This is a genomic window from Streptomyces sp. NPDC088124 (assembly GCF_040685895.1).
GTDB lineage: Bacteria > Actinomycetota > Actinomycetes > Streptomycetales > Streptomycetaceae > Streptomyces.
On record NZ_JBFBJB010000009.1, the window covers coordinates 112,967 to 170,637 of the forward strand.

General features: G+C 71.0%; 48 protein-coding genes and 1 pseudogene (1 of these 49 cut by a window edge). 33 read left to right on the forward strand and 16 right to left on the reverse strand.

Translation table 11 applies throughout. The features are described 5' to 3' along the window. Positions 1-160: 160 nt before the first annotated feature. Positions 161-1,127, reverse strand: a pseudogene (locus tag AB0P17_RS09985) (sugar-binding domain-containing protein). Between the two features lie 246 nt (positions 1,128-1,373). Here AB0P17_RS09985 and AB0P17_RS09990 point away from each other — a divergent pair. The 3 genes from AB0P17_RS09990 to AB0P17_RS10000 are packed head-to-tail and all read left to right on the forward strand — an operon-like array spanning position 1,374 to position 3,126. Further along, complete coding sequence (locus tag AB0P17_RS09990) at positions 1,374-2,366, forward strand: hypothetical protein (protein WP_365809308.1); 993 nt, start codon at positions 1,374-1,376, stop codon at positions 2,364-2,366. Further along, a complete protein-coding gene (locus tag AB0P17_RS09995; RefSeq protein ID WP_365809310.1) occupies positions 2,366-2,608 on the forward strand; it encodes a hypothetical protein in 243 nt (80 codons plus the stop codon). The genes AB0P17_RS09990 and AB0P17_RS09995 overlap by 1 nt, the downstream gene beginning before the upstream one ends. Beyond that, entirely contained in the window at positions 2,605-3,126 is a 522-nt protein-coding gene (locus AB0P17_RS10000) for a hypothetical protein (protein ID WP_306961360.1), read from the forward strand. The genes AB0P17_RS09995 and AB0P17_RS10000 overlap by 4 nt, the downstream gene beginning before the upstream one ends. A gap of 53 nt (positions 3,127-3,179) precedes the next feature. On the opposite strand, the gene AB0P17_RS10005 is transcribed toward AB0P17_RS10000, so the two are convergent. Next, a complete protein-coding gene (locus AB0P17_RS10005; RefSeq protein WP_365809312.1) occupies positions 3,180-4,184 on the reverse strand; it encodes a LacI family DNA-binding transcriptional regulator in 1,005 nt (334 codons plus the stop codon). Between the two features lie 543 nt (positions 4,185-4,727). On the opposite strand from AB0P17_RS10005, the gene AB0P17_RS10010 reads away from it, so the two are divergent. The 5 genes from AB0P17_RS10010 (at position 4,728) to AB0P17_RS10030 (ending at position 13,037) form a co-directional block, all read left to right on the forward strand. Next, positions 4,728-6,047: an extracellular solute-binding protein gene (locus tag AB0P17_RS10010; RefSeq protein ID WP_365809314.1), complete on the forward strand. Its 1,320-nt coding sequence runs from the start codon at positions 4,728-4,730 to the stop codon at positions 6,045-6,047. Next, the gene (locus AB0P17_RS10015; protein ID WP_365809316.1) at positions 6,047-7,012 is read left to right on the forward strand and encodes a sugar ABC transporter permease; all 966 of its coding nucleotides are present in this window, start codon (positions 6,047-6,049) and stop codon (positions 7,010-7,012) included. The genes AB0P17_RS10010 and AB0P17_RS10015 overlap by 1 nt, the downstream gene beginning before the upstream one ends. Continuing rightward, positions 7,009-7,896 (forward strand): carbohydrate ABC transporter permease, encoded by an 888-nt coding sequence (locus AB0P17_RS10020; RefSeq protein WP_365809318.1) that lies wholly within the window; start codon positions 7,009-7,011, stop codon positions 7,894-7,896. Before AB0P17_RS10015 ends, AB0P17_RS10020 begins: the two co-directional genes overlap by 4 nt. Positions 7,897-7,905: 9 nt before the next feature. Further along, positions 7,906-10,314 (forward strand): glycosyl hydrolase family 65 protein, encoded by a 2,409-nt coding sequence (locus tag AB0P17_RS10025; RefSeq protein WP_365809319.1) that lies wholly within the window; start codon positions 7,906-7,908, stop codon positions 10,312-10,314. Positions 10,315-10,820: 506 nt separating this feature from the next. Continuing rightward, entirely contained in the window at positions 10,821-13,037 is a 2,217-nt protein-coding gene (locus AB0P17_RS10030; protein WP_365809320.1) for a glycoside hydrolase family 3 N-terminal domain-containing protein, read from the forward strand. Between the two features lie 546 nt (positions 13,038-13,583). Here AB0P17_RS10030 and AB0P17_RS10035 read toward each other — a convergent pair. Then, entirely contained in the window at positions 13,584-14,153 is a 570-nt protein-coding gene (locus tag AB0P17_RS10035) for an excalibur calcium-binding domain-containing protein (protein ID WP_365809322.1), read from the reverse strand. Positions 14,154-14,366: 213 nt separating this feature from the next. After that, positions 14,367-16,238 (reverse strand): potassium transporter TrkA, encoded by a 1,872-nt coding sequence (locus tag AB0P17_RS10040; RefSeq protein ID WP_365809324.1) that lies wholly within the window; start codon positions 16,236-16,238, stop codon positions 14,367-14,369. A gap of 259 nt (positions 16,239-16,497) precedes the next feature. On the opposite strand from AB0P17_RS10040, the gene AB0P17_RS10045 reads away from it, so the two are divergent. The 6 genes from AB0P17_RS10045 (at position 16,498) to AB0P17_RS10070 (ending at position 23,860) form a co-directional block, all read left to right on the forward strand. After that, complete coding sequence (locus AB0P17_RS10045; RefSeq protein WP_365809326.1) at positions 16,498-18,192, forward strand: hypothetical protein; 1,695 nt, start codon at positions 16,498-16,500, stop codon at positions 18,190-18,192. A 346-nt stretch (positions 18,193-18,538) separates the two neighbouring features. Then, positions 18,539-19,675, forward strand: coding sequence for an ABC transporter substrate-binding protein (locus AB0P17_RS10050; protein ID WP_365809327.1), 1,137 nt, complete (start codon positions 18,539-18,541; stop codon positions 19,673-19,675). Positions 19,676-19,716: 41 nt separating this feature from the next. Next, positions 19,717-20,565 carry an ABC transporter ATP-binding protein gene (locus tag AB0P17_RS10055; protein WP_365809329.1) on the forward strand — a complete coding sequence of 283 codons (849 nt, stop codon included), beginning with the start codon at positions 19,717-19,719 and terminating at the stop codon, positions 20,563-20,565. Next, complete coding sequence (locus AB0P17_RS10060; RefSeq protein ID WP_365809330.1) at positions 20,562-21,362, forward strand: ABC transporter permease; 801 nt, start codon at positions 20,562-20,564, stop codon at positions 21,360-21,362. Before AB0P17_RS10055 ends, AB0P17_RS10060 begins: the two co-directional genes overlap by 4 nt. 84 nt (positions 21,363-21,446) lie before the next feature. Further along, on the forward strand, positions 21,447-22,916 hold the full coding sequence (locus tag AB0P17_RS10065; protein WP_365809332.1) for a dihydroorotase family protein: 1,470 nt from the start codon (positions 21,447-21,449) through the stop codon (positions 22,914-22,916). 389 nt (positions 22,917-23,305) lie between these two features. Next, positions 23,306-23,860 (forward strand): DUF3159 domain-containing protein, encoded by a 555-nt coding sequence (locus tag AB0P17_RS10070; protein WP_365809333.1) that lies wholly within the window; start codon positions 23,306-23,308, stop codon positions 23,858-23,860. A 9-nt stretch (positions 23,861-23,869) separates the two neighbouring features. On the opposite strand, the gene AB0P17_RS10075 is transcribed toward AB0P17_RS10070, so the two are convergent. The 6 genes from AB0P17_RS10075 to AB0P17_RS10100 form a co-directional block, all read right to left on the reverse strand. Next, entirely contained in the window at positions 23,870-25,066 is a 1,197-nt protein-coding gene (locus tag AB0P17_RS10075; RefSeq protein ID WP_365809334.1) for a histidine kinase, read from the reverse strand. Between the two features lie 313 nt (positions 25,067-25,379). Beyond that, a complete protein-coding gene (locus AB0P17_RS10080; protein WP_365809336.1) occupies positions 25,380-26,408 on the reverse strand; it encodes an alpha/beta fold hydrolase in 1,029 nt (342 codons plus the stop codon). Positions 26,409-26,421: 13 nt separating this feature from the next. Next, positions 26,422-26,772, reverse strand: coding sequence for a hypothetical protein (locus tag AB0P17_RS10085; protein WP_365809338.1), 351 nt, complete (start codon positions 26,770-26,772; stop codon positions 26,422-26,424). A gap of 14 nt (positions 26,773-26,786) precedes the next feature. Further along, on the reverse strand, positions 26,787-27,287 hold the full coding sequence (locus AB0P17_RS10090; RefSeq protein WP_365809339.1) for a helix-turn-helix domain-containing protein: 501 nt from the start codon (positions 27,285-27,287) through the stop codon (positions 26,787-26,789). A 134-nt stretch (positions 27,288-27,421) separates the two neighbouring features. Next, positions 27,422-28,387, reverse strand: coding sequence for a pirin family protein (locus AB0P17_RS10095; RefSeq protein WP_365809340.1), 966 nt, complete (start codon positions 28,385-28,387; stop codon positions 27,422-27,424). Between the two features lie 46 nt (positions 28,388-28,433). After that, positions 28,434-29,840, reverse strand: a complete 1,407-nt coding sequence (locus tag AB0P17_RS10100) for an NADP-dependent succinic semialdehyde dehydrogenase (protein WP_365809341.1) — start codon at positions 29,838-29,840, stop codon at positions 28,434-28,436. A gap of 233 nt (positions 29,841-30,073) precedes the next feature. Between AB0P17_RS10100 and AB0P17_RS10105 the strand changes: the two genes are divergently transcribed. After that, entirely contained in the window at positions 30,074-30,520 is a 447-nt protein-coding gene (locus tag AB0P17_RS10105) for a DUF5709 domain-containing protein (protein ID WP_365809450.1), read from the forward strand. A gap of 11 nt (positions 30,521-30,531) precedes the next feature. On the opposite strand, the gene AB0P17_RS10110 is transcribed toward AB0P17_RS10105, so the two are convergent. The 3 genes from AB0P17_RS10110 to AB0P17_RS10120 form a co-directional block, all read right to left on the reverse strand. Then, the gene (locus AB0P17_RS10110) at positions 30,532-31,068 is read right to left on the reverse strand and encodes an ATP-binding protein (protein WP_365809342.1); all 537 of its coding nucleotides are present in this window, start codon (positions 31,066-31,068) and stop codon (positions 30,532-30,534) included. Positions 31,069-31,307: 239 nt separating this feature from the next. After that, a complete protein-coding gene (locus tag AB0P17_RS10115) occupies positions 31,308-31,694 on the reverse strand; it encodes a hypothetical protein (protein ID WP_365809343.1) in 387 nt (128 codons plus the stop codon). Continuing rightward, the gene (locus AB0P17_RS10120; protein WP_365809344.1) at positions 31,691-32,737 is read right to left on the reverse strand and encodes an amino acid ABC transporter permease; all 1,047 of its coding nucleotides are present in this window, start codon (positions 32,735-32,737) and stop codon (positions 31,691-31,693) included. The genes AB0P17_RS10115 and AB0P17_RS10120 overlap by 4 nt, the downstream gene beginning before the upstream one ends. Before the next feature lie 673 nt (positions 32,738-33,410). Between AB0P17_RS10120 and AB0P17_RS10125 the strand changes: the two genes are divergently transcribed. The 11 genes from AB0P17_RS10125 (at position 33,411) to AB0P17_RS10175 (ending at position 44,574) form a co-directional block, all read left to right on the forward strand. Beyond that, complete coding sequence (locus AB0P17_RS10125; protein ID WP_365809345.1) at positions 33,411-34,547, forward strand: LLM class flavin-dependent oxidoreductase; 1,137 nt, start codon at positions 33,411-33,413, stop codon at positions 34,545-34,547. Then, on the forward strand, positions 34,544-35,071 hold the full coding sequence (locus tag AB0P17_RS10130) for a GNAT family N-acetyltransferase (protein WP_365809346.1): 528 nt from the start codon (positions 34,544-34,546) through the stop codon (positions 35,069-35,071). Before AB0P17_RS10125 ends, AB0P17_RS10130 begins: the two co-directional genes overlap by 4 nt. Positions 35,072-35,074: 3 nt before the next feature. Then, positions 35,075-36,037 (forward strand): ABC transporter substrate-binding protein, encoded by a 963-nt coding sequence (locus AB0P17_RS10135; protein WP_365809347.1) that lies wholly within the window; start codon positions 35,075-35,077, stop codon positions 36,035-36,037. A 16-nt stretch (positions 36,038-36,053) separates the two neighbouring features. Further along, entirely contained in the window at positions 36,054-37,046 is a 993-nt protein-coding gene (locus AB0P17_RS10140; RefSeq protein WP_365809348.1) for an amino acid ABC transporter permease, read from the forward strand. Between the two features lie 59 nt (positions 37,047-37,105). After that, on the forward strand, positions 37,106-37,858 hold the full coding sequence (locus tag AB0P17_RS10145; protein WP_365809452.1) for an amino acid ABC transporter ATP-binding protein: 753 nt from the start codon (positions 37,106-37,108) through the stop codon (positions 37,856-37,858). Between the two features lie 125 nt (positions 37,859-37,983). Next, positions 37,984-38,994, forward strand: coding sequence for an ABC transporter substrate-binding protein (locus AB0P17_RS10150; protein WP_365809350.1), 1,011 nt, complete (start codon positions 37,984-37,986; stop codon positions 38,992-38,994). 452 nt (positions 38,995-39,446) lie between these two features. After that, on the forward strand, positions 39,447-41,354 hold the full coding sequence (locus AB0P17_RS10155) for an APC family permease (RefSeq protein ID WP_365809454.1): 1,908 nt from the start codon (positions 39,447-39,449) through the stop codon (positions 41,352-41,354). 117 nt (positions 41,355-41,471) lie between these two features. After that, the gene (locus tag AB0P17_RS10160; RefSeq protein ID WP_365809351.1) at positions 41,472-41,639 is read left to right on the forward strand and encodes a hypothetical protein; all 168 of its coding nucleotides are present in this window, start codon (positions 41,472-41,474) and stop codon (positions 41,637-41,639) included. Beyond that, complete coding sequence (locus AB0P17_RS10165) at positions 41,636-42,403, forward strand: hypothetical protein (protein ID WP_365809353.1); 768 nt, start codon at positions 41,636-41,638, stop codon at positions 42,401-42,403. The genes AB0P17_RS10160 and AB0P17_RS10165 overlap by 4 nt, the downstream gene beginning before the upstream one ends. A 183-nt stretch (positions 42,404-42,586) precedes the next feature. Further along, positions 42,587-43,510, forward strand: a complete 924-nt coding sequence (locus AB0P17_RS10170; protein WP_365809354.1) for a hypothetical protein — start codon at positions 42,587-42,589, stop codon at positions 43,508-43,510. Next, the gene (locus tag AB0P17_RS10175; protein WP_365809356.1) at positions 43,507-44,574 is read left to right on the forward strand and encodes a serine hydrolase domain-containing protein; all 1,068 of its coding nucleotides are present in this window, start codon (positions 43,507-43,509) and stop codon (positions 44,572-44,574) included. The genes AB0P17_RS10170 and AB0P17_RS10175 overlap by 4 nt, the downstream gene beginning before the upstream one ends. A 19-nt stretch (positions 44,575-44,593) precedes the next feature. Here the strand turns inward: AB0P17_RS10175 and AB0P17_RS10180 are convergent, their stop codons facing one another. Continuing rightward, positions 44,594-45,961 carry an LCP family protein gene (locus AB0P17_RS10180; protein ID WP_365809358.1) on the reverse strand — a complete coding sequence of 456 codons (1,368 nt, stop codon included), beginning with the start codon at positions 45,959-45,961 and terminating at the stop codon, positions 44,594-44,596. Positions 45,962-46,328: 367 nt separating this feature from the next. Here AB0P17_RS10180 and AB0P17_RS10185 point away from each other — a divergent pair, with 367 nt between their 5' ends. Then, entirely contained in the window at positions 46,329-46,808 is a 480-nt protein-coding gene (locus tag AB0P17_RS10185) for a hypothetical protein (RefSeq protein WP_365809360.1), read from the forward strand. A 37-nt stretch (positions 46,809-46,845) separates the two neighbouring features. On the opposite strand, the gene AB0P17_RS10190 is transcribed toward AB0P17_RS10185, so the two are convergent. After that, positions 46,846-50,070: an alpha-L-rhamnosidase gene (locus AB0P17_RS10190; RefSeq protein WP_365809456.1), complete on the reverse strand. Its 3,225-nt coding sequence runs from the start codon at positions 50,068-50,070 to the stop codon at positions 46,846-46,848. A gap of 252 nt (positions 50,071-50,322) precedes the next feature. Here AB0P17_RS10190 and AB0P17_RS10195 point away from each other — a divergent pair, with 252 nt between their 5' ends. The 6 genes from AB0P17_RS10195 to AB0P17_RS10220 all read left to right on the forward strand — a co-directional run bounded on the left by AB0P17_RS10195 (position 50,323) and on the right by AB0P17_RS10220 (position 57,262). Beyond that, positions 50,323-52,089: a hypothetical protein gene (locus tag AB0P17_RS10195; RefSeq protein WP_365809362.1), complete on the forward strand. Its 1,767-nt coding sequence runs from the start codon at positions 50,323-50,325 to the stop codon at positions 52,087-52,089. 111 nt (positions 52,090-52,200) lie between these two features. Then, positions 52,201-53,205, forward strand: coding sequence for an ABC transporter substrate-binding protein (locus tag AB0P17_RS10200; RefSeq protein ID WP_365809363.1), 1,005 nt, complete (start codon positions 52,201-52,203; stop codon positions 53,203-53,205). Continuing rightward, positions 53,202-53,987 carry an ABC transporter permease subunit gene (locus tag AB0P17_RS10205; RefSeq protein WP_365809365.1) on the forward strand — a complete coding sequence of 262 codons (786 nt, stop codon included), beginning with the start codon at positions 53,202-53,204 and terminating at the stop codon, positions 53,985-53,987. The genes AB0P17_RS10200 and AB0P17_RS10205 overlap by 4 nt, the downstream gene beginning before the upstream one ends. Beyond that, the gene (locus tag AB0P17_RS10210) at positions 53,984-54,820 is read left to right on the forward strand and encodes an ABC transporter permease subunit (protein WP_365809367.1); all 837 of its coding nucleotides are present in this window, start codon (positions 53,984-53,986) and stop codon (positions 54,818-54,820) included. Before AB0P17_RS10205 ends, AB0P17_RS10210 begins: the two co-directional genes overlap by 4 nt. Next, a complete protein-coding gene (gene mdlC, locus AB0P17_RS10215; RefSeq protein WP_365809369.1) occupies positions 54,817-56,421 on the forward strand; it encodes a benzoylformate decarboxylase in 1,605 nt (534 codons plus the stop codon). The genes AB0P17_RS10210 and mdlC overlap by 4 nt, the downstream gene beginning before the upstream one ends. A 130-nt stretch (positions 56,422-56,551) precedes the next feature. Then, on the forward strand, positions 56,552-57,262 hold the full coding sequence (locus AB0P17_RS10220) for an ABC transporter ATP-binding protein (RefSeq protein WP_365809458.1): 711 nt from the start codon (positions 56,552-56,554) through the stop codon (positions 57,260-57,262). Here the strand turns inward: AB0P17_RS10220 and AB0P17_RS10225 are convergent. Further along, on the reverse strand, positions 57,237-57,671 hold the end of the coding sequence (locus AB0P17_RS10225; protein WP_365809371.1) for a hypothetical protein. The gene runs 1,383 nt beyond the window's last position; the window shows 435 of its 1,818 coding nt (coding positions 1,384-1,818); its start codon lies off the right edge, out of view; the stop codon is at positions 57,237-57,239. The genes AB0P17_RS10220 and AB0P17_RS10225 overlap by 26 nt on opposite strands.

The window sequence follows — 57,671 nt, forward strand, 5'->3', positions numbered from 1 at the left end:
GATGCGTTGGGGAAGCGCTTCGGCCGTACGGGCGCACCGCTGGAAGCCGCCCCGTACCGCTACGGAGCCGCCGAGGGGCGGATGGGCCGAAGGGCGGATGTGCCGAGGGGACGGAGGTGCCGAAGCCGACCTCCGGCCGTGTGGACGCGTCGTACCGCGGTCAGCCGCTCAACAGTTCTCGGGCGACATCGACATCGGTGACCAGGATGTTGATCCACCTGCCTCGCACCGCGCCCCGGATCGCTGCCACCTTGTCCATTCCCGGCTACCGCGATACGGCGTTCCACGGCGCGCAGCTGATCCGGATCGATGCCGATGAGGCGGTCGTTGAAAGGCGCACCGACGGAGTTCCCGTCGGCGTCGAAGTACCGGGCGCAGACGTCGCCCACCGCTCCGAGTTTCTTCAGTGCCCGCTGGTCCTGGGAGGTGATGGCGTTGCCCGAGCGTCGCAGCAGCGGAGAGGGGTCGAGGCTGCCGATGCCGAGGAGCGCCAGTGTGAGACGTGACCATGCCTGCATGACACCCACCATGGCCGGCTCCTGCGCCAGCAGGACCCGCAGTTCCCTGCTGCCGACCAGGGCGGCCGAGGAGGCGAACACCGGTCGGGCGCCGGTGAGTTCCGCCAGCCGGCTCGTCAGCCGGGTGGCGTGCAGCTGTACTTCCGGGCTGCCGGAGCCGCCGACGATCTGGACCACCTCGTGTGCCACGGACGACGTCTTGGCCCGCATGACCTTCACGGATTCGAGGAGAGTGGCGCTCCAGGAGGAGACACCGATGACCTCTCCTCCCTTGAGCGTCGCGTCGAGATAGGTGGCGGTGGCCGCGGCGAGCGCGGGGATGACGTCCGCCCCCGAGCCCTCCACCTCGACCACGACGGCGTCGCGCAGGCCGTACCGTTCGACGAGGGCTTCCTCCAGCTCGGCGTGTACGCCTTCGGGTGACACCACGACGGTGCGGACCACTCCCCTGTCGACCGCCTCCTTGAGCAGACGGGAGACACGCGGCTGCGACATGTTGAGATGTGCCGCGATCTCGGGCTGCCGCACTCCGCGCTCGTGATACATGCGGGCTACTTTGATCAGCAGCCGCATATGGTCAGGGCTGGGAGTGGACGCTGCCGCCACCATGTCTCCATCCTTGTCATCCCTGGCGGCCGGGCGCCAGGGCCTGTTACCGCTGCGGAACAGCCTGTCTCCGGGGCTCGGCCGGGACCGGCCGCGGTACCCACGTCGCCGGTGTCAGAGCTTGGCGAAGACGCCGTACTCGGCGGCGTTCTTCTCGGTGATCAGTTCACAGTCGATGGACTGCTTCTCGGGCTGTCCGGTCTTGCCCGTCCTCACGTACGTGTCCGCCTGCTCGACCGGGGTCTGTTCATGATCTGGCTGAAGTACACCCCGGCGCCCCGGGACGGGGTGGTGCCAGTGGTGCGGTCGGGGCCGGGTGCCGTCCCGGTGCGGGGTGAGCGCCGCATCAACCGGGTGCTCATCGCGGTGCGAGGCCTGCTGTCGCACGCGGTGTCGGTCCGGGAGGCACCGAGGTCGGTGCTCGGGCAGATCTACGAGCTCGCCGACAGCCGGGACCTCCCGGCGGAAGCCCAAGGCGAGGACGGCAGCCTGTTCTACCGGTTGCGTCCGGTGCACTCGCTTCGTGAGCCGGAGACGCAGGTGGACCGGGCGGAGGACGCTGAGCTGGTGGCTATGTTCGCCGCCTGCCGGAGCGCGCGGGACCGGCTTGTCGTCCTGCTGGTCGGCAGGGTCGACCAAACCCGCCTGCGGCTCCTGCCGCGCCCCAAGACCAACCCGGAGGGCACCAAACCTCTCGTGGACATCTCCACCCACCACCGGGCCTGGGTGAACTCCCTGCCCGACCTCCTCGTGCCCGTCGTCGTCGCCGACGGGAACACCCGCATCCCGCGGCTGGTGCCGTTCGACAAGACCCGCATCTTCCCCTACGCCTACCGCCACTGCTATGCCCAGCGGCACGCCGACGCCGGCGTCCCCGTCGACGTCCTCAAGGAGCTGATGGACCACCGGCTGGTCCACACCACCATGGGCTACTACCGCGTCGGCGAGGAACGTCGACGCGAAGCCGTCGACCGGGCACCGCCCTGCAGTTCGACCGGCACGGCAACCGGGTCTGGCGCACCGCGAAGAGCCTGCTCGACTCCGAACACGTCCGCCGCGCGATCGGCGAGGTTGCCGTCCCCTACGGCGGGTGCCGTGAGCCCTCCAACGTCGCGGCCGGCGGCCACGCCTGCCCGCTCCGCTTCCGCTGCCTGGGTTGCGAGCCCTTCTCCACCGACGTCTCCTACCTCCCCGACCTCCAGGCCCACCTCGCCGATCTGCTCCGCAGCCGCGAACGTCTGATGTCCGCGTTCGAAGCCGACGACTGGGCCCGGACCCAGGCCATGCCCTCACAGGAAGAGATCCGCCGGGTGCGCCGCCTGATCGAACGCGTCCAGACCGACCTCGAAGACCTCACCCCCGAGGACCGCGCCCAGATCGAGCAGGCCGTCACCCTCGTCCGCCGCAGCCGCACCGTCACGCTCGGCATGCCCCGTGTGCGCCAGCCCGTTCCCGACGTCCGCCCGACAAGGATGCCGAAGTGACCTCTGCGATGAGCAACGGCCGCGAGGCTGGCACCGAACGGCGCCGCAGCCGCGTCCAGGAAGCCATCACGACCGCCGCGCGCCACGGCACACCGCTGACCGCATCGGCCATCGCCCGTGCAGCACAGGTCGACCGCACCTTCCTCTACCGCCACCGCGACCTTTTGGAGCTCCTCCACGCGGCCGGTCTTCGGTCGGCCGGTGAGATGCCAGAACCAGGGACCGCCACCGGGGCATCGCTGCAGGCGGACCTGGCCAATGCCAATGCCCGCGCTGCCCGTCTATCCGCAAGGGTCCAGCAATTGGAGACGCTCCTCTCCCGGCACCTCGGGAACCAGGCGTGGCACGAGTCGGGTCTGGGCAGCCCGGCCTGCACCGAGGAACTCCAGCAGACGATCACCAAGCTTGAACAGGGCACCGCCGACTTGACCACCGCCCTGGAGGAGCGAGAGGCCGAACTCAAGGCCGCCCGCGAGGCCAACCGCCAGCTGACGAGAGCCTTGAACCAGCGCGAATGACCGTCCGCGCGCGTTGAGACGGCAGCGCACTGCAGCGAAGCCTGGCTGGGGACTCATAGGGGCACGGTGCTTTCCCGGACCACGAGGGTTGGCCGGAGCAGGACCTGTTCGGCCTTGGCGTCTGGGTCCTTGAGCCGGTCGAGGAGGAGGCGCATGGTGTGTCGTGCGACCAGTTCCAGTGGCTGGGCGAGGCTGGTCAATCCCGGGTCGACAAAGTGTGCGCCGACGCTGTCGTCGAATCCCACGACGCCGACGTCACGGCCGGCGGCCAGTCCTCGCTCCCGGCACGCTCGAAGCGCACCGATCGCGATGGTGTCGCTGACGCACACGAAGCCTGTTGGTGGCGTCTTCCTGTCGAGGAGTCGGCCGGCGAGCTCCCGCCCCGTGCTGATCTCGTCGGGCCCGCAGACCGCGAGATCACGGGTCGAGAAGCCATGTGAACGCATGGCCCGGCGCCAGCCGGACTCCCGGTCGCCCCCGAACCCGTTGCGCCCGTCCCAGCCCACGTAGGCAATGCGCCGGTGACCGCGTTCGGCGAGATGGTCCACGGCCTGCTCCATACCGGCGGCCCCGTCGACGTCGACCCACCACGTGTCCGACATGGGATGACCCCAGGGGCGCCCGAACGAGACGAAGGGAATGCCGCGTTCACGCAGGAAGGCGATACGAGGGTCGTGATCCTGGGTGGAAGTGATCACGAAGCAGTCGACGGTGTTCGCGCTGAAGATCTCCTGGATGACCTGGATCTCTTCCTCGTCGGTGGCGGCGGGGTGGCAGAAGACCGCGTGGTCGGCTCGGTGTGCCGCTACCGAGAGTTCGTAGAGATAGCTCGCCCATACCCCGCCCGACTGACCTTCGGTGGTCGGCAACAGCCGAAAGCCCACGGCCCGCGGAGACTGCGTTCGCAGCGAACGCGCAGCCTGGTTGGGGCGGTAACCCAACTCGTCGACTGCTTTGAGGACCCGTCGCAACGTTGTTGGGCTGAGACGGTCCGGAGAGTTCAAGGCGTAGTGAACGGTCTGCTTGGAAACTCCCACCCGCGCCGCCACCATGGCCATGGTCGGCCTTGACGACCCGGACGTTCCCTCAGTGGCCGGTCTCTGACCGCGCTGCGGAACCGGTGGTTGATCGGTAAAACCCATCCGCTCATTCTGGTGGGCAGGAAGCGCGACGGTCAAGGATGTTCGACCGCCCGCCCGTATGGTCGCGCCGATCAGGGCCGCAGGATCGCTGCGGGCTGTCGGCATGCGTCCCCCGGGGTGTGTCATGCGTACGCCTCTCGCCGCAGAGAACACCAGTGACCTGGTGGAAGATCCGCGACGTGGTCAGGGGGCGTGCCGGGCCCCTCCCGATGACGCCCCAGTGCGGGCGGCGCTGCGACGGTCACCGTCACGTTCATGCAGACCTCTTGACTTGCTGCGGCAAACGACCCTACGGTCCCAGTTTTATCGGTAACACAGAAGTTATATCGATGACACCGAGGGCCCGCGAACCTGCGCCCACAAGCTCGACCAGGCGCCGTGACGCGGCGAAACGATCAAGGGCTGCTCTACGGCGACGTACCGTCAGCGGAAGGGACGACTGTGTTCAGAAGCAGGAATGTGATCAAGGAGGCGGCTGCCACCACGGCTGTGGACCGCCGCAGCATCCTCAAGGCGGGCATGTTCGCCGGTCTCGGTCTGGCCGCCGCGCCCGCGCTTGCGGCATGCGGCGGCGGCTCCGCGGGGAGTGGGCCTGGACTGAAGTGGGCGGGTTGGGACGGGCCGCCCCAGTCGGAAGTGTTCCGTCGGTTCTCCGAGAAGATGACCGAGAAGCTGGGCGTGAAGGTCACTTACCAACAGGTCGTGGGTGACTACCTCTCCAAGCTGCTGCCGCAACTGTCGGCCGGCGCCGCTCCCGACGCCTTCTACGTCGGTGACATCTACATGGCCAAGCTGATCGAAACCAAGCAGGTGCTCGACCTCACCGACTACCTGGACAGTGGTGACGCCGCGGTCAAGCTCGATGACTTCCACGAGGGGCTGTACCGGTGGTGCAGGCCTGCGGACGGTAGCCCCGGGCTGTTCGGGCTGCCGGTGGACTGCAGTCCGCTGGTGTTCTGGTTCAACAAGGACCTCCTGGCCGAGGCGGGCGTCAGCACCGACCCGGCCGCCCAGTTCGAGGCGGGCACCTGGACCCAGGACACGCTCACCGACCTGCTCGACAAGATCCGCGCCACCAAGAAGAGGGGTCTGTTGCTCAATGGCAGCAACTGGTTCGACTGGTTCGGCTGGATGTCCACCTTCGGTGGGACGCTCTTCGACGAGTCCGGTAAGGCGGTGTTCGACGCCGACCCCAAGTCCCAGGAGGCGCTGGCGTGGCTGTTCGAGCAGTTGAAGTCGGGAAACATCACCTACTCCGGCGCCCTCCCGCAGGGACAGGGCGGTGACGTACTGTTCTACGCCGGCCAGCTGGCCTGCCTCACTTACAGCCGCGTCATCCTGCCGAACGTCAGGAAGGTCAAGTTCGGCTTCGATATCGCCCCCTTGCCCTCCCTGTCCGGCAAGGACGTCATGCCGGTACCGGTCAACACGGCGGCGCTGTCGGTCAACGCCAAGTCCAAGAACCAGGCCAAGGCGCTGGAGTTCCTCGGCAACTTCCTGAACGCCGAGGGGCAGAGGTTCCGCCTGTCCGACGGCGGCAACGCGGTGCCGTCGATCAAGGGACTGGACGACGTCGTCACCGAGGGCAACGTGCCCGCGCACGGCAAGCTGTTCAACGACGTCGCGGCCAAGGGCTACGCCGTCCCCAGCGCGATCGCCGGCAACGCGAAGGCCGCCCAAGAGCTCCCGGTGCTGGTGGACAAGATGCTCAAGGCGGGCAACGAGACGCCGCGTTCGTTCAGCGGCAAGGTGGTCAAGCTGATCAACGGGGGCGCCTGATGGCCATCAGCAGCACCGGTTCCCAGGCCCGGGCGCGGCTGACGTCCGCGGCCCCGGACGTCCACCCGGACCGCCGGAGTCGGCGTCGGCGTCGGCGAGGCGGGGACACGGCCGCGGGATACCTGTTCCTGGCGCCCCAGTTGCTGGGGCTGGTGGTGTTCATGGTCGGCCCGCTGCTGTTCGCCCTGGTGCTGGCGTTCTACCACTGGGACGGGTTCGGCACGCGATCCTTCGCCGGGCTGTCCAACTTCGCCGAGGTCGTGTCCTCCCCGCGCATCCAGCGCTCGGCGGTCAACACCGTCTGGTTCACGGTGTTGCAGGTGCCGGGACTGATGCTCTCGGGATTGTTCTTCGCCGTGCTGATGCAGCGGGCCGGCAAGCTGACCCCGGTGTACCGGCTGGCGTTCTTCGCCCCGGTGATCACCTCTTCGGTTGCGGTCGCGGCGATCTGGCTGTGGCTCTTCAACCCCAACATCAGCCCGGTCAACAACGCACTGCGCGAGATCGGGCTGCCCGCGCCGAACTGGCTGCAGGACGCCCGGTTCGTCATCCCGGCCTTCGCGATCGTCGGGATCTGGCAGGGCCTGGGCTACCAGCTGGTCATGTTCATGGCCGGGCTGCAGAGCATCGACCGCTCGTACCTGGAAGCCGCCTTGCTGGACGGCTGTTCGGAGTGGCAGAAGCTGCGACACGTCACCATCCCGCTGCTGTCCCCGACCATCCTGTTCCTCTCCATCACCTCGATCATCGGCTCGTTCCAGGTGTTCGACTACATCTACGTCTTCTTCGACGACAGGGCTCCGGACTCCGCCCGCACCATCGTCTACGAGGTGGTCCGGATCGCCTTCGGTGAGTTCAACTTCGGAGAGGCATCGGCTCTCGCCCTCCTCCTGTTCCTGGCCCTGCTCGTAGTCACCGGCTGCCAGCTCGCAGCCCAGAAGAAATGGGTGCACTACACAGAATGAGTACTTTCTCCGACACCCACAGCCGCGCGGTCACGACCGCCAAGGGCGCTTCCGGCTCCGGCCGGCCCGCCCGTCGCAAACTGCTGCTGCACGCGGTCCTCCTCGTCTGCGCCATCGGGATGGCTCTGCCGTTCGCCTGGATGCTGTTCTCCTCGTTCAAACCCTTGGGCGAGATCTTCATGCAGCCGCCCAAGCTCTTGCCCCAGGACTGGAACGAGCAGGGCTACCGCACCGCTCTGGGCGGGGCCGACTTTGTCCGCGGGTTCTGGAACAGCACCTACATCGCCCTGACGGTCACCGCGGTCTCCCTGCTCACCTCGGCGATGGCCGCCTACGCGTTCGCGCGGATCGACTTCTGGGGCCGCCGCCCGCTGTTCATGGTCTTCCTCGCGACCATGATGGTCCCCGGCCAGCTCACGATCATCCCGCTGTACATCATCATGGGCTGGCTGGGCTGGGTGGACACCCATGCCGCAATCATCGTGCCACCCGCACTGTTCAACGCCTTCGGCGTCTTCCTGCTACGCCAGTACATCAAAGGCATCCCCGTGGAGTTGGAGGAAGCCGCCCAGCTCGACGGCGCCGGCCGGGTCCGCAGGTTCGTGACGATCATCCTGCCGCTGCTGCGCACCCCTCTCACGGCGTTGGGGATCTTCACCTTCCTCGGCCAGTGGAACAACTTCTTCTTCCCGCTGATCTTCCTCAACAGCTCCGACAAGTTCACGCTGCCGCTGCTGGTCAACCAGTTCAAGGGCCAGTACGTCTCGGACTGGCCCGCGCTGATGGCCGCCACGACGTTGCTGGCTGCACCGATGCTGCTCGTGTTCGCGTTCGCGCAACGCCAGATCGTCGAAGGCATCGCCCTGTCCGGCTCCAAGTCCTGAGCCACGCATGTGCGTAAGGCCGGTTCTAGAAACCCGGGCTACGCCCAGCCACTCAGCGCACCCAGCCCACGCACCCCACAACAAGACCCATCAGAGAAGGGCACGCATGCCCCCCCCCACAAAGACCCCTCCGACCAGGACAACCCCACCCACGACCCGGCACCCGCGCGGTCCGAGCACGCCCCTCCCGGTCACGAGGACCACACCACCACCGCCACAGAAGAATCCCGGCCCGACACCGGGTGGACGCTCAGCACCACCGAAACCGACGACGACTACGCGCCGACCTTCCTCGCCAACGGCTATTTCGGTGGCAGGATCCCCGCGGCGGGGACGGGATACGCGACGACGCCGATCGAAACCCAGGCGCACCTGGCCGGGTTCTTCGCCCAGGACGGCCCGATCGAGAAGTACGCGAACATCCCGACCTGGTCCACGCTGGCGTTCTCCGACGAGTCGGGCACCTACGGCCGGCTGCCCCAGGCGCGGGGAGGTGAACAGGACGACCCGGAGCAGGGAGCGGTCAGCGACTACCGGCAGACACTGAACCTGCGGGCCGGGCTGCTGACCACACAAGCGACGTGGACCTCACCGGCGGGCCGCCGCACCGATCTCACCTACGAGGTACTGGTCCACCGGGCCCGGCATCGGGTGGCCGCGGTCCAGCTCACCTTCACCCCGCACTGGAGTGGCAGCGCGCGCGTGTCCGGGGTCTTCGACGGAACCAGCGCAAGGCTGACCGAACAGTCGAGCAAGGGCTACGACGGTACGGCGGCCGAGTCGTACGAGACGGTGACGACGCTCGGCACGGACATCACCGCAGCGCTCGCGTCGCGACTGGAACTGCCCACCGGGGTGGCGGCACACGTCGCCGAGTTCGAGACCGACCAGGTCCAGTCGGCTGGTGTGCAGGCGACCTTCGATGTGAAGGCTGGCAGCACGTACACGGTCACCAAGTACGTCGGCGTGGCCAGCTCCCAGGACTCCGACGACCCGCTGTCGGCTGCTCGCGCCGCCGCGGCGGCCGCGGCGGACACCGGGTACGGTGACCTGCTGACCGAGCACAAGGCGGCGTGGGACGACCTGTGGCGGGCCGACATCGAGGTCCTGGGGGATCCGGTGCTGCAGCTGCAGGTCCGCGCGAGCATGTTCTACCTGCTGGCAAGCACCCGCGCCGGGGTGAACTGGAGCCTGTCCCCGTGCGGCCTGTCCGGCGACGGATACAACGGGCACGTCTTCTGGGACACCGAGACCTGGATGTATCCAGCGCTGCTGGCCCAGCACCCGGACATCGCGGCGGGTATGAACACCTATCGACAGCAGCGTCTGGCCGCAGCCCAGGAGTACGCGACCCGAACAGGGTTCGGGGGTGCGAGGTTCCCCTGGGAGAGCGCGCTGCATGGAGACGAACAGACCCCACCCGGCTGGGAAATGGGTGACCTCGAGCACCACATCACCGCCGACATCGCACTCGCCCACTGGCAGTACTACCTCGCCACCGGCGATCGCGACTGGCTCGCCGAGAACGCCTGGCCGGTGCTGAAGGGTGCAGCCGAATTCTGGGCGAGCTCCGCCGTTCCCAATGATGCTGGCGGCTACGACATCAAGCAGGTGATGGGTCCGGACGAATACCACTTCCCGGTCGACAACAGCGTGTACACCAACGTCGCGGCCGCTAAGACCCTGCGGATCGCCACCCGGGCAGCGAAGATCGTGCGCGTGGCCGCGGACCCCGAGTGGGACCGGGTCGCCGACGGCCTGCGAACCCCGTACGACGAGGATCTGGGCATTCATCCGCAGTTCGACGGCTACGACGGCGACACCATCAAGCAGGCCGACGTGGTGATGCTGCAGTACCCCTGGGAGCACCCCATGCCCCCCGAGGTCGCGCGGAACGATCTCGACTACTACGTGCCGCGCACCGACCCCGACGGCCCGTCCATGACCGACTCCATCCACTCCATCGCCCACGCCGCACTGGGGACTTTCGGGTCCGCCGCCTACGACTTCATGCGGCGCAGCGTGGACCCCTTCATACGCCGACCGTTCAACCAGTTCGCCGAGCAGCGTCACGGAGGCGCGTTCACGTTCACCACCGGACAGGGAGGTTTCCTGCAGGTCTTCCTCTACGGATTCAGCGGGATGCGCTGGCGTGAGGACCGACTCAGGCTCGACCCGACCCTGCCCCCTCAGCTGGACGGCCTCACCCTGCGCCGGATGCTGTGGCAGGGACGCGAGTTCGACGTCGAGATCGGCCCGGAGCACACCACGTTCACGCTGACCGGAGGTCTCCCGACGCAAGTAGAGGTCGCGGGCGCGACACACCCACTGCGTCAGGGCGCACCGCTGATCCTGCCAACCCGCCGGCCCGAGCCGCTGCCCACCAGTGACCTCGCCGGCGCGTCGCGGAGAGCGTGACCGCAAGCTCGCGGTCCCTCTCCGCGTCCATCAGCACCGCGACAGGCAATCCGGCCACCGCCTGACCATCCACCTCGCGGTTGCTGCTCGCCGCAAGCTGGTTATCACCGAAGTCGAAGTGGCGGCGCATCAGGCCCAGCGCAACAACCAACTGCGACTGGTGGCCCGCGGACGCGAAGGGGGCCCACAAATCCCTGAGCGAAGCGGTGCCGCCCGCCTGCGACACCTTCATCCGCAGCCCGACCGGTTCGGCAACGTGCGAAGGCCATCGCGGCAGGCGTACCCCCGCAAGCAACGACGTCTGATGCACCGTCTCGACAGTTTCCCAGGAGATCGAACTCATGAGTTCAGAAGCACACCGGAACACGGTAACTGCGTGCCGGGGGCCGGGATCGGAGTCCTCCTCTCGCCCGGAACGCCCCGCGGGCACAGCGGCCACGACCTCGCCGGCCTACCGGGACCCTTCGAGACCGCTCGAGGAACGCCTCGAGGATCTGCTCGCCCGCATGACGCTGCCGGAAAAGGTCGGCCAGATGCTGCAGCTGGACGCCCGGGGCGACTTGGAGGAGGTCGTGGCCACGAAGCTGGCCGGGTCGATCTTGCATGCCTCGCCCGAGCGCATGCACGCTGCCGTCGAGCTGGCGGCAGCCACCAGGCTGGGCATCCCGCTGCTCGTCGCTGACGACTGCATCCACGGCCACTCGTTCTGGCCGGGTGCCACGATCTTCCCCACGCAGTTGGGGATGGCCTGCACCTGGGACACCAAGCTCGTTGAGCGCATGGCCCGGGCCACCGCGGTAGAAGTCGCCGCGACGGGCATCCACTGGACCCTCTCGCCGGTGCTGTGCATCACCCGCGACCTGCGATGGGGCCGCGTAAACGAGACCTTCGGCGAGGACCCGCTGCTCATCGGGGAGCTGGGCGCCGCGATGGTCCGCGGGTATCAGGGAGCGGGACTTGACGACCCGACAGCGGTCCTGGCCTGCGCCAAGCACTTCGCGGGCTACTCGGAGACGCAGGGCGGACGCGACGCGAGCGAGGCGGACCTGAGCCGGCGCAAGCTGCGCTCATGGTTCCTGCCGCCATTCGAGAGGGTCGCTCGCGAGGGCTGCCGCACGTTCATGCTCGGCTACCAGGCGATGGACGGGGTCCCAATCACGGCGAACAAGTGGCTCCTGAACGACGTCCTCAAGGGCGAATGGGAGTTCACCGGCACGCTCGTAACCGACTGGGACAACGTGGGCCGGATGGTGTGGGAGCAGAAGGTCTGCGCAGATGCCGTAGAGGCCGCAGTGGTCGCGGTGCAGGCCGGAAACGACCTGGTGATGACCACGCCGGACTTCTTCGAGGGCGCCCAGAAAGCAGTCGCGCAGGGGCGGCTGCGAGAGGAGGAGATCGACGAGGCGGTCCGGCGGATCCTGAAACTGAAAATAGAACTGGGCCTGTTTGAGGATCCCCGTGTGCCGGACCAGGCACGCCAGGCCGACGTGATCGGATGCGCCGAGCACACCGCCCTCAACCTCGAACTCGCCCGAAGGTCCCTGGTGCTGTTGCGCAACGACGGCACCTTGCCCCTCGACGGCGGACTGACCGTAGACGGTCAGGGCCACACCGTCACCGCCGCGGGCCCTCGCACGATCGCCGTGATCGGCCCCAACGGCGACGACCCGCAGGCCATGCTCGGCGACTGGGCCGGCGCATCCGGCCAGGTGGACTGGATGCCGGACGGGCACCCGCGCGAGACCGTCACGACGGTGCTCGACGGGTTCCGCGCAACCGTCCCCGAGGGGTGGACGGTCACCTACGCCCGCGGCGCCGACATCGGGCGCCTCGGGCCGGACCCGCAAGGACCGGTCTACCCCGACGGACAGCCCCGTCCGCCCCTGTTCGCACCCGCGCCCGTCGACGAGGCTCAGATCGCGGAGGCGGTGAGCCTCGCGCGCGCGGCTGATTACGTCGTCGCCGTCGTCGGAGACACCGTCGCGTTGACGGGTGAAACTTGCTCGACCGCGACCCTGGAGCTGCAGGGCGCACAAGTCGCCCTCCTTGAGGCGCTTGTCGCCACCGGCACACCCGTCGTCGTGGTGCTGCTCCACGGCAAGCCCTCGGTACTCCCCGACGCCGCGCTGTCGGCGGCAGCGCTGATCGAGGCGTTCAACCCAGGCATGCGAGGCGGCCAGGCGGTGGCCGAGCTCGTCCTCGGTCTCATCGAGCCGTCGGGACGCCTGCCCCTTTCCGTGCCACGCCATGTCGGGCAGCAGCCCGTCTACTACAACCAGGTGCGCGGCCAGCATGGTGACCGATACGCCGACCTGACCCAGGAACCACTCTTCGTCTTCGGGGAGGGCCTGTCCTACAGCACCATCGAGTACACCGACCTGGCCATCCTCGATGAAGTCGTGGCCTTGGACGGCTTGGTTCGCGCCGAGGTCACCGTCTCCAACACCGGCGCCCGGCCGGTACTGGAAACCGTGCAGGCCTACATCAGCGACGTGGTCACGAGCGTCACGTGGGCACAGCGGGAACTCAAGGCCTGGCGGCAGGTCACGATCCCACCCGGTGACAGCGTGCGGGTCCGGCTGGAGATCCCCGCCGCGGCATGCTCCCTGGTCGACGCCGAAGGGCGCCGGATCGTCGAGCCCGGAGCGTTCGACCTGCTCGTCGGCCACAGCTCACGCACCGCCGACCTGCTGCGCGCCCGTTTCACCCTCAGCCAGCCATGACACCCGTCACCCTGCCACGGTTCAACGAGCTGCGGTGCCTCGTCGCCGTGATCGGGGACCAGGGCGTGGCACCGCACATCGTCCAGCCGACACGTCTTCAAACGCGGCAACGATTTCCTGTGCGCGCTCAACCTCTCAGACCAGCCAATCCCAATTCCCGAGGCCTGTGTCCTGCTGCACAGGGACCTGCGCCCTGACGCCCCGAATCCACCAGGGCCTGTCCGGTGTTCCTCCCCGCCGACCGGACAGGCCCTGGTCCCCGCCCATGTGCTCGGACGGGCCGTGGCCGTTCGTCCGGCATGTCCTGTGCGTCTGCCATGAACACGTCGACGATTGTGCCGCACCGGCTACCCGGGTACTTCCGCCCGCAGCTCCGCCGCTTGGTGACGGAAGAAGTGGGACACCCGGTCGGCGCTCTGAATCTCCCCACGGCCATTGCGCCGCTGACGTCTACCGATCGGAGCTGATGTCATGCGACGCCACGTACGACGGGATGCCATCGCTCGTTCGCCCGATCCAGCGATAGCACCACATGTGTTGCACGCGCTATCGTCCCCTGCACAACCGCTGAGCTGCACCGATCCGCGTCGAATCACGTAGCACCACAGTTTTCCCCAAGAGAAACCGCTGTGCTCTCGGCCCGTACCCCGGATCCCCGGCATGCACCGGCGCCGCACCGGCGGCTCGGGCGGCGGCACAGTTCCTGTAGTACACGGACTCGTCGTTGCCGCCGGCGTCGGGATCGGGGTCGACAGCAGGCTCGACGGTGACCTCAACCGTCTTCGTCTCCGTAACGGTCGGCGCCGGCTTCGGCTTGGCCGTGACGGTCTCGGTGACGGCCGGCGCAGGTGCGGTCGTCTCGGTGGTGGTCGCCGTGACCGTCGCCGCGGGTGTCTCGGGTGCCGCTCTGACGCTGGACGCCTTCTCGGACTGGGCCGGGTCCTCGCCCGTACCGATACCGACGCCCGCGAGGAACAGGAGTCCGGCGGCCGGGAGGAGGACACGCTTCCGGGTCCACTTGGGGCGGTTGGGCGAACCCGGTGCGGTGTACGGGTTGGTGCCCGTCTGGGGTGACTGGCCCCAAGGTGTCGGCTGTGGCGGCGGATTGTTCGGCATGAGTCCCCCTGAGGTGGTTCGTGAGCGATGACCGTAACGGGGGATGTAGGCATCAGGTGACAGATGCGCATGAGTGGTGACCGATTTGTAATCAAGGGGTGGAGGGGGCCGCTGTGCTGCCGGTGACGAGACGGCACGGGACAGCAACTGGAAGTCGGCCCACTGGCTTTGGCGAAGGCAGGGACCGGCACGGTAAGCGGCTGAAGGCAGTTCCTAGTCCTCCGCGAGCACCACGACCGTGTCGCCCTCGCGCAGGGTCAGCGGCGTGGTTTTCGAGGGGTTGAGACTCACCCCGTACAGCGGTGGTTCGTCACTGTGCTCCACGAGCCGGTAGCCGATGGCCGTCTCGCCGCGCTGCCGGGCCGCCTCGATCACGGTGGCGAAGTTGGCCTCGGCTCCGGGGAGGAGATAGCTCGGCGCCGGTTTGAGGTAGATCTCCGAACCCTCGGGGTCGAAGAGGTCGGCGAACACCGCGTCCAGGTGGCGGTTCTCGCTGAGCTGGGTGAGCAGCAGGCTGATCACCTTCGTGCTGACGATGAAGTCGTCGGCCTTGGTGACCTGTGCGACCTCGCGGTTGGCGTCGTCGTTCATCTCCGTGACGATCGAGTACGGATCGCCGAGCCGGATCTCGATGTCCCGCAGATGGAGCAGGGTGACCAGGGTGCGGTCGTCGGCCCGGCCGGGATCGATCGTGTCGTCCGTGAGCACCACGATATGGCGATAGCTGTCCAGTTCCAGGGACTCCAGGGACGGCCGGCTGATGGGATCGCAGTGTTTGAAGCCGACGGTCAGGTTCTCCAGTCGCCCGGTCAGGTCCTCCCGCGGCTGCCGGGGAGCCGCGATGTCGACCGCGGAGCCGGGCTGCACCAGACGGTCGAGCAGTGAAACGATCTCCGCCGCCCGGGGGTTCCAGCCGATGATCAACGTCCGGTCGGGCAACGGCTCCGGAGCCTCGGCCGTGGTGATCGCCGACCGTACGATCGTGGGCGGGGCAGCCGCCCGCTCGATGAGCAGATCATCCTCGGCGACCATCAGCAGCCGGTCACCGCGCTCGACGACGGTGTCCATCGACGGGTTGACCTGTATCTTCCCGTCCTCCCGCTGCAGGCCGATGGGGATGCCGCGTTCGAATGCCGTCAGTGATTCCCCGTAGGTGGCACCGGTCAGTGCCGGCTCGCTCCAGGGGTAGATCTCGTTGCCCATGAAGCTGAGCAGCTCGTTGAAGACGGTGGACAGCCCGGACTGCCGGTGGGCCTGCACGATCAGCCGTACGGCGATGTCGTCGACGTCGATCACCAGCGCCGCGTCGCCCGCGGCCAGCCGGGCCGCCGCCAGGTTGGTGGAGTTCTGCACCGCGGCCACCACGGTGGGGCGCCGCCCCGGCCATCTGCGGTTGTTGAGCAGCAACAGCACCTTGATGACATCGATATCACTGTCGTCGGTGAGCGGCGGCAGCACCATGATCGCCTTGGCGGTGTCCGGACTGACCAGCTCCAGGTCCTCGCGCTGCAGGGGGCTGCCGGAGCGGCAGATCACCCGGGTCTTCCCGGTGTCCGGGATGCGCCGCCGGATCTCGTCGTCCATGTCGACCTTGTCGCGGTCGGCGAGGATCACCACGCAGGAGCGCCGCTCGCTCTGATTGGCCTCCACCAACTCGGCGATCACCGTGAAGATCTGGTCCGACCAGCCGAGCACGATGGTGTGCCCGCGTTCGATCAGTTGCGACTTGCCCTTCCGCAGTTCCTGGATATGGGTCTCCAGGCCGGTCGTGATCACACCGATCAGCGCGCTGACGATGAAGATCCCGCCGATGGTCACCGTGAGCATGAGGATCAGGAACAGCGGCTGTCCGGTGTCCCCGCCCATCGTGCCCGGATCGAGGGTGCGCAGCAGACTCATCCAGACGACGCCCGCCCAGCCGCCGTTCTCCTCCGTGTCCTTGTGGGCCAGCACCACCACCGCGCTGGAGACCAGGGTGATCAGTGCTAACGAGGCCAGCCCCAGCCAGCCGATCAACGCCGGGGTGCCACGGTCCATCGTTCCGTCGAACCAGTACCGCAGCCGCTCCCGCAGCGTCTTGCGCATGCCGTAATCCTCCGTCGTTCCATCCGCCGCCGTGCCCAACAGGGCGGTCCGGACGGCGTGTTACCCGTAAGAGGGTGTCGCCCATCCCCTGACCACGCCAATCGTGGTGACAAAGCCGGGCAGAACGCGGCACGCGCCCACCTCCCGGATGGCGACGGGAATGATCGGAACAGCCACGCCGCACAACCATTCGCCGCACCCATCTGTCACACCAGGCATCCGTGAGAAGGCTTCCACTGAACGGAAGGGTGTATGCGACATGTCATTCCCTGGACGGCGTCGGCGCTCTGCCGCCCTGACCGCCATCGCGGTCGCCCTGCTCGGCGTCGGGCTCGTCGGCGCTCCCGCCCAGGCCGAACCGTCGGACAGCGGCGCCGCGCAGTACGGTCCGGAACTGAACTTCACCGTCGCCCGGGACAAGATCGGTCTGCCGCAACCGCTGGTGTACCCGAACGACCCGGCGCAGATCGGCTGGGGCCTGCCCGGCGATCCTGACGGGGGCACCGCCAAGGACGTGGTCGTCACCATCGACGTGTCCGGCATCTCCGAATTCGCCGACGTCCAGGGCGTCCGCTGCGCCGAGAACCTGTGTTCCTGGCCGGTCAGGGACGTCGAGGCGGACGGTTTCACCGGCGGCCTCCTGGAACTGCTGGCCAAGCCGGACGCCCCGCTCGGCACCACCGGGACCGCCCGGCTCACCGCGACGTCCTCCAACGCGACGATCGCCCCCCTCACCGTGCAGGTCACCGTCGGCACCATGGAACTGGTCGTCAACCATCTGCCGCCGAAGGACGGTGCGGAGCCCGGGACTTCGCTGGGGGCCCCGATCACCGTCGCCAACATGGGCTCGCTCACGTCGCCCGGTGTGGAACTGAAGCTGACCACCACCCAGGGCCTCGGCTTCGCACCACGGTTCGCCAACTGCGCCTACGGCACGACCGACGACCTCCCCTCCGGCCATGGGCGGACGCTGGAGTCCGCCGTCTGCCGGATCGCCACACCGGTCGAACCGGGCAAGCGCTACCGGCTGTCGGCCCCTGTGGGCCTCGACGTCAAGGGGACGGCGCTCTTCGAGTTCCTGGACTACCGGGTGAAGCCGCCGGCCGACGCCGTACGTACCGCCGCGGACCCGCGCGGCGCCGGCTCCAAGGACTCCGGCCCGAGCGGCGAAGCACCCGTGCTCACGCTGGTGCCGGACGGCGAGGCGCCCCCGCCCGGCACCGTGACGGAACAGGGGATGTGGATGGTCAACGCCGCCAACACCGCCGATCTCGCCGTCACCGGCGACTCCGCCACCGCCGAGGCCGGCCCCGGCACGGAGGTGACGCTGACGGCCAAGCTGCGCAACGACGGACCCGCTACCTTCGACCTCCTCACCTCCGACGACCAGATCGGGCTGCTGGTCGACATTCCCAAGGGCACCACGGCGGTGAAGGTCCCCGAGCGCTGCCGCCCCTGGAACGGCCTCGGAACGGACGACCCCCGCCCGGGCGCCCCCCAGTACATGTGCGCGTTCCGCTCGCCGTTCGCCGTGGGCCAGGCCGTGGAGCTGCCGTTCACGCTGCGTGTCGCCGAGGACGCACCGGCCACCACCCGTGCCACGATGCGCACCATGTCGGTGAACGGTGTGGAGTTGGCGTTCGACACCCACCAGGCCAACAACACCGCCCAGTTCACGGTGCGGGTGAAGAACGGCGGGGCCAACGGCGGCACGCCCGGCCCGGACGCCACCGCCGGTGGCGGTGGCGGTGGCGGTGGCGGTGGCGGAAACGGCAACCAGCCCGGCACCCAGACCATCAGCGCACCCCGGACCTCCCCGAACACGCCGGGCATGCTGGCCGCCACCGGCAGCAGCGGCACGGCGGCCGTCGCCTGGGTGAGCGGCACGGCACTCGTCGCGGGCGCCGCGCTCCTGGCCGCCACCCACCGCCCCGGCCGCCGCACCGCCGGCTGACCCGCGTTCCGTAGCGGACTACGGGGCCATGACCGGCTCTTCGACAACGCGTCCCGTGCCCTCCTGCGCGCAGTGGGAATCCACCGGCCTGGTACCGGAGTTCATCTCCGGCACCAGGCCGGCCGCGCGTGACGCTTTGACAAAGTTGCTCCGTGACACCCGTCTCCGGCGTAGGCTGAGGGAAGCCTCCGGGACCGTCCGGGCCCGCAGCGGGTTGCATACCGCCGCGAACCTCGTCGAGCAGCGCGTCCGCGGGCTCCACACCGGCACATCGGCAACGACCTGACCATGACCGGTCCCGGTCGACGGACACCCTTGCTCCACCGGATGGATTGAGGTGCCGAACATGAAGCAGTCCTCACGACGTGGCGCCGGGGCCACACGACTCGGCGTGGCAGCCGCCGCTCTCGCCGCCCTCCTGGCGCTCTCCGCCTGCGCGGGAGGATCCGAGCCGTCCACCGACGGCGGCCCGGACACCCCGGCCACGCTCGGCCTCGCCATACCCTCGGCCGTGATGGCTCCCAAGGAAGAAGTCGCCACCTACGCGGTGGGTGACAGCGAGGGCTACTTCTCCCAGGAGAAGCTGAAGGTCGACGTGATCAACACCGACGGTTCGGTCGCCGCCGTCCAGGCCGTCGCCTCCGGCAGCGCCGACATCGCGCCGGCCGACGCGGGAGCCATCCTCGCCGCGCGGGAGAAGGGCGTTCCGGTCAAGGCCGTCGGCGGCCTGGTGCGCAACTGGCCCTGGCGCATGGCGGTCCTGCCGGACAGCGGGATCACGTCCCCCGCCGACCTCAAGGGCAAGAGGATCGGTGTCATCAGCCTCGCCTCCGGCTCGGCCATCTTCGCCCGTGCGTACGCGGCCGACGCCGGGCTGGACGCGGCCGAGGACATCGATCTGCTGCCGGTCGGGGTGGGCGCGCAGGCCCTGTCCGCGCTGGAGGCCGGCAAGGTCGACGTCCTCGCCCTGTTCACGCAGGCGTACACCACCATCGAGAACACCGGCACGGAGTTCCGCTACCTGGACAACTCCGCCGCCTTCGAAGGCATCCGGTCCCTGACCTTCGCGGTGACCGAGAAGACCCTGCGGGAGAAGAAGGACGTGCTGACGCGCTACCTGCGCGCCTCGTACAAGGCACTGCTCTTCTCCGCCGTCAATCCCGGCGCCGCCATGCGTGACGGCTACCGGGCCTTCCCCCAGCTGCTGGCCGGCAAGAAGGCCGCCGACCGCGTCGCCGACGACACCAAGACCCTTGAGGCGTGGATAAAAACCGCGGTCCCGGTCACCGGTGAGCCCGAGGGCTTCCGGGACTGGGGGGCGATCGGCGACGAGGAATGGCGCAAGACGGTCGCCTACACCAGGACGTCCGGCCAGATCACCAAGGACGTCCCGGTCCCGGAGCTGTGGGACGGCAGCCTGCTCCAGGACGCGAACGACTTCGACCCGGCGGCCGTGATCGAGAAGGCGAAGGCCGCCGGATAGCGACCGGACACACCGTCAGAAGGCAGGGAGGGGAGGCCGCCATGGTGATCAGGGCTCTGGGCCGCCGCCGGAGCGCGCGGGGCCGGGGCGGTGTTCCCGCGCGCGACGTGGACGAAGGCCGCTGGATCGAGGTCGACGCCGTGCACAAGACCTACCGGCCGCGCAGGTCCGAGCCGACCCACGCACTCTCGGACGTCACCTTCACGGTCCGGCGCGGCGAGTTCGTCTCGGTCGTCGGCCCCTCGGGGTGCGGCAAGACCACCCTGCTGAAGATCCTCGCCGGGGTCGTCCCGGGGAGCCGGGGGACGGTCCGGGTCGCCGGTCATGAGGTGGCGGGTCCGCTGCCCGAGGTGGGCATGGTCTTCCAGGCGGCCACCCTCCTGCCGTGGCGCACCGTACTGCAGAACGTGATGGTGCCCGTGGAGGTGCGGAAACTCGACGCCCGGGTGTACCGGGAGCGGGCCGAGCGGCTGCTCGCGATGGCCGGCCTCGACGGCTTCGAGGACAAGTACCCCCACGAGCTGAGCGGCGGGATGCAGCAGCGCACCGGAATCTGCCGGGCCCTGGTGCACGATCCGGCCGTGCTGCTGATGGACGAGCCGTTCGGCGCCCTCGACGCCCTGACCCGCGACCACATGAACGTCGAACTGCTGCGGATCCGGCGGGAGAGCGGCCAGACCATCGTCTTCGTCACCCACTCCATCCCCGAGGCGGTCTTCCTCTCCGACCGGGTGGTGGTCCTCAGCCCCCGCCCCGGCCGTATCGCCGAGATCGTCGACATCGAGCTGGGGCGCCCGCGCGCGCTCAGCTCCATGGCCTCGGACCGGGCCGGGGTCTTCGTCGAGCGGATCCGCAAGCACTTCGACGGCGCCGGTGTGATCGACCGATGAGGTTCCCCAGGGCCAGGACCGTCAGGGAGCGCCCCGAACTGCTGCTCGTGCCCGCCGTCTTCGTGATCGTCGTGCTGATATGGGAGTTCGCGGTCCCCGCCTTCGGAATCGACGACTATCTGCTGCCGCGTCCCTCCCGGATCGCCGACGCCCTGTGGACCCAGCTGCTCGACCCGCTGTTCTGGCGCCATCTGAGGGTCACACTGCTGGAGTCGCTGTACGGCTTCCTCCTCGGCGCGACGGCCGCGTTGGTGCTCGGTACGGTGATCGCGCAAGTGCGGCTGGTCGAGCGCACGTTCATGCCGTACATCGTCGCCTTCCAGACGGTGCCCAAGGTGGCTCTCGCGCCGCTGTTCGTCGTGTGGTTCGGCTTCGGCATGACGAGCAAGGTCGTCATGGCGGCGGTGATCGCGTTCTTCCCGATGCTGGTCAACGTGATCGAAGGGCTGCGCTCGGCCGACGCCGACCGGATCCAGATGCTCACGGTGTTCGGCGCGGGCAGGTTCGAGGTCTTCAGGATGGTCCGGCTGCCGAGCGCGCTCCCCTTCATCTTCGTCGGTCTGGACATCGGGATCGTCTTCTCGATCCTCGGCGCCGTCGTCGGCGAGTTCATCGGGGCGAAGGAGGGCCTCGGATACCTCCTGCTGCAGACCAACTACAACTTCGACATCGCAGGGATGTTCGCCGTGCTGGTGGTGCTCTCCGTGGTGGGCCTCGTCGCCCACTTCACCGTCCGTCTCGCCCAGAAGCGCTTCGTCTTCTGGGCCGAGGAGGGCCGGGTGACCGGGTCCGCGTGACCGGGACATGAGCGCGGATCAGAACGGCTTCGGCGGCCGGCCCGTGGCGGAGCCCGGGCCGCCTGACACCTTACGGAGTTCACCGTGACCGAGTACGACCTGGTGCTGAAGAACGCCCGTGTCGTCCACCACGACCAGGACGGCGCGCGCCCCGCGGACATCGCCGTCAGTGGCGGGCGAATAGCCGCCGTGGCCCCCGGCATCGCCATGGAAGGCGCCCGGCGGGTGGTCGACGCCGGGGGCCGGCTGGCGTTCCCCGGCGTCGTCGACGCCCACCAGCACTGGGGGATCTACAATCCGCTCGCCGAGGACGCGGCGACCGAGAGCCGCGCGTGCGCGCAGGGCGGCGTCACCACCGCCCTGACCTACATGCGGACCGGGCGGTACTACCTCAACAAGGGAGGCGCGTACGGCGACTTCTTCCCCGAGGTGCTGGACGCCACCGCCGGCCGGGCCCATGTCGACTACGGCTTCCACCTCGCGCCGATGTCACGCGGACACATCGGCGAGATTCCCGCCCTGATCGAGCGGTTCGGCGTCACCTCGTTCAAGATCTTCATGTTCTACGGCAGCCACGGCCTGCACGGCAGGTCCGCCGACCAGAGCGCGTTCCTGATGATCCCCGAGAACGAGCGGTACGACTACGCGCACTTCGAGTTCGTCATGCGCGGGGTGCAGGCCGCCCGCGAGCGCTTCCCCCACCTCGCCGAAGAGATCTCGCTCTCCCTGCACTGCGAGACCGCCGAGATCATGACCGCGTACACCGAGCTGGTCGAGGAGGCGGGCGACCTGACCGGGCTCGCCGCCTACAGCGCCTCCCGGCCACAGCACTCCGAAGGGCTCGCGGTCTCCATCGCCGCCTACCTGGCGCACGAGACCGGGCTGCCGACGGTCAATCTGCTCCACCTGTCGTCCCGCAAGGCGGTCGACGCGGCCGTGCGGATGAGCCGGGCGTTCCCGCACATCGACTTCCGCCGCGAGGTCACCGTCGGGCACCTGCTCGCCGACATCACCACCGCGCACGGCCTCGGCGGCAAGGTCAACCCGCCGCTGCGGCCCCGCGAGGACGTCGAGGCGCTCTGGGAGTACGTGCTCGACGGCACCGTCGACTGGGTCGTCAGCGACCACGCGTGCTGCCGGGAGGAGGCGAAGTTCGGTGAGCCCGAGGACGATGTCTTCCTCGCCAGGTCCGGGTTCGGCGGAGCCGAATACCTCCTCCCGGGCCTGATCACCGAGGGGACGAAGCGCGGCCTGCCCCTGGGCCGGATCGCCGCACTGACCTCCTGGAACCCGGCCCGGCGCTACGGGCTGCGCGCCAAGGGCAGCCTCGCACCCGGCTTCGACGCCGACATCGCCCTGGTCGACCCGGGCCGCTCCTGGACGGTGCGTGCCGGGGAGTCGGAGTCGGCGCAGGAGTACACCCCGTTCGAAGGCTTCGGGCTGACCGCCCGGGTCACCGACACCTTCCTGCGCGGCCATCACATCCTGCGGGCGGGCCGGGTCACCGGCAAGCCCGTCGGCACCTACCTGCACCGCCCCACTCGCGGCGCGTGACGGCCGAACACCCCGGCTTTTCTTGCCCGGTGTGGCGTGACGTCCCTGTGCACATGGCCGATCACCCGCCTCGCACTCCGCGAGATCGGACTGGCGGATGACGCGACCTAGACCCTGGTCCAAGGCGGCTTCGCCCGCCAGGACGATGCACCAGCCCGCGCCGTACCAACAGACTTGCTCAGGTGCCGAGCTTCCATGGCGTGCCCACCGACGCGGATGAGTTGTCACGGCTCAGGTTCCGAGGCTTCAGATACTCACTTCTGCATGAGGAAGAAATGCACCTTGTAGACAACGGTCGTGACCGAGTTCCAGAGCCCGGGACGGCCCCTGCCCCGACGCAACCGCCTGCCACGGCGAAGCCGACGGCGCTCGAATCCCTGGGCGGCCCGATGGGGTTCGCCTATTCCACCATTCCGGTTGTCATCTTCGTGGCCGCCAACACCTTCCTGCCGCTGCCACTGACTCTCTTCGTCGCGCTCGGCACCGGGTTGGCACTCATGGTGTTCCGGCTCATCCGCGGTGAGCGCTTCGGCACGGCGGTCGGCAGCCTCGCCGGAGTCGCCGTCACCGCGGGGGTGGTTGCCTGGACCGGCTCGGCGAAGGACTTCTTCGTCGTCGGTATCTGGATGGCGTTTGCGGGCTTCCTCGCCACGTTCTGCTCCGTGGTGGCACGCCGGCCGGTGACCGGAGTCGTGTGGAACCTGCTCCACGGCGGCGAACACGCCTGGCGCGCCGACCGGACCGTACTGCGCGCTCATGACATCGCGACCCTGTCTGCGGCGACCGTCTTCGGCGCCCGCTTCGTCGTCATGCAGTGGCTCTATCTCCAGGACTCCACCGGATGGCTGGCGGCCGCGAAGATCATCATGGGTGTCCCGCTGACCGCGTTGGCCGCGGTGGTCGTCATCTGGGCCTTTCGGCGGAGCACCAAGCGGTTCGCCTGAAGTACCGGTTCAGGTGTCGGTTCCGTGGGTGGAGGCCGGCCATGGGAGTTGCGCGGTGAGGATGTATCCGTTGTCGGGTGTGGGGTGATGATCGAGCTTGCCGCCGGCGAGGCCGACGCGTTCGGCGAGGCCGCGCAGTCCGTATCCCGATGGTGGTGGGTGGGTCCTTGCCGGGTTGTTCGTGAGGGCGGGTGAGTTGCTGACGGTGACGTGGAGCTGGTTGCCGGCTGCTCTTTCCAGGGTGATGTGGATGTGTGCGCCGGGGGCGTGTTTGGTGGCGTTGGTCAGTCCTTCCTGGACGATTCGGTAGGCGGTTCGTCCGATGGTGTCGGGTGGCGTCCCACTCACGGTGGTGGTGAGCGCCACGTGCAGTCCTGAGGTACGGGCGTCCGCGACCAGGTCGGGGATCCCGTGCAGGGAGGGCTGGGTGAGTTCTGAGTGCGGTGGGCCGGCGCGCAGAACGCCGAGGACGTCGCGTAGTTCTTCGAGGGCTTGGTGAGAGCCGGCGGCGATGCCGTGAACGAGAGTCCGGTTTTCGTGGGCGGGGAGGTTTGTGCGGTGGTTGAGCACTCCGGCCTGCATGGCGATCAGGGAGATGCGGTGGGCGAGGACATCGTGCATCTCCCGGGCGATGCGGTTGCGTTCCTGGGCTTGGGCCTGCGCCGCACGTGCCTTCTGTTCCCGTTCCATTCTGTGTGCCCGCGCGCGAAGGGTTCGTACCTCGACGCGTCGCGCACCGACAGCCACACCCGCAGCCACCGCGATGCCGGCCAACAGGGGCGGGACGACGAGTCTGTAGAAGGACGTGGGCGAGCCGGGTGGGCTCTCCACGGGGTGGGACCCGACGAGGAAGTGGGACGCGATCAGGTAGGCGAGCGTGACGGCCCCGATCTCCATCGGGCGCCGGCGGGTGGAGACCGAGGCCAGCGCCAACAGTCCGACACCGGTGGCAAACGAGGAGGCGGTGGAGACAACGGCGACCGTCAGAGTGACCGCCAGCGGGTATCGCCTGCGCCACACCAAGGCTGTCAGGCAGCCGAGAGCCACCGACGGATCACCGATGAGATACCAAGCGCCCCTGTCAGCCGACGGCCACTTCATTCCCAGGCCGATATAGAGCCAGATCCAAAGGCCCACTGCTGCGGCCGCGGCAAGCTGCCAATGCCGCTGCCACCTTCCGAGCCGGGCCGCGACGTCCGAGTTCACCTGCTCATCATCCCCGAAGCCGGCGGGTGGTGAGTCCGGCCGGGAACTGAGGCATCCCAGCCGTCCGTGACGATCCGCGCGATGACGCCGCGGAGACTATCGGTGACAAGAACGCCGCGCCGCCCCTCATCGCATCGACAATCTGCTCAGGAGGCCGCGCGTGGCCTTCGACGCCACGATTGCCCAACAGGCCCGCTTCGTGTACCTGGAAGGTCTGGCGCACGGGCCGGTCATAGAGCTGATCGAGAGCGAACTTCTGGGCAGCTGAAGCGGGACCCTTGGGCCTGCTTCGGGGTGCCGCTCCCGGACTGCCTCAGCGTTCCGTGAACCGGCGCAAGGCGTCGAGCACGGCCGGGGCGAGGGTGTCCGGGTGGTCGGCGTCGTGCAGCAGGTGGTCCACTCCGGGCAGCGGCACCCGGCCCGGTCCCTCGACGGGTGCGCGGCGCAGGGCGGCGGTCAGTGCGTTCGTCGTGGAACAGGGAACCTGGACGTCGTTCGTGCCGCACGTCAGCAGCACCTTGGTCCCCGGCCGGAGGGCCGCGACGGTGTCCGGCGGGTAGATGGCGTCGTCGCTCTGCACGAACCGGGCGCTCGGCCCTTGGAAGGCTTGGAAGAGCTGGGCGACCGCGGGCGGCAGGTCGGTGGTGTCGACCGGCCGGCGTTCACGCAGGGCGGTGACGGCGGCGTCCACCGCCGCGTCGATCACGCGCTGCTGCTCCGGGGTGAGCTGGCCCTGCCGGGTCGCCTCGGCGATCTGGGCGTGCAGTTGCAGCGCGACCAGGTCCAGCAGACGGATCGCCTGCGGTTGCAGCAGTGCCAGGCCGGCCGGGCGCGGGCGGACGGTGCCGCCGAGCAGCAGCCCGGTCATCGCGCCCTCGCTGTGCCCGACGACCAGCAGCGCGCGCGGGTCGGTCTCCGGCTGATCGCGCAACTCCTCGTAGGCGGCCCTGGCCTGGCGGACGAATGCCGGGTAGTCGAGTTCTTCCGGGTGGTCGCGGTAGGCGCCGAGCCCGGTGCGGCCGGTGCCGTACTTGTCGAATCGCAGCGTGGCGACCCGATCGTCGCCGAGCGCGTCGGCCACTTTCGCCAGGGCGTTCGAGGTGGACGCGGATGGTTGGTTGCCGTCGCGGTCGGTGGGGCCGCTGCCGGGCAGCAGCAGCGCCGCCCGCAGCCGTTGTCCGGCACGGTGCTCGGGAACATGCAGGGTGCCGTACGTCGTCGTCCCGTCGACGGTGAAGACGACCTCGCGGTCGGCGGCGGGCACGAGACGCGGAGTCGCCTGGGCCGGGGTGGCGGTCACGGCGGTCAAGGCCAGCACGACCGCGGTTAAGCGAAGGAACATCTGCCAGCCTCTTTCAGTTCAGGGCGTTCTCGACCAGCGCGACGGTCGCGCGGGGGTCGTCGACCTGGAGGACCAGGCGGGCGTAGCGCTCGTCGGCGAGTTCGACCACGACGGTCTTCGACGGATCCTTGACGTCCCAGAAGACCGTCTCGCCGTCGAGATGGAAGGTGCCCGCCGTGATCACACCGGGTACGCGGGTGCCCGGCGCGCGAACCCCCTTGGGATCGGCGGCGATGCCGGGGTCGACAGTCGCGCCACGGACGTTGACCAGCGGGATGGTCAAGCTGCTCTTGAGGGCCCAGAGCTTGCCGAGCCCCTCCATCACGACGACGAGGTCGTCGCCGTCGATACGGACCAGTGCCATGTCGGTTTTCCTTGTCAGGCGAGAGGATCGAGGCGTTGGGACAGCGCGGTGCCGACGCCGTCGGGATTGCCGCGCAGGAGGATGCCCAGCGCGGCGGCCGTGAGGGCGGCGGCCAGGTCGGCGGAAATGCCGAGCGCGTCGGCGAGTGCCTTGTCGACGGCACCCAACGCGGCCATCACCTCGGCGGCGACCTCCTCGTCGACCGGCGCCCGGTCGACCGCCGCGAGCAGCAGCAGACCGAGGTCGGCCGATGTGACGAGCCGCAGCGCGGTCGCCGCGTCCGATGCCGCGGCGAGCGCGTCGGCCAAGGGACGGACATCGTCCGCGAGGTGGCGGCGCAGGGCGACCAGGTAGAGGCCGCGCTTGCTGCCGAACGTCTTGTACAGGCTGTTGCGGTGCACGCCGAGGTGGGTGACGAGATCGTCGACGGACACACCGTCATACGCGCGGCTGCCGAACAACCCTACGGCGGCGCGCACCGCCTCGTCCTCGTCGAACGCTCTTGGCCTACCCATGGCACGACCATAGCCGGTTGAGGAACGATCAGTCAAGAACGATCGTTCCTCAACCGGGTCGGCAGGGCCCACCGAGGGCGCACGGGGCCGGAGTCGTGCCGAACGCGTCGCCGCGGGTCAGCGGTCGCCGCGGGTCAGCGCACCCTTCCCCGTGGCTTCAGGGCCACCGGGGGCAGTTCGGGGGCCGGGAGGCGGTCGCCCGCGTAGCCGCGTACCTCGCCGAAGCGGGAGGTCTCCATCCAGTCCTTGCGGGCCGCCTCGATCTCCTCATGCGAACGGCCGATGAAGTTCCACCACATGACCAGTTCCTCCTCGAAGGGCTCACCGCCGAGGAGCATCAGTCCCGCGTCGGACCGGGCGCGCAGGGGGAGTTCGGTGCGGCCGCAGCCGAGGTAGAGCATGGAGCCGGGGAGTACGGGTACTCCGTCGACCTCGGTCTCGCCGGACATGCACAGGACCGCGTACTCGAAGTCGGGTTCGAGAGGGAGACGGGTCTCGGTGCCGCCGCCCAGTGCGAGGTCCGCGGCGACCAGGGGGGTGTAGGTGGTGCCCGGGGAGACCGCGCCGTCGAGTGCGCCCAGGATGACGGTGGCGGTCAGGCCCGGGGCGGTGACGACGGGCAGGTCGGCGTGGTGCTGGAAGTGCGGTGTGACCTCGCGATGGGCGTCCGGGAGCGCGACCCAGAGCTGGGCGCCGTGCAGGAAACGGGCGTGGGAGCGGGGGCTCTCCTCCGAGTGGGAGATCGCCCGGCCCGCGGTCATCAGACCGAGTTCGCGCGGGCGTACGGTCTGGAGGCTGCCGAGGCTGTCGCGGTGCAGCACCTCGCCGTCGTGCAGCCAGCTCACCGTCTGGAGCCCCATGTGCGGGTGGGGCGGGACCTGCATGCCGGGCTCGTCGGCGATGTCGTCGGGCCCGTAGTGGTCGACGAAGGCGAACGCGCCCACCATGCGGCGGCCGAGGTTGGGCAGCAGTCTGCGGACCTCGGTGGACTCGCCCAGCCGGACCGCGCGGGGGCTCAGGAGTTCTCGTACCGGCTCGGCGACGACGAAGCCGCGGCCGCCGCAGACGGTGGCGGTGGCCTGACGATCAAGATTACTCATGGCGACCAACTTAGTACGGGACGGGGCGTGCCGGTCCGGTCGCGGTTCACCGGTCGCCGGTGTCCGGGGCGTGCCACACCGTGGTCGTGTTGCAGAAGGCCCGGATGCCCTGGCCCGACAGCTCCCGCCCGTACCCGGAACGCTTCACGCCGCCGAAGGGGAGGGCGGGGTGCGAGGCCGTCATGCCGTTGAAGAACACACCGCCCGCCTCCAGGTCGCGTACGAAGCGGCGCACCTCGGGCTCCTCACGCGTCCATACGTTGGAACTCAGCCCGAACGGGGTGTCGTTGGCGAGTGCCACCGCCTCGTCCAGGTCCCTGATCCGGTAGAGCGTGGCGACGGGGCCGAACGTCTCCTCGTGGTGGATCCGCATCGCGTCCGTGATCCCGGCGAGGACGGTCGGCTCGTAGAACCACCCCTTGCCGCATTCCTGCGGGCGCTGCCCGCCGCACAGCGCGGTCGCTCCCCGGCCCAGCGCGTCCTCGACCAGTTCCTCCAGATCCGCGCGGCCCCGCTCGCTGGCGAGTGGGCCGATGTCGGTGGACTCGTCCATCGGGTCGCCGACGGTCAGGTCGCGCATGCCGGCGGTGAACAGGGCGGCGAAGGTGTCGAAGACGTCCTCGTGGACGATGAAACGCTTGGCGGCGATGCACGACTGGCCGTTGTTCTGCGTCCTGGCGGTCACCGCGGTCCTCGCCGCCCGTTCGACGTCGGCCGAGGGCATCACGATGTACGGATCGCTGCCGCCCAGTTCCAGGACGGTCTTCTTGATCTCGTCGCCCGCGACGGCCGCGACGGCGCGGCCGGCCGCTTCGCTGCCGGTGAGGGTGGCGGCGGCCACCCGGGGGTCGCGCAGGACGGCCTCGACCGCGTCCGACCCGACCAGCAGGGTCTGGAAACAGCCGGGCGGATAGCCCGCCCGGCGGAAGAGGTTCTCCAGGTAGAGGGCGGTCTGCGGAACGTTCGAGGCGTGTTTGAGCAGGCCCACGTTGCCGGCCATGAGGGCCGGGGCCGCGAACCGTACGACCTGCCAGAGCGGGAAGTTCCACGGCATGACGGCGAGGATCACCCCGAGAGGGCGGTGGCGGACGCCGGCGCGGGCGGCGCCGGAGTCCCGTACGTCGGCGTCCGAGGGGTGTTCGTCGGCGAGCAGTTCAGCGGCGCGGTCCGCGTACCAGCGCATCGCCTTCACACACTTGGCGGCCTCGGCCCTGGCCGCGGCGACGGGCTTGCCCATCTCGGTGGTCATGGTGCGGGCGATGTCCGCCTCGTCGTGCTCCAGCAGGTCGGCGGCGCGGTTCAGCAGCCCCGCCCGCTCGTCGAAGCCGGTGGTGCGGTACGCCCGGAACGTGCTGTGGGCCGCGGCCAGGCGGGTCTCGATCTCCTCGGCCCCCAGCGGGTCGAAGGTCAGCAGCGTCTCTCCGCTGGCGGGGTTCACCGTCGCGATGGGCATGGCGATTCCTCCTCGAATCGGTCCGCCGGCCCCCGCCGTCCCGGCTTCTCAGGACCCTTCCCGGCTTCGCCGTACCGCGCAACAGGGCGGGGCGCTCGGGGGTCGGTTGCCGCCGTTTGACACGGTGGTGTGAGGTGGGAGGGTGGAAAGGCGGAGGGCGGCCACGGCCGTCCGTCCCGGCTCCGGGCGCGAGGAGAACGGAGAGCGACGTGAGCGGCGACAGCGCTGCGGCGATGGGAGACGAGGTCTACCAGCCCGACGGCTCCGAGGTCGGCGACGACCAGGGCATCCTCGACGCCGAGGACACACTGCTGGATCGCGGCTCCGACCCCTTCGACGAGGGCTGGTCGCCGCCCGAACGGCCTCTGGGCGTCGAGTGCAGGGGGACGACCGCCGCCGAGCGCTCGGCGGGCGAGACGCTCGATCAGCGCCTCGCCGAGGAGGTCCCCGAGGTGTGCGCGCCGGACGGGGACGGCATCGGGGACCTGCCGTACGGCGAGGGCGAACTGCTCGACGACGAGGTGGGCGACCACCGGTCCGGGCGGCTGGTGGCCCCGGACGAGGGCGCCCACGAGGACGCCGAGAAGGACATGATCGCCACTGATGTCGGCATCGACGGCGCGGCCGCGTCGGCGGAGGAGGCCGCCGTCCATCTCGTTCCCGAGGCCGACGTGGAGTGACACCGCCTCGCTCACGCCAGGGGCAGGGGTACGAGTACGGGGCCATGTCTCGGGGGTACGGGGTCGAGGAGCGCCGTGTCCAGCGGTACGAGGGGCGGCGGGACCACCCTGAACACGTTCTGCGGTGCCCGGACGCTCCTGGTGAACCAGATGACCTTGCCGTCCGCCGTGGCACAGGTGCCCCAGCTGTCGCTGAGCGCGGCCACCCGGGCCAGTCCGCTGTCCCCCGCCGTGCGCAGGCGCGGCAGACGCGGGTCGCCGTCCTCGACGGAGGCGGTGAGATGACGGCCGCTCCAACGGAGTTCCACCACACACCTGTTGTCGGGTCCGGAGTGCCGGTGGGCACGGGACAGCAGTTCGGCGACGCCGCGGGCCACCGGCTCGGCGTGCAGATCGAGCCTCCAGTGCCGCAGGTGCGCGGCGACGGTGCGCCGGAGCCGCGCCACGTGCTCGGGCGAGGTGTACGACGCCACCGCGTAGCGGCGGTCCTGACAAGGGCGTCCGGGGTGCGGACGCCCGGTGCACATGCAGTCGGGCGGAACGGTCATGGTGCCGGCTCCTCGGGAGGGGCCCACGTGCTTCACCGCGTGGTACCGGCGTCAGCACGGTGTACCAGCGGTCCCCGAGCACGAAGCGTGAGCGAAGGCCACGTCTGGGTCACCCTCAGGTTGCCGCCGAACGGCCGAACCCGCAACACGGACGGGCGCGGGACCTCGCCGGGGCCCTCGTCGACGGCCGGCGGTCCTCGTCGGCGGCGGGCGGGCCGTCGTCGACGGGTGCCCCGGAGTCACCGGCTCTCCAGGCGTACCTGGACCTCTTCCTCCTGGTCGCCCGAGGCCGTACCGACGACACGGACGGTGAAGGCCGAGGCCAGGGTCTCGCGCACGTGGTCCACCGCCGAGTAGCCGCCCTGGAGGGTGGCCACGACGGGCGCCGTCAGCCGGGTGGTGCCGGGGTCGCGCCGTGTCTCCGTCGTGTCGAAGGTCGCGACCCACACCGTCGGGCGCACTCCGGGCACCGCCTGCGGTCGGTCGTCGGCCGCGCGGTCGCAGGAGTAGGCCGTACGGAGCGCGCTGAACACCGCGTGCGCGTCCTCCTTCACCCCGTCGGTGAGGGCCACGACGACCTCTGCCCCCGCGTGGCTTGCCGAACCGTTACCGTCCGTACTCTTCACGTGGATCGTTCCTCTCCGCCGTCGCCTCCGGCCCCCCGTCCAGGCTCTCCCCGGCGGCCCGGGGCCGCGACCCGGACGCGCAGGGCGGTGACGTGGCCGCGCAGCCGGCTCAGCGGAGTGGGCGGCAGTTCACGGGCGGCGCCGCGCGCGTAGTGACGTTCGACGAAGAACTGCGCCACCGACAGCACGGTCGTGACGATGACGTACCAGATGGTCGCGACCATCAGCAGGGGGATGATCTCGTACGTGCGGTTGTAGATGAGCTGTACGGAGAAGAGCAGGTCCTGGACCGCGAGCACACTGACGATGCTGGTGCCCTTGAGGGTGCCGATGAGCATGTTGCCCGCCGTGGGGACGATGGAGCGCATCGCCTGCGGCACGATCACCCGGCGCAGCACCCGCCACCGGCTCAGGCCGAGCGAGGCGGCGGCCTCCATCTGGCCGGCGTCGACGGAGAGGATGCCGCCGCGCACCACCTCCGCCGCGTAGGCGGCCTCGTGCAGGGTCAGTCCGATGAGCGCGGTGAGGCCGGGCCCGAAGAGGTTCACGGTCGTGAAGGTGAGGAATTCCGGCCCGAAGGGGAGGCCGAGGCCCAGGGTCGGGTAGAGCGCGCCGATGTTGAACCAGAAGAGCAGCTGCACCAGCAGCGGCGTGGAGCGGAATATCCAGATGTAGCCCCAACTCAGAGTCTGGAGAACGGGGTTGGCGGAGAGTCTCAGCACCGCGAGGAAGGTGCCGATGAGGAAGCCGAGCACCATCACGGCCGCGGTCAGCCAGAGGGTGAGCAGCAGGCCGTCGAGGACGGCGGGTGTGGTGAAGTACCGGCCGACCACGCCCCATTGGAACCGTTCGTTGCGGACGACCGAGTGGACGGCCATCGCGAGGAACAGCAGGGCGACGGTGGCCGACAGCCAGCGGCCGGGGTGGCGCCGGGGGACGATACGGGTGGGTTCACCGGGCTCCGCCGAGGGCTGCGGGGAGTTCCCCGGTGCGGCGGTCGCCAGGGGTGCGCGTGGTCCGTCGAGCGAGGGCGACAGGGACATGTGAGGGCTCCGCGGGGATCAGGAGATCTGGAGATCGGGAGATCGGGAGATCGGGAGATCGGGGATCGCGAGATCGAGGATCGGGAGAGCAGGCGATGCGCCGGTGTGGCGCGGATCTGGTGAGCAGGGTGTCGTCGTCACACGTACCGCGTCCCTCAACACGGCCGGTGCGTACCGGAGTCACCACGGACGCGCGGCACAGCCCGCCCGTGCCCGCCGGCGCCGGGCACCGCTCGATCGTACGGGCGTACGACGGACGGGTGTCAAGTACGCCGGTGCCCACGGTGCGAGCACATGTTGACTTCGGCAGACGTACCGTGCTCAATTGGCTCCATGCAAAAGCAGCAGCCGTTGGTCACCCGCGGCCACATCGACTTCGGTCGCGTGTGGTCCGCCTCTTGTCGCGCCTGACCCGGCAGCGGGCCGCCTGACCGGCCCCTCCCTCCCTCGGTGACCCCGTCGCGGGCCGAGTTCCTCTTTCACCGGGCGCACGCTGCCGTTCTCCCCCTCCCGGCTCCTCCCGGCGCACGTCCGTACGACGCGCCGTCCGTCGTCACGCACACCCCTGCGCACATCCCCCGTGTGTCCGCTCATGTCGCCCTGACCCGGGGCCGGTTCGGCATGCCGTAGTAGCCGTCCCGCCACGCCCCGGCCTCCGTACGAAAGGTCCGTCATGCCTGTGGAGTTCCTCGGTATCGCCGCCACCCACGACGGGTCGGAGACGACATCCCGCTCCGGCGCCTCGTTCGACAAGGAGTACACACTCAGGCTCGCCCGCGCCCACGAGGACCACGGCTGGGACCGGGTGCTGTTCGCGTACGGTTCGGGTTCGCCCGACCCGGCGCCGGCCGCCGCGTACGTCGCCTCCCGCCTCGACCGGCTCCAGATCCTGCTGGCGCACCGCCCGAACGTCTCGTACCCGACGTTCGCCGCGAAGACCTTCGCGACGCTGGACCGGATCAGCGACGGGCGGCTCACCGTCCATTTCATCACCGGCGGCAACGATCGCGAGCAGGGCCGTGAGGGCGACACCCTCACCAAGGACCAGCGGTACGCCCGCACCCGCGAGTACATCGGGATCGTCAAGCGCGTCTGGACGTCGCACGAGCCCTTCGACCACGAGGGCGAGCACTACCGGTTCCACGACTTCGTCAGCGATGTCTTCCCGGTCCAGCAGCCGCGTCCCGACGTCTCGTTCGGCGGGTCCTCGCCGGCGGCGTACGCGGCGGGCGGGGCCGAGGCCGACATCTACGCCCTGTGGGGCGAGCCGCTGGCGAGGACGGCGGAGCAGATCGAGGCGGTGAAGGCCGCGGCACGGGCCGCGGGGCGCCCGGCCCCGCCGCGCTTCCAGGTGGCCTTCCGGCCGATCATCGCCCCCACGGAGGAGCTGGCCTGGGAGAAGGCACACCGCACGGTCGCCACGATCAAGGAACGTACGGCCCAGGGCAGGCGTACGGTCGTACGGGACCACCCGCGGCTCGCCCCGGAGAACACCGGGGCGCAGCGGCTGATCGCGATCGCGGAGTCGGGCGAGCGCTTCGACCGGGCGCTGTGGACGCCGACGGCCGCCGCCACGGGCGGCGCGGGCAACTCCAACGCGCTGGTCGGCACCCCGGAGACGGTCGCGCAGGCCCTGCTGGACTACTACGACCTCGGCGTGGACATCATCTCGGCCCGGGGGTACGACCTGCTGGGCGACGCCATCGACTTCGGGCGCCATGTCATCCCGCTGGTACGCGCCGAGGTCGCCCGGCGTGACGCGGCGGGCGCGCCGCGCGGTACGCGGGGCCTGGCCGAGGCGGGCCGATGACCTCCGTCGCCGAACCCCGCGGGCTGACCTGGCGGCGGACCTCGGCCTCCGATCCGCTGGTGCGGCCGATGCTGGCCGAGCTGGGCCACGAGTACTCCGCGCGCTACGGGAAGGACGCGCACGGCGAGCTGGCCCGCTACCCCGCCGAGGAGTTCGACCCGCCGCACGGCACCCTGCTGCTGTTGCTGGAGCACGGCGAACCGGTCGCCGGGGGTGCCTTCCGCCGCTACGACGCGGGCACCGCGGAGCTGAAGCGGATCTGGACCCACTCCGCCCACCGGCGGCGCGGGCTCGGGCTGCTGGTCGTCGCGGAGCTGGAGCGCGTGGCGGGCGCCCGCGGCTACCACCGGGTCTTCCTCACCACCGGCCCGCGCCAGCCGGAGGCCCGCGGGCTGTATCTGGCGGCGGGGTACACACCGCTGTTCGACACCGCCGCGGATCCGGAGACCATCGGGCCGCTGCCGTTCGAGAAGCGCCTCGGGGCCCCGGCCGGCCCCGGGAGCACCACGGAAAGCGAGGGATGACCCGTGCGCACCCCGATCCCGGGCCGGTCCCGGCCCGCGCGCCGCACCGCGGCGGGCGCGCTGGTGGCCGCCCTGCTGCTGCCGCTCCTGGCGGGCTGCGGTGCGGACGCGGCGTCCGGGGAGGACGCGTCCGGTGCCGCGTCCGCCCCCTCGGAGGACGTCACCGCCGCGCTGGAGAAGAACCCCGCGCTGGCGAAGCTGCTGCCCGAGGAGGTGCGGAAGCGGGGGACGCTGACCCTCGGCGCCTCCGTGGGCGCGGCGCCCAGCTCCTACTTCCCCAGCGCGTCGAGCAGGACCCTGGCCGGTCAGGACGTCGACATCGCCGATGCCGTCGGCAAGCTGCTGGGTGTGCGGCTGACGCGGCAGCAGGCGAGTTTCGACGCCATCCTGCCCGCGCTCGGCAGCGGCAAGTACGACGTGGGCACGGGCAACTTCGGTGTCACCGACGAGCGCCGGAAGACGATCGACTTCGTCACGTACATCAATGACGGACAGGGCTTCGCCGTCCGTGAGGACGACACGAGCCTCGGCAGGGTGACCCGGCTCGACCAGCTCTGCGGCCGTTCGGTCGGGGTGGGCGCGGGCACCACCTTCGAGTCGACGCTCGAAGCCGGGAAGGGCGTCTGCGCCGCCACGGGCAGGAAGCCGTACAAGGTGAACGTCTACTCGGACAACGGGTCGCTGCTCACCAGTCTGCAGCAGAACCGGGTCGACGTGGTGATGTCGACGATCAACGGGCTGCGCCACCAGGCGGCCCAGCCCGCCGCCGGTACCCGGTTCCTGAACGAGTACCACCGGCTCGACGTGGGGTTCGCGTTCACGAAGGGATCCCCGCTGCCGAAGGCGTTCCAGGCGGCCGTCAACGAGCTGATCCGCAACGGTACGTACGGGAAGATCCTCGACAAGTGGGGGACGCGCGAATCCGCCATCGAGGAGTCCCTGATCAGTCCCCCCGAGCAGAAGTAGCCGGCAGGAGCCCCCGATGACCACCGTATCCGGCGCCGCGGCCTCCACCGCCTCCGCGACCGCCCCTGCCCCCGAATCCGCCGCCGTTCCCGAAGCCTCGGAGGCGCTCAGGGTCGTCCCCGCACGCCACTACTGGCGCTGGGCGGCCGGTGTGGCGGCGCTCGTCCTCGTCGCCCAGTTCACCCACGGCCTGGTCACCAACCCGGGCTGGGAGTGGGACACCTTCTTCCTCTATCTGACCGCCGACACGGTCCTCAAGGCCGTCTGGGTCACCCTTCAACTCACGCTCTACGGAACGGTGCTGGGCTTCGCCCTCGGTGTGGTCCTCGCCTTCATGCGGCTGAGCAGGAGTGTGATCCTCCAGACCGTCGCCTGGACGTACATCTGGGCGTTCCGCTCGATCCCGCTCATCGTCCAGCTGCTGTTCTGGTTCAACCTCGCCTATCTCTACGAGGAGTTGGGGGTGGGCATCCCGTTCGGCCCGGTGCTGTGGAGCTTCGACACGATGAACCTGGTCGGCGCGCTCTCCGCCGCCGTCATCGGTCTCGCGCTGCACCAGGCCGCGTACGCCGCCGAGATCGTCCGGGGCGGGATCATCTCCGTCGACGGCGGGCAGTTGGAGGCCGCGGCGGCCCTGGGCATCCCTCGGGCACGGCAGCTCCGGCGCATCCTGCTGCCGCAGGCGATGCGCGGGATCCTCCCCAACGCGGCGAACGAGGTGATCTCCCTGTTCAAGGGCACCTCGATCGTCTCGGTGATGGCCATCGGGGAGCTGTTCTACCAGGTGCAGGTGGTCTACGGCCGCAACGGGCGGGTCGTACCGCTGCTGATGGTCGCCACCGTCTGGTACATCCTGCTGACCACACTGCTCTCCGTCGTCCAGTACTACGTGGAGCGGCACTTCGCGCGCGGCGCCGAGCGCACTCCCCCGGCCACCCCGCTCCAGCGGGCGAGGGCCTTCACCCACAGGATGCGGGCTGCCGCCGCCACCGGAGGTTTCCAGAAATGACCACGGCCCCCGTCCCCGAACCGGCCGGCGCGCCCACACCGCCGGCGGACTCCCGTCCCATGGTCGACATACGCGGCGTCCACAAGAGCTTCGGCCCCCTCGACGTGCTGCGCGGGGTGGATCTCCGGGTACGCGCCGGGGAGGTCGCCGTCATCCTCGGCCCGTCCGGCTCCGGCAAGTCGACACTGCTGCGGAGCATCAACCATCTCGAAAAGCTCGACCGCGGTCACATCAGCATCGACGGGGAGCTGATCGGCTACCGCCGCTCCGGGTCCACACTGCACGAGCTCAAGGAACGGGAGGTGTTGAGGCAGCGTCTGCACATCGGGTTCGTCTTCCAGAACTTCCATCTCTTCCCGCATCTGACGGTGCTCGACAACATCATCGAGGCGCCGGTCTCGGCGCTGCGCAGGCCCCGCGCGGCCGCGGTCGCGCAGGCCGGGGCGCTGCTGGAGCGGGTGGGACTCGACGACAAGGCGGGCACCTATCCGCGGCAGCTCTCCGGTGGCCAGCAGCAGCGGGTGGCCATCGCCCGGGCGCTCGCGCTGGAGCCGAAGGTGCTGCTCTTCGACGAGCCGACCTCGGCGCTCGACCCCGAGCTGGTGGGCGAGGTCCTCGATGTGATCAAGGATCTGGCCCGCAGCGGCACCACGATGATCATCGTCACCCATGAGATCGGCTTCGCCCGCGAGGTGGCCGACACCGTCGTCTTCATGGACGACGGTGTGATCGTCGAGCAGGGTCCGCCCGCGGAGGTGCTGGACCGGCCGCGCCACGCCCGTACCAAGGCCTTTCTGTCGAAGGTCCTCTGAGGGCCACCGGCATCCGCCGCGGCCCCTGTCCCCTGTCCCCTGTCCCCTGTCCCTTCTCCCCTCCTCCGTCCCCGCTCGCCTCTCTCCCCCGTCCCCTTCCTCCGCCGTCTTGACAAGGAGCCCCTGTGCCGCCCCGCCGTTCTTCCCGCGCCGTCACCGCCGCCCTGCTCGGTCTCGTCTCCGTCCTCTCCCTCACCGCCTGCGGCAACCCGGCCGACGGGACCGGCCCGGAACCGGGCGGCGGCGCCGCGTCCGCCGCCGGGGCCGGCGGCGGGAAGGGGCTCCAGATCAATCTGGGCCCCGACCAGAAGCGGGTGTCCACCCCCGAGGTGGCGTCCATCGCCGCCCTCGTCCCGGCGGAGATCCGCGCGAGGGGCACCTTGGAGGTCACCAACTCCGCCGGCTCCGTACCCCCGTTGACCTTCTACGCCACCGATGACAGGACCGTGATCGGGGTGGAGCCGGACATCGCCTCGCTCGTCGCGGACGTGCTCGGGCTGAAACTGCGCTACCACCCGGTCGACTGGGCCAATATCTTCGTCGGGCTCGACAGCGGCAAGTACGACCTCGGGCTCAGCAACATCACCGTGACCGAGGAGCGCAAGGAGAAGTACGACTTCGCGACCTACCGGCTCGACAACATCGCGTTCGAGGCGAAGAAGGGTTCCGGCTGGAAGGTACGGGGACCCCGGGACGTGGCGGGCCGGACCATCGGGGTGGGCTCCGGCACCAACCAGGAGAAACTGCTGGTCGACTGGAGCAAGGCCAACGTGGCGAAGGGGCTGAAGCCCACCGACATCAAGATCTACCAGAACAGCAGCGACTACTACCTGGCGCTCGGTTCCGGCCGTCTCGACGCGTACTTCGGCCCCAACCCGGTCGCCGCGTACCACGCCGCCTCCACCGGACAGACCGAGATCATCGGTACGTTCTCGGGGGCCGGCGACGCGGTCCAGGGCGAGATCGCGGCCACCGCCAAGAAGGGCAACGGTCTGATCAGGCCCGTCCAGGAGGCGCTGAACACGGTGATCGAGAACGGGGCGTACGGGAAGGTCCTGGCCCGGTGGGGACTGACGGACGAGGCCGTGCCGTCCTCGGAGCTGAACCCTCCGGGACTGCCGAGGTCCGCCTCCTGAGGGCTGCTTCTCCCCCGGCCGGCCGAGGGCCGCCGGCCGGGTTCGGCCGTACGGGTTGTCGCCGTGCGAGGGTGTGTGTCGCGGGCGGCAGCCGGAGCGGCGGGCGCGGTCCGGCGAAGAGACTCGTCGGCGTGACGGATATTCAGCCCTCCCGGAGGGACGACGAGACGCTGCGGCTGATCGGGCAGGAATGGGGGCGCGTGTCCGCCGCGCCGGCCGCCTGGCGGGGCGCGCTGCCCGTCGACCCGGACCTCGGCAGCTACCCGGAGCCCGAGCAGATCGTGCCGCCCCGCTTCGGCAGGTTCGTCCGGGTCACCACGGTCGGCGGGCCGCCGAGAACGACCGTGGCCGCGAGCCGTGCGGAACCGGCCCCCTCCCCCGGGTTCGGGGCCCGGCTGCGGCGGGCCGTGCTGGGCGCGCCGCTGCGGTCCACCGCGGTCGTCCGGGAGCGGATGCGCAAGCTGGTGGCGCTGCCGGTGCTCTCGGCGGACGCGCTCTCCTCGGTGGCGTACGGCCCCGAGGCGCTGCTCGCGGTGCTGGTGCTGGGCGGTACGGCGGGGCTGGCCTACTCGGTGCCGGTGTCGCTGGCGATCGTCTTCCTGATGCTGGCCGTGGGACTGTCGTACCGCCAGACGATCCGGGCGTACCCGCAGGGCGGCGGCTCGTACATCGTCGCGACGGACAATCTGGGGCGGATCCCCGGTCTGGTGGCCGCGGCGGGGCTGATGACGGACTACGTCCTGACCGTGGCGGTCTCCGTGTCGTCCGGGATGGCCGCGGTCACCTCGGCCGTCCCCGGCCTCTCCGGGGACGTGGTGCCGATCGGCGTGCTGGTCATCGTCGTCCTGCTGGCGGGGAACCTGCGGGGGGTCAGACAGGCGGGCGCGCTGTTCGCGGCGCCGACGTACGCCTTCATCGTCGCCATCCTCGCGCTGGTGGCGTTCGGTCTGTACGACGCGGCCGGGCGCGGCTTCGAGCCCGTCCCGCATCCGCCGCTGCACGCGGTGGAGGGGGTGGGACTGCTGCTGGTGATGCGGGCGTTCGCGTCCGGGGCGACAGCGATGACCGGGATCGAGGCGATCTCCAACGCCGTACCCGTGTTCAAACCGGTCCCCTGGCGCAACGCGCGGACGACGCTGTCCTGGATGATCGGGCTGCTCATCTCCCTGTTCGCCGGGACGATCGCGATGACCCATCTGGAGGGGGTCGTCCCCCGGTCGGACGAGACGGTGCTCTCGCAGCTCGCGCACCGGAGTTTCGGCTCCGGCGGGATGTACGTCTTCACCCAGGCGGCGACGGCGCTGGTGCTGCTGCTCGCGGCGAACACCGCGTACAACGGCTTCCCCCGGGTGCTCTACCAACTGGCGCGGGACAACCACGCGCCGCGGATCTTTCTGAGGCTGGGCGACCGGCTGGCGTTCAGCAACGGCATCATCGCGCTCTCCGTGGCGGCGGTGCTGGTCTACGTGGCGTTCGACGGCGACACGGCGGCGCTGATCCCGCTGTACGCCGTGGGGGTCTTCCTCGCCTTCACCCTGTCGCAGAGCGGCATGGTCGTGCACTGGTGGCGCCGAAGGGACCGGCACTGGCGGCAGAGTCTCTGCTTCAACGCCACCGGCGCGGTGCTGTCGGCGCTCGTCTTCATCACGGCGGGCATCACCAAGTTCACCGAGGGCGCGTGGGTCGCGATCCTCACGGTGGGGGTGTTCCTGCTGGTGACGACGCGGATCCACCGCCACTACGCCCGGGTCGCCGAGGCGCTGCGGCTGCGGCCCCAGAAGATCGAGATTCCCAGCCGCACCATCGCCCCGCGGGCGGCGCGCGATGCGGTGGCCGCCGGCGCCGCGCAGGGGACCGATACGGAGGAGACCGACGGGCCCCTGGACGTGACCGAGGACGCCGAGGCGGAGGAGTCCCCCGAGGAGATCCTCCACCTGTCCGTCGTCCCGCTCGACTCACTGCACCGGGCGAGCATGCGCACCCTGGCCTACGCCGCCTCGCTCCAGCAGCCCGTCCTCGCCCTGCACGTCAGCACGAGCGACGAGGACGCAGAACGGTTCCGCCAGGCATGGCTGCTGTGGGGCAACCATCTGCCGCTGCGGATCATCGTCTCTCCGTACCGTGCGATCGTCACCCCCCTGATCAGTTATGTGGAGTCGCTGCACCGTCAGCGGCCGGATCTGACCATCACCGTCATCATTCCGGAGATCGTCGTGCGCCATTGGTGGCACCGCGTTCTGCACAGTCCGCTGGCGGGGCGGCTGCGGCACGCGCTCCGGCCGCTGCCGAAGATCGTCGTGACGACGGTCCCGTTCCACATCTCCGACGGGCACTCAACCCCGAACGGACATACGGAATGAATCATCAAACTATTGTCTCAACTGGTCGATTTATCGACCTTTACCTAAAGTTGGCAGCGGCACGGCCAGTCAGGGCCGTGGCATCTACATGAGGAGCCCACCATGCTTTCTCAAACCATGAGGCCGACTGAGATCACCCTGGACATCGAGGCGTTGGGAGCGGCGATGGCCGAGCCCGAGGCACCCCTGAGCGACGCGCCCGTGTACGCGCCGGAAGCGGCCGGCGTGTTGCTCCTGCTGGCCCTTCTCTCCCCGAAGGAGCCCAAGGAGCCGAAGGGCCGATGAGCCCCGACCGGTCGCGGACCTCCTATCAAGAAGCAGCGGCCGGCCTGGCACGACGTGCCCTCGGCGCCCTTCGGGGCGCCGGGGGCACGGCCATGGTCGCCGAACACGTCGAGAGCGCGCCGGATCCCGGCGCGGCGCTGGCCGCCATCAGGATCCTCGGCGCGGACACCCTCGCCCCCGCCCTGCTGGCCGGAGCCTCCGTGCACCCCCGGGACGCGGAGGCGGTGGCGCTGGCCTTCGGCGCGCTGCCGCCCGCGCGGGACGTCACGTCTCCGCCGCCCGCCGGGCCCGCGGGCCCCTGGCTGATGGCGTGGCGCGACTGGGGCACCCTCACCCTGCTGGCCGTCCTCTCCGACCAGACCCACGGCGAGCGGGCGCGCGGCGGCGACGGGCGTCCCACCCCGGTCCGGCCCGCGCCTCCCCCGCCCGCCGGGCCGGCGGCGGACGACGGCGACGCCTGGGCCGCCTGGTCGGTGACGATGGGGCAGCTCTCCACGCTGGCCCTGCCCGGCCTGGACGGCCCGGTGCACGACGCGGCGCGCAGCTCCCCGCTCGGCCTGGCGCGCGGGGCGACCCGTGCCGTACTGCGCCGGGACTACCCGACCGCCGCCCGGATCGTCCGCTGGCTCGCCTGGCTGCACAGCGAGGGGGTACGGATCCCGCTCGACCCGGCGCCGCTCGTGGAGCACATCTCCCTGCTGGCGGGCGGTGACCGGCTCGCGCTGGACACGGCGATCGCCGGCCGGCTGCTCGGGTCCGGCTGAGCGGCCCGGCCGGTCCGGCGCCGGCATCCCCACGACCCCGTGCATCCCCACGACCCCGTGCGGCACCGCGCCCCCGCACGACAGCGCGACACCGTACGGCACCGCGACACCGCACGACCCCGGCGGCCCCGGCCGCCGCCCGTCCCGTACCACTCCGCACCGCCCCGATCGGACCGAGACCCGATGGCCATGTCCGTCACACAGAACGCCCACCGCGTCAGCCTGCGGGCCCTGAACTGGCTGCACACCCACCGCGAGCACGGCGCGCTCCCGCCCGACACCACCGCCGAACTCGCCGAACCCGACACCGTCTACAAGCCGCTCGGCGAGACCGCGCTCGCCGCCTCGCTGGTCCTGCGGGAGTCGGTGGCCGGCAGTACGGAGCTGCGGCTCGCCCGCGAACTGCTGGACTTCGCCTGGAAGCAGCTCGGCTGCGGGGACATGCTCCATGAGCGGCTGCTGCGCTATCCGCTGATGAGCGACCCGCTGGAGACGTACGCGCACTTCGCGCGGAGCGGCTACCGTCACGAAGCCCTGGACCGGCTGCTCGACCACACCACCTCGCTGCGCTCGGCACGCGCCATGGAGCAGCTGCCCAACCGGCGTCTCGCCGTCGCCAACGCGGCGCGCATCAGCGGATTCGACGGAGGCGGCCGCGCCGTCGACTGGGACCGGCTGACCCGCGCGACCTGGCTGGGCGCGCTCCCCGAACCGTGGCTCATCGACTGGATGACCGCGTACCACATGACGCACACCGTCTTCCACATCACCGACTGGGGGCGGCTGCCCGGGAAACTGCCCGCCGATCTGGCCGGCTACCTCACCCGCTGGCTGCCGGCCTGGATCGACATCTGGGCCGAGATCGGCGAATGGGATCTGGTGGCCGAGCTGATGATCGTGGGCGGTTGTCTGCCCGAGCCGCACCGCGACCCCGCAGACTGGGCGCGGCTGGCCGCCGTCCAGCACGAGGACGGACTGCTGCCCAGGGACGGCCGACCGGTCGACGCCGACGCCGGCGAACGCTTCGCGACACACCACCACACCACCGTGGTGGCGGCCGTCGCCGGCACACTCACGGTCGCGCGCGCCCTCGGCACCGGCCGGTGAGCCCCGAGTGGGCGCGTGGCCCGGCCGCCGCCCTCGCCGCCTCGGCCCGCGGCGCCTGCGCGGTCGTGGTCGCGCTGCGCCGGGGCGACGAACGGGCCGTCGTGCCGTACGGCGCCACCGCGTTCGGCGGCGGTGAACCGGTCACCGCCGACACCCGGTTCGAGATCGGCTCGCTCACCAAGTGCTTCACGGCGCTGCTCCTCGCCGAACAGGCCGCCAGGGGCGAGGTCGCCCACGGTGATCCGCTGGGCCGGTTCCTGCCGCCCGAGGTGCTGCCCCGGCAGCGCGGCGGACCGATCACCCTGCTCCATCTCGCCACCCACACCGCGGGGCTGCCCCGGCTGCCACCCGGGCTGCTCGCCGGGGCGGCGTCCCAGTGGTTCGCCAATCCGTACGCCGCGTTCACCACCGACGACCTGCTGCGCTCCCTCGCCAGGACCCGGCCGCACGCCCGCCCCGGCGACCGGGTGCGGTACTCCAACTTCGGTGTGGGGCTGCTCGGTCATCTGCTCACCCGGGCCGCGCCGGGCGGCCCGGAGTACGGGGACCTCCTCGCGGAGCGGGTCCTCGGCCCGCTCGGGCTGCGCCGTACCGGGTGCGCCCCGGGCCTTGCGCAGGCCACCGGCCACTGGCACGGCAGACCGCGCCCGCCCTGGCTGATCCCGGGCCTCCCGGGCGCGGGCGCGCTCCGCTCCAGCGCGCCCGATCTGCTGACCCTGCTCGACGCCCTGGCGGACGGGGCATCGGGGGGCTCTCCCGGCGCGGTGGGGGGCTCCCTCCAGACGGCAAGCGGCCCTCTTCGCCTGGCCCTCGCCGACGCGGTACGGCCCCGGCTCGCCCTGCGCGGCGGCACCCGGCGGCTGGGGCTCGTCTGGAACATCCGTCTCCGGCCGGACGGCGCGGTCTACCACCACTCCGGCGGCACCCGCGGCTTCACCGCCTTCGCCGGGTTCGTCCCGGAGCGGCGCACGGCCGTGGTCGCCCTGGCGAACAGCACCCCCGCCGCCGACCAGGCGTTCCTCCAGGGCGCGTACACCACCCTGGTCACGCTCCACCAGGAGTGACGGGCCACCGTGGGGCCGGTCACCCCGCGGGCTCCGGCAGGTCCGGGCCGACCGTGAGCGTCACCGCCCCAGGGGCCGCCCCGGTGTCCGGGACCGGGTCGAGGCCGGGCAGCCGCGCTGCCAGTGTCTTCGCCTGGTCCGCGAGCCCCTCGGGATAGGTGAGGGAGGAACTCCCCGCCGGTGAAGGGGCGTTGCCGGTGGCGGCGATACGGAAGCCCAGCTCCCGCAGTCGGCCGGCGGTCTCGCGCGCCCTGCCGGGGACATCGGTGCCGTTGAGGACGGTCACCGCCACGGTGCCCGCCGCCGGGGGCAGCGGCGGCGTCGCCGCTTCCAGCCGGGCGGGGGTCAGCTCCCGGTCGTGGGTGAGCGCGGTGAAGAGCGTCCGGGCGGCGGACGGGTGCCACAGAACGTTGGCCGTGTCGGCCGGCACATCGCGCTGCCGGGGGTAGTTGGGCACGGTCAGGAACGAGATCCGGTCCGTGGGCAGGCTCCTGAGGGCGGCGACCAGCTCGCGCAGCGGACCGAGGCCGGCCAGCTCGGGGTCGGTGGTGAGCGCCCCGGTGGCGGAGTCGAGGAATCCGTAGAGCGCCGCCGGCCGGTGGAGCGCGGCCTTCGCCTTGGCGGCGAGCGCGCGCAGGAACTCCTGCTGCCGGCCGATCCGGCCGAGGTCCGTACCGTCGCCGAGGCTGTAGCGGGCCCGTACGTACCCCAGCGCCTGCTCGTTCCTGACCGTCTGGCAGCCCGCTTCGAGATGCAGGGCGGCCTTCGTGTCGTGGATCGGCGCCATGGGGCAGACCTCGACGCCGCCGAGGGCGTCGACCATGCCGGTGAACCCCCGGAAGTCCACGATCACGAAGTGGTCGACACGGACCCGGGTGTTCTCCTCGACCGTTCTGATGGTGCAGGCGGCGGCCTTGGCCGGGTCCCCGCGGAAGCCGCCGATCGCGAACGCCTGGTTGATCTTGAAGTGATGAGGGGTGGAGGTGGCGCCGCCGCCCTGGTCGCAGGCGGGGATCGAGACCCAGGAGTCACGCGGGAAGGAGACCACCGTGGCCCACCGGCCACTGCCGGCGACATGCAGCAGCATCAGCGTGTCGGACTGCATCGAGGTCAGTCCTCCGCCGTAGGCGTCACCGGTCCCGGCCCGGCTGTCCGAGCCGATGACCAGGATGTTCTCGCCGCCCTGGGTGGCGCGCGGACGGTTGTCGCCGAGCGCTCCGGCCACCCCCGCGCCCTGGATGTTCCCGTTGAGCCGGGTGTACAGCCAGCCGCCCCCGGTGGCCGTGGCCAGCACGACGAGCGCCGCCGCCAGCGCGAACCAGCGGCCGATGCGGCGGCGCGGGCGCGGGGCCGGCAGGTTCCACAGGCTCTTGTCGCTCGGATTCACGCCGTCAGACTCCTCACTGCGTCACTGCTGTGTCACTGCGTCGCTGCTGTGCGACCGCATCGCTGCTGTGCGACCGCGTCGGCGCGTCACCGCGCCGGCTCGGCCACCAGGTCAACAGCGGACCGGGCCCGCTGGGCACGGCCACCGCCTCCGTACGTCAACCGGCCGCCAACTCCCGTATGCCGATATGACGACATGCCGGTACACCGGTATGTCCGTATACCGATCCGGAGCTACGCCCGTACGCCGGTACGTCGGACGGCTCCGTCCGGTGGCCCGGCGTCGGGGCGTGCCGTGTAGTGGGAGGTGTCGTGCGGCGGGGGGCCGTGCGGCGGGGGAGGTACGGCCACCGAGCCCGGGAGGAACGATGTCCTCGACCCCGTCCGCCGCGCCGCCGTCCCCGCGCCGGCGGCGGACCCTGTGGAAGCTGCGCGCCGTGGCGAGGGTGCTGGCCGCGGCCGGGCTGGCGGTGGACGCGTATCTGCACGCGCATCTCGCGGACCGGTACGACACCGTCTCCTCCGGCATCAGCCAGGGCGACCTGTTCCGTGCCGAGGCGGGGCTCGCGGCGCTCGCGGCACTGCTCGTCCTGGTCTGGCGCCGGGTGCCCGGCGATCTCTTCGCCTGGCTGGTCGCGACGGGCGGCCTGGCGCTGCTGCTGATCTACCGCTACGTCGACGTCGGTGAGCTGGGCCCGGTCCCCAATATGTACGAGCCAATCTGGTACGGCGAGAAGCGGCTGACCGTCGTCGCGGAGGCCGTCGCCGTACTCGCCACCATCTTTCTGCTGTGCACGTATCCACGCCGCCGGGGCGGCGCCCACGCGCGGCGGAAGCGCCCCGCGTGAGCGCCCGCCCCGGCGCGTGATCCGGCGGGCCGGTGGCTCAGCTCGCGAAGTGGTGGGTGCCCGGTCCCGCGGCGTACACCGCGCAGCCCTCCGCCGTGCGCAGGAGCCGGGTCTCCCCGTGGCGGACGCGCGTCGGGTCCGTGGTGGGGATCCAGACCTCCGCCGTGGTGTTGGCGGGCAGCCCGACCGTGAGCCGGAAGCCGCCGGAGCCGGTCGTCCAGCGGGTGGTGACCGGTCCGTGGAGGGAGTCGAAGCGCCCGCTCGCCTCCGTCACCCCGCCCCCGGGTCGCGGCCGGACGATGATCTTCCGGAAGCCGGGAGCGCCCGGCGCGATGCCCGCGATGTGGGCGTACATCCACTCCCCCACCGAGCCGTACGCGTAGTGGTTGAAGGAGTTCATGCCGGCGTCCTGGAACGTGCCGTCGGGACGGATGGAGTCCCAGCGCTCCCACATGGTCGTGGCGCCCCGGTCGATCTGGTACCCCCAGCTGGGGAAGGTCCGCCGGAGCAGCAGCCGGTAGGCCACGTCGATGTGTCCGGTGTCGGTGAGGACGGGGAGCAGCCGCGGCGTGCCGAGGAACCCGGTCGACAGGTGCCCGCCCTTGGCCTCGACGAGCTGGACCAGCCGGTCCGCGGCGGGCGCGCGCTCGGCCTCGGCGAGCAGGTCCATGGAGAGGGCCAGGACGTACGCGGTCTGGGTGTCCCCCTTGATCCGGCCGTCGGCGGAGACGTACGCGGCGCGGAAGGCGTCGCGTACCGCACCGAACAGGGTGGTGTACGGCGCCGGGTCCTTGCCGAGGACCTCGGCGGTGCGCGCGACGAGATCGGCGCTGTGGGCGAAGTAGGCGGTGCCGATGACGTCCTTGGGCGTCTCGTCCTCGATGTTGAGCCAGTCCCCGAACCCCTCGGCGGGGCGGAGGAATCCGCTGCTGTGCCGCTTCAGGTAGTCGAGCCAGGCGAGCATCGGGGCCCAGGACTCCTCCAGGACGCGGGTGTCCCCGTACGCCTGGTGGAGCGCCCAGGGGACGGTGACTCCGGCGTCTCCCCAGCCCGCCACCCCTTTGCCGATGATGTCCTCGCCGACGATCGGCGCGACATCGGTGAACGCGCCGTCGCTCTGCTGGCCGTCGCGCAGGTCGCCCAGCCACTTGGTGAGGAAGCGCGCCGACTCCATGGTGTAGGCGGCGGTGGGAGCGAAGACGTTGATGTCGCCGGTCCAGCCGAGCCGTTCGTCCCGTGCGGGGGTGTCGGTGGGTACGGAGAGGAAGTTGCCGCGCTGTCCCCAGGTGATGTTGCTGTGCAGCTGGTTGAGCATCGGGACGTTCGTCCTGAAGTCCATGGTGAACGGCGCGGCGGTGTGGATGACCCGCCCCACGACCGCGTCGGCCGGCGGCCTGCCCGGAACCCCGGTCACCTCGACGTAGCGGAAGCCGTGGAAGGTGAAGCGCGGTTCGTACGTCTCCGTGCCGCCGCCCTTGAGGGTGTACGTGTCGGTGGCACGGGCCGTGCGCAGATTGGCGGTGTAGAGCGTGCCGTCGGGGTTGAGGACCTCGGCGTGGCGCAGCCGTACGGTGGTTCCGGCGGCGCCCGAGACGGTCAGCCGGACGGTGCCGACCATGTTCTGGCCGAGGTCGAAGACGAAGACCCCCGGCTTCGGCTCGGTCACCTGCCTGGCGCGGAGTTCCGTCCGCACCCGGGAGGGGGCGTCGATCTGCGCGACCAGTGCGGCGGGGACCCGGGCGGCGGCGACGTCGATGGGGAGCCATCCCGCCGCGTCGAAGCCCGCGCGCGTCCAGCCGTCGGTCTCCCGCCGGGCGTCGTACTCCTCGCCCATCACCAGATCGGCGGAGGTGACCGGTCCCGCGCCGGCCCGCCAGTCGGCGTCCGAGACGATCCGTTCGGTCGTGCCGTCGGTGTAGGTGATCTCCAACTGGGCCAGGAGGGCGGGGCGTTCGCCGTACTGGTGCGGGCCGAACCAGGCGATGTTCCCGGCGTACCAGCCGGCCGCGAGCGTGATCCCGAGCGCGTTGGTGCCGGCTCCGAGCAGGGCGGTGACGTCGTACGTCTGGTACTGGACCCGCTTGTTGTAGTCGGTCCAGCCGGGCGCGAGCCGGTCCTCGCCGACGCGTTCGCCGTTGAGGTGCGCCTCGTACAGGCCGAGGGCCGTGGCGTAGAGCCTGGCCCGCGCGACCGGCCGGTTCCGGAGGCGGAACTCGCGGCGCAGCTGGGCGGCGGGGGCGTACGGGACGGCGATCCGGCCCCAGGGTCCCGACCCCCAGGGGGCGAGGACCTGGGCGGCGGGCCAGGATCCGTCGTCGTAGCCGGCGGACGTCCAGTCGTCGGAGGGCCGCCGGTCGGTGGCGCGCCAGGTGGAGCCGGTCGGGAGCACGTGTACGCCGTCGGCGGTGGTGAGTTCCAGCAGGCCGAGCAGGCCGGCGGGGCTCTCGGTCGCGTTGACGGCCGACACGGCGATCACGTTGGTGCCGGGGCGCAGCTCGCCCGTCACCTCGGCGAGGGCGGGGCGGCGCCAGTTCTCGGCGGGTCCGTCGGCTTCGGTGTGGGCGACCTGGACTCCGTTGACCAGGGCGGTGTATCCGTCGTCGGCGGTCATGACGAGGCGGGCCCGGGTGACACCGGCCGGGACGTCGACGCGCGTACGGAACCAGCGGGTGGCCGCGGGGGCGCCGCTCGCCGGATCGCCCTCGGGGAACCAGATCCAGGAGGCGCCGTCCAGGGAGGGCGCGCCGACGAGTTCGGCCGGTGCCCCGATCCAGCGCGCCGACCAGTCGGCGGGGTCGGTGAGCCCGGTCTCCCACCAGGTCGGGGTGGTCCACTCCGAGGGCGCGCCGTCGGCGTCCCAGACGCGCACGGTCCAGTAGTAGCGGGTCCGGGAGGCGAGCGCCGGGCCCGCGTACGGCACCAGGACGGATTGCCCTGAGGCCACCTTGCCGCTGTCCCAGACGTCGGGCCGGGTCAGGCGGTGCGGGGCGGTGGCGACCCGGATCCGGTACGCGGTCTGCCGCTCCCCGGGGCGAGCCGAGACGAACGGCCAGCTCAGCCTGGGGTGTGGGGTGTCGAGGCCCAGTGGCCGGCGCCCGTACTCGACGGTCGGCGCGGTGACGCGGAGCGCCGCCGTCGCGTCCCCCGCCGTCCCTGCGGCGGCGGTGGGGGTGGCGGCCCGGGCGGCGGGCAGGGGTCCGGCGGCCAGGGTCGTGCCCAGGGCGGTTGCGGTGGTACCGAGCAGTCGTCTTCTGCTGATCACCATGCGACTCCGATACGACTCGGCAATGAATCGTTTCACTGCCCCGTGAAAGTAGGGAGCCCCGTGTGACCTGTCAAGGGTTCCGTGACGCGGGGGATGGGCTGTGGGCCGCAGCCGCCCCTGGCGCCCCACGGAGGTTCCGGCCACGGCCGGGGGTGCGCGTGCGGAGGTTCGCGAGAGGGCCGACATGGCCGGTAGGAGCACTACAATGCGGGTCTGCACACGGTGTGTTCGACGACTGGGGGGGTCGCGATGTCCTGGGACGAGCAGCGCGGAACGGGTGGTTCCGACAGATCCGGCGGGTTCGGCGGAAGCGGCGGGGCCACCGGGTCCGGTGGGTTCGGAGAGCCCGAGGAGCGCGGCGGTTTCGGCGCGTACGGCGGAGACCGCGGTGCCGGTGGTCCGGGCGGGTACGGTGGTCCGGGCGGATACGGCGGGGCGGGTGGATACGGCGGGGCGGGCGGGGCCGGTGGCTTCGCGGCGCCGCCTCCTCCGCCACCGCCCGCACCGCCCGCCGTGCCGCCCGGGCCGGCCGACCCGCTGCGCGCCGTCGCGGTGGCGCTGCTCAACCTCAGCGGTCTTGGGCTCGGTTACGCGCTGGCGCGCCGCCGGCTCGCGATGGTCCTCTGCTGGGTGGCGACCGGGATCCTGCTGCTGATCGCCCTGCCCGCCGACCCCGACGGCGTTCCCGACGGGGCGCTCATCGTCTATCTCCTCTTCCTCGTGCTGGCGGCCGCCCACGGCGCCGCCGTCGGACTGCGTACTCCGCTGGCCTGGCCGCCGCGGGCGCCCGTCGCCGTCGCGCTCGGCCTCGCTCTGCTCGCCGCCCCGGTCGGCGGCGTCATGCTGTACGACGGCGCGCGCGAAGAGGCCACGCAGAAGCTGCTGCTGGACCGCCTCGACGAGGCCGACCGACTGGTCGAGAGCGCGCGGAGCCAGCCGTTCACCACGGCCCGACCCTCCTTCGAGGAGGCGCTCACCACCTACCGCGATCTCCAGGAGGACCACCCGGACTCGCGGGCCGCGGCGCGCGTCCCGAACCGGCTGACCGCCTACTACGAGGCGGTCGGCGGCCCGTACGACGAGCGGAACTACTGCGGCGCGATAGACCCGTTGAAGTATCTGCGCACGGTTCCCGGCACGGTGGGCAAGAAGCGCCTCGGCTCCCTGGTCACCTGGCCCGACGACCGGCTCGCCACCTCGCTGTACGAGTGCGGGGTCGGCGTCCTCGGCAATCCCAGCTCCGTGTCGGACGACGGCGGCTACCTCGGCGAACTGCTCACGGACTTCCCCGAGTCCGGCCAGGCGGCGAAGGTCGAGCCCGCGGTGCGCGCCTCGATCGGGACGACCGCCAAGGGCCTCAAGGGCTCCAACCCCTGCGACGTCACCGAGGAGTTGCGCACGCTCCGGGCCCAGACGGCGTCGCTCCCCGGTGAGCGGGCGGGCGTGGCCGACGCGCTGACCGAGGACACCGGCAAGGCGGACGCGCACATCCGTTCCGGTACGTACGCGTGCGGTGTCGACCAGTACCGGGACGGCGACTTCGAGACGTCGCTGACCACCATGAACGACTTCGTCAAGACGTACGCGAAGGACGGCAACCGGGCGCGGGCCGAGAAGATCGCCATCGCGGCGGAGATCGCCAAGGACGAGCCGGCGGCGGGCAAGCGGCTGCCCACGACCGCCTCCGGCGGCTCCATCTCGGTCACCATCAAGAACGACAGCCCCGACGCCGTCGAGGTCCTGTACACGGGCCCGGTCACCGGCCGCGTCACCCTCAAGGGGTGCGGCAGCTGTACGCGGTACTCCAGCGCGACATCCGCCTCGTTCAGCGCCTGCAAGGGCGGCACGAACTACCCGCAGAAGACGATCAGCCTCCCGGCGGGCACCACGTACTTCCTGCACAAGTCCAGGAGCAGCACGGCCACGTCCTCCGGCGCCGACAAGGCGAAGCTCCAGCCGGGCTACCTCTACACGGAGTGCGCGTACGTGGTGGAAGGCTCCATCACCGGGTTCTAGACACCGCGGCACCGGGCGCCGGACGAGGGCGGGGCGCGGCGTCCGGCACCCCGCACGGCCCGGGGGACGCCCTATGGTGCGGCCGGTCGCCTCCCCCTATGGTGCTGTGATATGGGACTCCAACTGCGCCGGTTCCGTGTGAGGTTGGCCGCCGTCGCGCTGATCCTGCCCCTGCTCCTCGCCGGCTGCGGAGGAGGCGCGGAAGGCTCCGGGGGGTCCGCCGACGCGTCGGGCGACCCGGGCGGTCCGGAGAAGCGGACGCTCACCGTCGCGGGACTTCCGCTCACCGACGTCGCCGCGCTGCACATCGCCGTCGACCGGGGGCTCTTCGCGGAGCAGGGGCTGACGGTGCGTGTCCAGCCGGTCCAGCAGAGCGTCCAGGCGCTGCCCGCGCTCGCGGGCGGGCAGGTGGACATCATCGGCGGCGCCAACTTCGTGACGTTCCTCCAGGCCCGGGAGAGGGGCACGCTCACCACCCGGGTGCTCGCCGAGGGAGCCAGGAACGCCCCGCGGATGATGGGCGTGCTGGTGCTGCCGGGCTCGAAGATCACGACACCGGAGGATCTGCGGGGCAAGCGGGTCGGGGTGAACATCCTCAACAACATCCAGTCGCTCACCCTCAACAGCGAGCTGGGCGAGCGCGGCGCGGGGCTCCCGGCCTACCGCCAGGTGCCGTTCCCGCAGATGGGCGCGTTGCTGGAACGGGGCCAGGTGGACGCCGTACACGCGGTCGAGCCCTTCACGTCGGCCATCAAACGCGATCTGAACGCCCGTACGGTCATCGACGGCGCCGCGTCGCCCGCCGACGGGCTGCCGCTCAGCGGCTATGTCACCACGCAGCGGTTCGTCGACACGTACCCGAGGACGGCCGCCGCCTTCCAGCGCGCGATCGCGGCGGCCCAGGCGATCGCGGACCAGGACCGCGACGCCGTGGAGCAGGTGCTCCCCGGCTACACGAAGATCACACCGGCCGAGGCGGCCGCCATCGGACTGCCGGGCTATCCGCCCACGTCGAGCGCCGCGGAGCTGAACAAGCTCATCGCGATGATGCGGGACCAGGGGCTGCTGACCCGGGCCATGGACGCGGCGGACCTGCTCTACGAGCCGGGCAGGTGAGACGGGGCGGCGCACGGGAGAGGCTGCTCGGGGCCGTCGGGGCGCTCGCCGCCTTCGCCCTCTGCGAGGCGCTCGGCCGCTCGGGGCTGGTACGGAGCTCCTACCTGCCGCCCGCCTCGGAGGTGCTGGTGCGGGCCGTCCGGCTCGGCGGGGACGCCGCGTTCCTGCGGGGCGTACGGGCCACCGTGGAGGCGTGGGCCGCCGGGCTGGCGCTGGCCGTCGCCGTCGCGGTCCCGCTCGGGCTGCTGCTGGGCAGCGTCCCGGCGGTGAACGAGTCCGTACGGGTGCTGATCGAACTGGTGCGCCCGGTGCCGTCCGTGGCGCTGATCCCGCTGGTGTCGCTGCTGCTGGGCGCGGGCGCCGGGACCACGGTCGCGCTGGTCGCCTTCGCGGCGCTCTGGCCGGTGCTGTTCAACACGGTCTACGGTCTTGGCGAGACCGATCCACTCGCCGAGGAGACCCTGCGGGCCTTCGGCTTCGGGCGGCTCGCGGTCCTCCTGCGGGCGGGGCTGCCGTCGGCCGCGCCGTTCATCGCGGCCGGGGTACGGATCTCCGCGGCGACGGCGCTGATCCTCGCGGTGGCGACCGAGATCCTGGCCGGGTTCGGCGAGGGGCTCGGGATCTTCATCGCCCAGGCGGGCACGGCCACGGACGGCACCACGGACGTCCTGGCCGCGGTGGTGTGGGCGGGGCTGCTGGGGCTGCTGATCAACGGGGTGCTCCTGGCGGCGGAGCGGCGGCTGTTCCCCTGGACGCCGGAGCACCGGGAGGCCGGCCCATGAGCTCCCGCGCCCTGCCGCACCGTACGGTGCTGCCGCGCGTCGGCGTTCCCCTCGGGGCGGTGGCGGCCTGGCAGGTGGCGGCGTGGGGGTACGGCAGTGTCCTCTTCCCCACCCCGGCGAGCATCCTGGCGCACGGCCACGCCCTGTGGTTCGCGGGACCTCCGGGGCGGCTCTTCCTCACCGACGACGCCGTCGCCAACCTGCTGCCGAGCCTCGGCCGGGTGGTCGCCGGGTTCTGTCTCGCCGCGCTCTGCGGCATCGTGCTCGGGCTGGCGCTGGGCCGCTCGCGGGACGCGTACGCACTGTGCGACCCGGTGCTCCAGTTCGCGCGCGCCGTCCCGCCGCCCGCGCTGGTGCCGGTCTTCGTCGTGCTCTTCGACCCGGGCACCCGGATGCAGCTCGCCTCGATCGTCTTCAGCGCGGTCTGGCCCGTACTGATCAACACCGCCGACGGGGTCCGGAGTGTGGATCCGCTGCGGCTGGAGGTCGCCGCGGCGCTGCGGATGTCGCCGGCCGAGCGGGTGCTGCTGCTCCATCTGCCCGCCGCGCTGCCGCGGGTCTTCGCCGGACTGCGGCTGAGCCTGTCGCTCTCGCTGATCCTCATGGTCTTCTCCGAACTGCTGCCCGGCACCGCGAACGGCATCGGCTTCCAGCTCATCGACGCCCAGACACGCTCCGATCTGCTCACCGTATGGGCGGTGATCGTGCTGCTGGGCGTGGTAGGGCAGGTACTCAACAGCGCGCTGGTGGCCCTCGAACGACTGCTCCTCGGCGGACGGCGCGAGGAGCGCGTCCCTTCCGCCACGAGACACGAGAGAGGCGGTTCCCGATGAGTACGACCGTCCGTCAGGCGGTGGTGGAGCTGTGCCGCGCCACCGGCATGACGACCGTCTTCGGCAACCCCGGCTCGACCGAACTGCGGATGTTCCGCGACTGGCCGGACGATTTCCGCTACGTCCTCGGGCTCCAGGAGTCCACCGCCGTCGCCATGGCGGCCGGCCACGCGCTGGGCACCGGACGGGCCGCGCTGGTGAGCCTGCACTCCGCCGGGGGTGTCGGCCACGCGCTGGGCGCGGTGTTCAACGCCTGCCGGGACCGGGTGCCGCTGGTGGTCGTCGCGGGCCAGCAGTCCCGCGCGCTGCTGCCCCTCCACCCCTTCCTCGGCGCCGACGAGCCGGCCCAGTTCCCGCGCCCCTACGTGAAGTTCAGCCGCCAGCCCGAGCGGGCCGCCGATGTGCCCGGAGCGCTCGCCGAGGCGCACCGCGTCGCCATGACCCACCCCAGGGGCCCGGTCTTCCTCTCCGTACCGGAGGACGACTGGGACCGGCCCGCCGAGCCGGTCGCCCCGCGCACCGTGCACGGCGGATACGGCGCGGACCCGGAGGCCCTGGCCCGGCTGGCCGCCGCGCTCGACGGGGCGCGGCGGCCCGCGCTGGTGATCGGGCCCGCCGTCGACGACGAGCGGGCGGTGTCCGAGGTCGCCGAACTGGCCGGGCGGGCCCGGGCGGCCGTCTGGATCAGCCCGCTCTCCGGCCGCTCCGGGTTCGACGAGCGCCATCCGTACTTCCAGGGCTTTCTGCCGCCCGTGGCCGACCAGTTGGCGGAGCGGCTCGCCCCGTACGATCTGGTGGTCGCGCTGGGCGCCCCGCTCTTCACGTACCACGTGCATGTGGCGGGACCACCGCTCGCGGCCGGCACCGAGCTGTACCACCTGGACTGCGATCCCGGTCAGGCCGCCTGGCTGCCGGTCGGCACGAGCATCGTCACCACGCTCCGCCCGGCCGTACGGGCGCTGGCCGCGCTGGTGCGGCAGGCCGACCGGCCGGTGCCCCCGGTGCGGGCCGTGGCGCCGCCCGCGCGGCGGGGCCCGGAGATCTCCCCCGAGCTGCTGCTGGACCTGCTCGGGGAGCGGCTGCCCCGGTCCACCGTGCTGGTGGAGGAGGCGCCCAGCCACCGGGACGCCCTGCACGCCCGGCTGCCGGTGAGCACCGCGGGCGGCTTCCTCACCACCGGCAGCGGGGCGCTCGGGTGGGGGCTGCCGCTGGCGGTGGGGCGGGCGCTCGCGGGCGGGGGGCGCGTGGTGTGCGTGCTCGGTGACGGCTCCGCGCTCTACTCGGTACAGGCGCTGTGGACGGCCGCCCGGCACCGCGCCCCGGTGACGTATCTCCTGCTGGACAACGGCGGTTACGGCGCGGTGCGCGCGCTGGGGCACCGGATCGGGGTCGCACCGGTCCCGGGGACGGACATCACCGGGATCGACTTCGCCGCGCTGGCCGCCGCGTTCGGCTGTCCCGGCCATGCGGTCGAACGGCCCGGGGAACTGCCCGCGGCGCTGGACCGGGTGCTCGGGCTGGGCCCGGACGACGGTCCCGCGCTGCTGCGGATCCGGGTGCCGGCCGACGACTCCCCGCTCTACGAACCCTGGGCCCGGTGACGGGGCCGTGCTGCGGATCGAAGGACTCGGCCACCGGTACGGCCGCGGGGCGGGCCGGACCGCCGGGGCACGCGCCGCGGACGGCGGGGCGGACCGCCGGGCGGGCGCGGCGAACGACGGGACCGAAGCGCTGCGGAACATCGAACTCACCGTTCCCGACGGCCAGTTGCTCACCATCGTGGGGCCCTCCGGGTGCGGCAAGTCCACCCTGCTGCGGTGTGTCGCCGGGCTCGTCCGCCCCACTTCCGGCCGGATCACCCTGGACGGCGCGCCCGTCGACGGGGTGCCCGACCGGCTCGGGATCGTCTTCCAGGACTACGGCCGCTCGCTCTTCCCATGGCTGTCCGTGCGGGACAACGTGGCGCTGCCGCTGCGCCGGCACGGTCTCGGCCGCGCCGCGCGGGGCGCCGCGGCGGCCCGGATGCTGGAGCAGGTCGGGCTGGCCGGGACGGCGCGGCGCCACCCGTGGCAGCTCTCCGGCGGCATGCAGCAGCGGGTCGCCCTGGCGCGGGCGCTCGTGGCCAGGCCGTCGCTGCTGCTGATGGACGAGCCGTTCGGGGCCCTGGACGCGCAGACCCGGGAGGAGCTGGAGGACCTGCTGCTGCGGCTGCACCGCGCGGAGGGCATGACGGTCCTGCTGGTCACCCACGACATCGACGAGAGCGTGTACGTGGGCGACCGCGTGGTCGTCCTGGCGCCGGGTCCCGGCCGGATCCGCGCCGACCTGCCGGTCGGGCTCCCGGCGGAGCGCGACCAGATCGCCACCCGCGGACTGCCGGAATTCACCGGCCTGCGCTCCGCGGTGGGCCGGGCGGTCAGGGCCGGGGCCCCGCCCCGGTGAGGGTCAGGGTGTAGGCACCGGGGACCCGGCCGGTGATCCGTACACGGGTGCCCGGCAGGGTGTCCCGCGCGCCCAGGTAGGTGAAGCGTTCGCCGTCGTCGAAGAGCGCGGGCTGCGCCGGGCCCGTACCGTTGCCGGGTCCGAAGCGGATGGTGTCCTCGCCCACGGTGTAGCTGCCGGTGCCGTCGGCCAGCTCGAACGCGTCGCTCCCCGGCACGGGGCGGGCCCCGGCCAGAACTCCCCCGCCCCGGAAGGTGAGTTCGAGGACGAAGGAGGTCGGGACGCCGGTCAGCCCGAGCCGTACGTCCACACCGGCTCCGGTCGGGACCACCTCGGCGTCGACGCGCAGCCGGTGCTCGTCGGCGGGGCGGTGGGCGAAGTCCATGGCGGCGAAGAAGCGTCCCTCGCC

What these genes read in the sequence shown, in the direction of transcription:
- AB0P17_RS09990 (WP_365809308.1), top strand. Translation starts at nt 1,374, where the DNA reads ATGATCTGGCTGAAGTACACCCCGGCGCCCCGGGACGGGGTGGTGCCA.
- AB0P17_RS09995 (WP_365809310.1), top strand. Translation starts at nt 2,366, where the DNA reads ATGTCCGCGTTCGAAGCCGACGACTGGGCCCGGACCCAGGCCATGCCC.
- AB0P17_RS10005 (WP_365809312.1), bottom strand. Translation starts at nt 4,184, where the DNA reads ATGGCCATGGTGGCGGCGCGGGTGGGAGTTTCCAAGCAGACCGTTCAC.
- AB0P17_RS10015 (WP_365809316.1), top strand. Translation starts at nt 6,047, where the DNA reads ATGGCCATCAGCAGCACCGGTTCCCAGGCCCGGGCGCGGCTGACGTCC.
- AB0P17_RS10020 (WP_365809318.1), top strand. Translation starts at nt 7,009, where the DNA reads ATGAGTACTTTCTCCGACACCCACAGCCGCGCGGTCACGACCGCCAAG.
- AB0P17_RS10030 (WP_365809320.1), top strand. Translation starts at nt 10,821, where the DNA reads ATGACGCTGCCGGAAAAGGTCGGCCAGATGCTGCAGCTGGACGCCCGG.
- AB0P17_RS10035 (WP_365809322.1), bottom strand. Translation starts at nt 14,153, where the DNA reads ATGCCGAACAATCCGCCGCCACAGCCGACACCTTGGGGCCAGTCACCC.
- AB0P17_RS10040 (WP_365809324.1), bottom strand. Translation starts at nt 16,238, where the DNA reads ATGCGCAAGACGCTGCGGGAGCGGCTGCGGTACTGGTTCGACGGAACG.
- AB0P17_RS10045 (WP_365809326.1), top strand. Translation starts at nt 16,498, where the DNA reads ATGTCATTCCCTGGACGGCGTCGGCGCTCTGCCGCCCTGACCGCCATC.
- AB0P17_RS10050 (WP_365809327.1), top strand. Translation starts at nt 18,539, where the DNA reads ATGAAGCAGTCCTCACGACGTGGCGCCGGGGCCACACGACTCGGCGTG.
- AB0P17_RS10055 (WP_365809329.1), top strand. Translation starts at nt 19,717, where the DNA reads ATGGTGATCAGGGCTCTGGGCCGCCGCCGGAGCGCGCGGGGCCGGGGC.
- AB0P17_RS10060 (WP_365809330.1), top strand. Translation starts at nt 20,562, where the DNA reads ATGAGGTTCCCCAGGGCCAGGACCGTCAGGGAGCGCCCCGAACTGCTG.
- AB0P17_RS10070 (WP_365809333.1), top strand. Translation starts at nt 23,306, where the DNA reads ATGGGGTTCGCCTATTCCACCATTCCGGTTGTCATCTTCGTGGCCGCC.
- AB0P17_RS10080 (WP_365809336.1), bottom strand. Translation starts at nt 26,408, where the DNA reads ATGTTCCTTCGCTTAACCGCGGTCGTGCTGGCCTTGACCGCCGTGACC.
- AB0P17_RS10085 (WP_365809338.1), bottom strand. Translation starts at nt 26,772, where the DNA reads ATGGCACTGGTCCGTATCGACGGCGACGACCTCGTCGTCGTGATGGAG.
- AB0P17_RS10090 (WP_365809339.1), bottom strand. Translation starts at nt 27,287, where the DNA reads ATGGGTAGGCCAAGAGCGTTCGACGAGGACGAGGCGGTGCGCGCCGCC.
- AB0P17_RS10095 (WP_365809340.1), bottom strand. Translation starts at nt 28,387, where the DNA reads ATGAGTAATCTTGATCGTCAGGCCACCGCCACCGTCTGCGGCGGCCGC.
- AB0P17_RS10100 (WP_365809341.1), bottom strand. Translation starts at nt 29,840, where the DNA reads ATGCCCATCGCGACGGTGAACCCCGCCAGCGGAGAGACGCTGCTGACC.
- AB0P17_RS10105 (WP_365809450.1), top strand. Translation starts at nt 30,074, where the DNA reads ATGGGAGACGAGGTCTACCAGCCCGACGGCTCCGAGGTCGGCGACGAC.
- AB0P17_RS10110 (WP_365809342.1), bottom strand. Translation starts at nt 31,068, where the DNA reads ATGACCGTTCCGCCCGACTGCATGTGCACCGGGCGTCCGCACCCCGGA.
- AB0P17_RS10120 (WP_365809344.1), bottom strand. Translation starts at nt 32,737, where the DNA reads ATGTCCCTGTCGCCCTCGCTCGACGGACCACGCGCACCCCTGGCGACC.
- AB0P17_RS10125 (WP_365809345.1), top strand. Translation starts at nt 33,411, where the DNA reads ATGCCTGTGGAGTTCCTCGGTATCGCCGCCACCCACGACGGGTCGGAG.
- AB0P17_RS10130 (WP_365809346.1), top strand. Translation starts at nt 34,544, where the DNA reads ATGACCTCCGTCGCCGAACCCCGCGGGCTGACCTGGCGGCGGACCTCG.
- AB0P17_RS10140 (WP_365809348.1), top strand. Translation starts at nt 36,054, where the DNA reads ATGACCACCGTATCCGGCGCCGCGGCCTCCACCGCCTCCGCGACCGCC.
- AB0P17_RS10145 (WP_365809452.1), top strand. Translation starts at nt 37,106, where the DNA reads ATGGTCGACATACGCGGCGTCCACAAGAGCTTCGGCCCCCTCGACGTG.
- AB0P17_RS10155 (WP_365809454.1), top strand. Translation starts at nt 39,447, where the DNA reads ATGCGCAAGCTGGTGGCGCTGCCGGTGCTCTCGGCGGACGCGCTCTCC.
- AB0P17_RS10160 (WP_365809351.1), top strand. Translation starts at nt 41,472, where the DNA reads ATGAGGCCGACTGAGATCACCCTGGACATCGAGGCGTTGGGAGCGGCG.
- AB0P17_RS10165 (WP_365809353.1), top strand. Translation starts at nt 41,636, where the DNA reads ATGAGCCCCGACCGGTCGCGGACCTCCTATCAAGAAGCAGCGGCCGGC.
- AB0P17_RS10170 (WP_365809354.1), top strand. Translation starts at nt 42,587, where the DNA reads ATGGCCATGTCCGTCACACAGAACGCCCACCGCGTCAGCCTGCGGGCC.
- AB0P17_RS10185 (WP_365809360.1), top strand. Translation starts at nt 46,329, where the DNA reads ATGTCCTCGACCCCGTCCGCCGCGCCGCCGTCCCCGCGCCGGCGGCGG.
- AB0P17_RS10195 (WP_365809362.1), top strand. Translation starts at nt 50,323, where the DNA reads ATGTCCTGGGACGAGCAGCGCGGAACGGGTGGTTCCGACAGATCCGGC.
- AB0P17_RS10200 (WP_365809363.1), top strand. Translation starts at nt 52,201, where the DNA reads ATGGGACTCCAACTGCGCCGGTTCCGTGTGAGGTTGGCCGCCGTCGCG.
- AB0P17_RS10210 (WP_365809367.1), top strand. Translation starts at nt 53,984, where the DNA reads ATGAGCTCCCGCGCCCTGCCGCACCGTACGGTGCTGCCGCGCGTCGGC.
- mdlC (WP_365809369.1), top strand. Translation starts at nt 54,817, where the DNA reads ATGAGTACGACCGTCCGTCAGGCGGTGGTGGAGCTGTGCCGCGCCACC.